Origin of the sequence: Chromohalobacter nigrandesensis, assembly GCF_023061285.1 — a bacterium.
In the GTDB taxonomy this organism is placed as follows: Bacteria; Pseudomonadota; Gammaproteobacteria; order Pseudomonadales; family Halomonadaceae; genus Chromohalobacter; species Chromohalobacter nigrandesensis.
The window spans coordinates 341,312-398,982 of record NZ_JAKGAM010000001.1; the positions used below are offsets into that span (position 1 = coordinate 341,312).

Annotated in this window: 45 protein-coding genes, 6 tRNA genes and 1 riboswitch (1 of these 52 cut by a window edge); of the genes, 30 read left to right on the top strand and 21 right to left on the bottom strand. The window is 62.7% G+C overall.

What is annotated here, in order from left to right; genetic code table 11:
• On the bottom strand, positions 1-647 hold the 5' portion of the coding sequence (gene mpl / locus L1073_RS01625; protein ID WP_246896503.1) for a UDP-N-acetylmuramate:L-alanyl-gamma-D-glutamyl-meso-diaminopimelate ligase. The gene continues 724 nt to the left of window position 1, outside the view; only the first 647 of its 1,371 coding nucleotides appear in the window; it begins with the start codon at positions 645-647; its stop codon lies off the left edge, out of view.
• A gap of 142 nt (positions 648-789) precedes the next feature.
• On the opposite strand from mpl, the gene L1073_RS01630 reads away from it, so the two are divergent.
• Positions 790-2,049: a 6-phosphofructokinase gene (locus L1073_RS01630; RefSeq protein ID WP_246896505.1), complete on the top strand. Its 1,260-nt coding sequence runs from the start codon at positions 790-792 to the stop codon at positions 2,047-2,049.
• Positions 2,050-2,181: 132 nt separating this feature from the next.
• Here L1073_RS01630 and L1073_RS01635 read toward each other — a convergent pair whose 3' ends face one another.
• The 5 genes from L1073_RS01635 to hemA all read right to left on the bottom strand — a co-directional run bounded on the left by L1073_RS01635 (position 2,182) and on the right by hemA (position 6,857).
• Complete coding sequence (locus L1073_RS01635; protein ID WP_246896944.1) at positions 2,182-2,937, bottom strand: HesA/MoeB/ThiF family protein; 756 nt, start codon at positions 2,935-2,937, stop codon at positions 2,182-2,184.
• 57 nt (positions 2,938-2,994) lie between these two features.
• Complete coding sequence (locus tag L1073_RS01640; RefSeq protein WP_040243754.1) at positions 2,995-3,492, bottom strand: Lrp/AsnC ligand binding domain-containing protein; 498 nt, start codon at positions 3,490-3,492, stop codon at positions 2,995-2,997.
• 157 nt (positions 3,493-3,649) lie between these two features.
• The gene (gene prmC / locus L1073_RS01645; protein WP_246896506.1) at positions 3,650-4,501 is read right to left on the bottom strand and encodes a peptide chain release factor N(5)-glutamine methyltransferase; all 852 of its coding nucleotides are present in this window, start codon (positions 4,499-4,501) and stop codon (positions 3,650-3,652) included.
• Positions 4,501-5,586: a peptide chain release factor 1 gene (prfA, locus tag L1073_RS01650; RefSeq protein WP_246896507.1), complete on the bottom strand. Its 1,086-nt coding sequence runs from the start codon at positions 5,584-5,586 to the stop codon at positions 4,501-4,503. Before prfA ends, prmC begins: the two co-directional genes overlap by 1 nt.
• Positions 5,583-6,857: a glutamyl-tRNA reductase gene (hemA, locus tag L1073_RS01655; RefSeq protein WP_246896508.1), complete on the bottom strand. Its 1,275-nt coding sequence runs from the start codon at positions 6,855-6,857 to the stop codon at positions 5,583-5,585. Before hemA ends, prfA begins: the two co-directional genes overlap by 4 nt.
• 256 nt (positions 6,858-7,113) lie before the next feature.
• On the opposite strand from hemA, the gene L1073_RS01660 reads away from it, so the two are divergent.
• From L1073_RS01660 to L1073_RS01700, 9 genes are all read left to right on the top strand, one after another.
• Positions 7,114-8,895, top strand: a complete 1,782-nt coding sequence (locus L1073_RS01660) for a tetratricopeptide repeat protein (protein WP_246896509.1) — start codon at positions 7,114-7,116, stop codon at positions 8,893-8,895.
• Positions 8,892-9,536 (top strand): lipoprotein insertase outer membrane protein LolB, encoded by a 645-nt coding sequence (gene lolB / locus L1073_RS01665; protein WP_246896510.1) that lies wholly within the window; start codon positions 8,892-8,894, stop codon positions 9,534-9,536. Before L1073_RS01660 ends, lolB begins: the two co-directional genes overlap by 4 nt.
• Positions 9,533-10,417, top strand: a complete 885-nt coding sequence (ispE, locus tag L1073_RS01670; RefSeq protein WP_246896511.1) for a 4-(cytidine 5'-diphospho)-2-C-methyl-D-erythritol kinase — start codon at positions 9,533-9,535, stop codon at positions 10,415-10,417. Before lolB ends, ispE begins: the two co-directional genes overlap by 4 nt.
• 75 nt (positions 10,418-10,492) lie before the next feature.
• Positions 10,493-10,567 (top strand) — tRNA-Gln (locus L1073_RS01675).
• Positions 10,568-10,630: 63 nt separating this feature from the next.
• Complete coding sequence (locus tag L1073_RS01680) at positions 10,631-11,572, top strand: ribose-phosphate pyrophosphokinase (protein WP_246896512.1); 942 nt, start codon at positions 10,631-10,633, stop codon at positions 11,570-11,572.
• Between the two features lie 117 nt (positions 11,573-11,689).
• Positions 11,690-12,346: a 50S ribosomal protein L25/general stress protein Ctc gene (locus L1073_RS01685; protein ID WP_246896513.1), complete on the top strand. Its 657-nt coding sequence runs from the start codon at positions 11,690-11,692 to the stop codon at positions 12,344-12,346.
• Positions 12,347-12,366: 20 nt separating this feature from the next.
• On the top strand, positions 12,367-12,951 hold the full coding sequence (gene pth / locus L1073_RS01690; RefSeq protein ID WP_246896514.1) for an aminoacyl-tRNA hydrolase: 585 nt from the start codon (positions 12,367-12,369) through the stop codon (positions 12,949-12,951).
• Positions 12,952-13,103: 152 nt separating this feature from the next.
• Entirely contained in the window at positions 13,104-14,195 is a 1,092-nt protein-coding gene (gene ychF / locus L1073_RS01695) for a redox-regulated ATPase YchF (protein WP_246896515.1), read from the top strand.
• 86 nt (positions 14,196-14,281) lie between these two features.
• Positions 14,282-14,358: transfer RNA gene (locus tag L1073_RS01700), tRNA-Met, on the top strand.
• A gap of 61 nt (positions 14,359-14,419) precedes the next feature.
• Here the strand turns inward: L1073_RS01700 and L1073_RS01705 are convergent.
• Positions 14,420-15,718: a M18 family aminopeptidase gene (locus L1073_RS01705; RefSeq protein ID WP_246896516.1), complete on the bottom strand. Its 1,299-nt coding sequence runs from the start codon at positions 15,716-15,718 to the stop codon at positions 14,420-14,422.
• 131 nt (positions 15,719-15,849) lie between these two features.
• Here L1073_RS01705 and L1073_RS01710 point away from each other — a divergent pair, with 131 nt between their 5' ends.
• Positions 15,850-17,922, top strand: coding sequence for a carboxy terminal-processing peptidase (locus L1073_RS01710; protein WP_246896517.1), 2,073 nt, complete (start codon positions 15,850-15,852; stop codon positions 17,920-17,922).
• 114 nt (positions 17,923-18,036) lie between these two features.
• Entirely contained in the window at positions 18,037-19,842 is a 1,806-nt protein-coding gene (gene ligB / locus L1073_RS01715; RefSeq protein ID WP_246896518.1) for an NAD-dependent DNA ligase LigB, read from the top strand.
• 19 nt (positions 19,843-19,861) lie between these two features.
• Here ligB and L1073_RS01720 read toward each other — a convergent pair.
• The 5 genes from L1073_RS01720 to L1073_RS01740 form a co-directional block, all read right to left on the bottom strand.
• A tRNA-Asn gene (locus L1073_RS01720) sits at positions 19,862-19,937 on the bottom strand.
• Positions 19,938-19,965: 28 nt separating this feature from the next.
• Positions 19,966-20,041: transfer RNA gene (locus L1073_RS01725), tRNA-Asn, on the bottom strand.
• Between the two features lie 21 nt (positions 20,042-20,062).
• Positions 20,063-20,138, bottom strand: a tRNA-Asn gene (locus tag L1073_RS01730).
• Positions 20,139-20,483: 345 nt separating this feature from the next.
• A tRNA-Met gene (locus L1073_RS01735) sits at positions 20,484-20,560 on the bottom strand.
• A 93-nt stretch (positions 20,561-20,653) separates the two neighbouring features.
• Positions 20,654-21,604 carry a choline ABC transporter substrate-binding protein gene (locus L1073_RS01740; protein ID WP_246896519.1) on the bottom strand — a complete coding sequence of 317 codons (951 nt, stop codon included), beginning with the start codon at positions 21,602-21,604 and terminating at the stop codon, positions 20,654-20,656.
• Between the two features lie 244 nt (positions 21,605-21,848).
• Here L1073_RS01740 and betI point away from each other — a divergent pair, with 244 nt between their 5' ends.
• The 7 genes from betI (at position 21,849) to L1073_RS01775 (ending at position 36,139) form a co-directional block, all read left to right on the top strand.
• Positions 21,849-22,460, top strand: a complete 612-nt coding sequence (betI, locus tag L1073_RS01745) for a transcriptional regulator BetI (RefSeq protein WP_246896520.1) — start codon at positions 21,849-21,851, stop codon at positions 22,458-22,460.
• A 54-nt stretch (positions 22,461-22,514) separates the two neighbouring features.
• Complete coding sequence (gene betB, locus L1073_RS01750; RefSeq protein ID WP_246896521.1) at positions 22,515-23,984, top strand: betaine-aldehyde dehydrogenase; 1,470 nt, start codon at positions 22,515-22,517, stop codon at positions 23,982-23,984.
• 175 nt (positions 23,985-24,159) lie between these two features.
• Complete coding sequence (gene betA / locus L1073_RS01755; RefSeq protein WP_246896522.1) at positions 24,160-25,842, top strand: choline dehydrogenase; 1,683 nt, start codon at positions 24,160-24,162, stop codon at positions 25,840-25,842.
• 241 nt (positions 25,843-26,083) lie between these two features.
• Positions 26,084-27,292: an efflux RND transporter periplasmic adaptor subunit gene (locus tag L1073_RS01760; RefSeq protein WP_246896523.1), complete on the top strand. Its 1,209-nt coding sequence runs from the start codon at positions 26,084-26,086 to the stop codon at positions 27,290-27,292.
• Positions 27,289-30,423 carry an efflux RND transporter permease subunit gene (locus L1073_RS01765; protein WP_246896525.1) on the top strand — a complete coding sequence of 1,045 codons (3,135 nt, stop codon included), beginning with the start codon at positions 27,289-27,291 and terminating at the stop codon, positions 30,421-30,423. The genes L1073_RS01760 and L1073_RS01765 overlap by 4 nt, the downstream gene beginning before the upstream one ends.
• Positions 30,420-33,524: an efflux RND transporter permease subunit gene (locus tag L1073_RS01770; protein WP_246896526.1), complete on the top strand. Its 3,105-nt coding sequence runs from the start codon at positions 30,420-30,422 to the stop codon at positions 33,522-33,524. The genes L1073_RS01765 and L1073_RS01770 overlap by 4 nt, the downstream gene beginning before the upstream one ends.
• A gap of 164 nt (positions 33,525-33,688) precedes the next feature.
• Positions 33,689-36,139: an acyl-CoA dehydrogenase gene (locus L1073_RS01775; RefSeq protein WP_246896527.1), complete on the top strand. Its 2,451-nt coding sequence runs from the start codon at positions 33,689-33,691 to the stop codon at positions 36,137-36,139.
• 46 nt (positions 36,140-36,185) lie between these two features.
• Here the strand turns inward: L1073_RS01775 and L1073_RS01780 are convergent, their stop codons facing one another.
• From L1073_RS01780 to L1073_RS01790, 3 genes are all read right to left on the bottom strand, one after another.
• On the bottom strand, positions 36,186-36,578 hold the full coding sequence (locus tag L1073_RS01780) for a septal ring lytic transglycosylase RlpA family protein (RefSeq protein WP_425531560.1): 393 nt from the start codon (positions 36,576-36,578) through the stop codon (positions 36,186-36,188).
• Positions 36,578-37,555: an NADPH:quinone reductase gene (locus L1073_RS01785; RefSeq protein ID WP_246896528.1), complete on the bottom strand. Its 978-nt coding sequence runs from the start codon at positions 37,553-37,555 to the stop codon at positions 36,578-36,580. Before L1073_RS01785 ends, L1073_RS01780 begins: the two co-directional genes overlap by 1 nt.
• A 142-nt stretch (positions 37,556-37,697) precedes the next feature.
• The gene (locus L1073_RS01790) at positions 37,698-38,270 is read right to left on the bottom strand and encodes a hypothetical protein (protein WP_246896529.1); all 573 of its coding nucleotides are present in this window, start codon (positions 38,268-38,270) and stop codon (positions 37,698-37,700) included.
• 315 nt (positions 38,271-38,585) lie between these two features.
• Here L1073_RS01790 and L1073_RS01795 point away from each other — a divergent pair, with 315 nt between their 5' ends.
• The 7 genes from L1073_RS01795 to L1073_RS01825 all read left to right on the top strand — a co-directional run bounded on the left by L1073_RS01795 (position 38,586) and on the right by L1073_RS01825 (position 46,347).
• A complete protein-coding gene (locus L1073_RS01795) occupies positions 38,586-39,338 on the top strand; it encodes a glycerophosphodiester phosphodiesterase family protein (RefSeq protein ID WP_246896947.1) in 753 nt (250 codons plus the stop codon).
• 142 nt (positions 39,339-39,480) lie between these two features.
• Positions 39,481-40,299: a motility protein A gene (locus L1073_RS01800; RefSeq protein WP_246896530.1), complete on the top strand. Its 819-nt coding sequence runs from the start codon at positions 39,481-39,483 to the stop codon at positions 40,297-40,299.
• Positions 40,296-41,138, top strand: coding sequence for an OmpA family protein (locus L1073_RS01805; protein ID WP_246896531.1), 843 nt, complete (start codon positions 40,296-40,298; stop codon positions 41,136-41,138). Before L1073_RS01800 ends, L1073_RS01805 begins: the two co-directional genes overlap by 4 nt.
• Before the next feature lie 175 nt (positions 41,139-41,313).
• On the top strand, positions 41,314-42,558 hold the full coding sequence (locus L1073_RS01810) for a NupC/NupG family nucleoside CNT transporter (RefSeq protein WP_246896532.1): 1,245 nt from the start codon (positions 41,314-41,316) through the stop codon (positions 42,556-42,558).
• 77 nt (positions 42,559-42,635) lie between these two features.
• A riboswitch (cobalamin riboswitch) is annotated at positions 42,636-42,857 on the top strand.
• A gap of 121 nt (positions 42,858-42,978) precedes the next feature.
• On the top strand, positions 42,979-44,808 hold the full coding sequence (locus L1073_RS01815) for a TonB-dependent receptor domain-containing protein (protein WP_246896533.1): 1,830 nt from the start codon (positions 42,979-42,981) through the stop codon (positions 44,806-44,808).
• A gap of 89 nt (positions 44,809-44,897) precedes the next feature.
• Positions 44,898-45,197 carry a winged helix-turn-helix domain-containing protein gene (locus L1073_RS01820; RefSeq protein WP_246896534.1) on the top strand — a complete coding sequence of 100 codons (300 nt, stop codon included), beginning with the start codon at positions 44,898-44,900 and terminating at the stop codon, positions 45,195-45,197.
• 73 nt (positions 45,198-45,270) lie between these two features.
• A complete protein-coding gene (locus L1073_RS01825) occupies positions 45,271-46,347 on the top strand; it encodes a PA0069 family radical SAM protein (protein WP_246896535.1) in 1,077 nt (358 codons plus the stop codon).
• A 24-nt stretch (positions 46,348-46,371) separates the two neighbouring features.
• Here the strand turns inward: L1073_RS01825 and L1073_RS01830 are convergent, their stop codons facing one another.
• The 3 genes from L1073_RS01830 to L1073_RS01840 are packed head-to-tail and all read right to left on the bottom strand — an operon-like array spanning position 46,372 to position 51,413.
• The gene (locus L1073_RS01830) at positions 46,372-47,391 is read right to left on the bottom strand and encodes a sodium:calcium antiporter (RefSeq protein ID WP_246896536.1); all 1,020 of its coding nucleotides are present in this window, start codon (positions 47,389-47,391) and stop codon (positions 46,372-46,374) included.
• Positions 47,392-47,418: 27 nt separating this feature from the next.
• Entirely contained in the window at positions 47,419-49,740 is a 2,322-nt protein-coding gene (locus tag L1073_RS01835) for a helicase C-terminal domain-containing protein (protein WP_246896537.1), read from the bottom strand.
• The gene (locus L1073_RS01840) at positions 49,737-51,413 is read right to left on the bottom strand and encodes a VRR-NUC domain-containing protein (RefSeq protein WP_246896538.1); all 1,677 of its coding nucleotides are present in this window, start codon (positions 51,411-51,413) and stop codon (positions 49,737-49,739) included. Before L1073_RS01840 ends, L1073_RS01835 begins: the two co-directional genes overlap by 4 nt.
• 150 nt (positions 51,414-51,563) lie before the next feature.
• Between L1073_RS01840 and L1073_RS01845 the strand changes: the two genes are divergently transcribed.
• On the top strand, positions 51,564-51,866 hold the full coding sequence (locus tag L1073_RS01845) for a hypothetical protein (RefSeq protein ID WP_246896539.1): 303 nt from the start codon (positions 51,564-51,566) through the stop codon (positions 51,864-51,866).
• On the opposite strand, the gene L1073_RS01850 is transcribed toward L1073_RS01845, so the two are convergent.
• The gene (locus L1073_RS01850; protein WP_246896540.1) at positions 51,820-52,728 is read right to left on the bottom strand and encodes an oxygenase MpaB family protein; all 909 of its coding nucleotides are present in this window, start codon (positions 52,726-52,728) and stop codon (positions 51,820-51,822) included. The two genes, L1073_RS01845 and L1073_RS01850, sit on opposite strands and share 47 nt — an antisense overlap.
• A gap of 194 nt (positions 52,729-52,922) precedes the next feature.
• Between L1073_RS01850 and L1073_RS01855 the strand changes: the two genes are divergently transcribed.
• Together L1073_RS01855 and cobO are read left to right on the top strand one after the other, a co-directional pair.
• On the top strand, positions 52,923-53,654 hold the full coding sequence (locus L1073_RS01855; protein ID WP_246896541.1) for a ParA family protein: 732 nt from the start codon (positions 52,923-52,925) through the stop codon (positions 53,652-53,654).
• A 73-nt stretch (positions 53,655-53,727) separates the two neighbouring features.
• The gene (gene cobO / locus L1073_RS01860) at positions 53,728-54,327 is read left to right on the top strand and encodes a cob(I)yrinic acid a,c-diamide adenosyltransferase (RefSeq protein WP_246896542.1); all 600 of its coding nucleotides are present in this window, start codon (positions 53,728-53,730) and stop codon (positions 54,325-54,327) included.
• A gap of 22 nt (positions 54,328-54,349) precedes the next feature.
• Here the strand turns inward: cobO and L1073_RS01865 are convergent, their stop codons facing one another.
• Positions 54,350-55,213, bottom strand: a complete 864-nt coding sequence (locus L1073_RS01865; RefSeq protein ID WP_246896543.1) for a cobalamin-binding protein — start codon at positions 55,211-55,213, stop codon at positions 54,350-54,352.
• 119 nt (positions 55,214-55,332) lie between these two features.
• Between L1073_RS01865 and L1073_RS01870 the strand changes: the two genes are divergently transcribed.
• Positions 55,333-56,106: an SIMPL domain-containing protein gene (locus L1073_RS01870; RefSeq protein WP_246896544.1), complete on the top strand. Its 774-nt coding sequence runs from the start codon at positions 55,333-55,335 to the stop codon at positions 56,104-56,106.
• An 84-nt stretch (positions 56,107-56,190) separates the two neighbouring features.
• On the opposite strand, the gene L1073_RS01875 is transcribed toward L1073_RS01870, so the two are convergent.
• Positions 56,191-57,651, bottom strand: coding sequence for a sodium-dependent transporter (locus L1073_RS01875; protein ID WP_246896545.1), 1,461 nt, complete (start codon positions 57,649-57,651; stop codon positions 56,191-56,193).
• Positions 57,652-57,671 lie beyond the last annotated feature (20 nt).

Sequence of the window (57,671 nt, forward strand, 5' to 3'; positions counted from 1 at the left end):
CCATTGCCGGGCACAGTACGCACTAGATGGTGGAATTGACGCTCGATCGCCGCTAGGTCGGGGAAGATATCCGCGTGATCGAATTCAAGGTTGCCCAGCACCGCGACATCCGGGCGGTAATGCACGAACTTGGAGCGCTTATCGAAGAACGCTGTATCGTATTCATCCGCCTCGACCACAAAAGGCGCTCCCGCCGCGCCCAACCGCGAAGACACGCCCAGGTTGCGGGGCACGCCGCCGATCAAGAAGCCCGGCGCGTGGCCGGTCGCTTCCATGATCCACGTCAACAGACTGGCGGTCGTGGTCTTGCCATGCGTACCCGCCACCGCCACCACCTGCCGACCGGGCAAGACATGCTCGGCCAACCATTGCGGCCCCGAGACATAAGGCAATTTGGCGTCCAGCACCGCCTCTACCTCGGGGTTGCCGCGCGACAAGGCATTACCGATGATCACCACGTCAGGACGCGGCATCAGGTTGTCGGCGGTATAGCCTTCACAGAGCGCGATCCCGGCTTCCTCGAGTTGTGTGCTCATGGGTGGATACACATTCGCGTCCGAGCCACTGACATGATGACCAAGGGCCTTGGCCAAGCGCGCCAGACTACCCATGAACGTACCGCAAACCCCTAAAATATGGACGTGCATCTAAGCCTCCTGCCATGATGCGGCGAGACTAGCATGGCGCCGCGCAGCCCACCACCCGAACGCCTTGGCATAGCCGTAGCAGGCCGATGTCGGCTATCATTCGTCCATTCATGCGCCCAGACTCAGGAGCACGAGAAGCCCCATGGCCCAGCACAATGCCTTCTACGCCCAATCCGGTGGCGTCACCGCCGTAATCAACGCCAGCGCCTGCGGCGTCATCGAAACCTGCCGCCGCCACTCGGACAAGATCGGCAAGGTCTACGCCGGCCATAACGGCATCATCGGTGCCTTGACCGAAGATCTGATCGACGTCTCCCAGGAAAGCGACGACACCATCGCCGCGCTGCGCCACACGCCTGCGGGAGCGTTCGGTTCCTGCCGTTACAAACTCAAGGACATCGAGACCCACCGCGCCCAGTACGAGCGCCTCATCGAGGTCTTCAAGGCGCACGATATCCGTTATTTCTTCTATAACGGTGGCGGCGACAGCGCCGATACCTGCCTCAAGGTGTCTCAGCTCTCCGAGAAGATGGGCTATCCGCTGACCGCGATTCACGTACCCAAGACCGTCGACAACGACTTGCCGATCACCGACAACTCTCCCGGTTTCGGTAGCGTGGCCAAGTACATCGCTACCTCGACCCAGGAGGCGGCGCTGGATGTCGCCTCCATGTGCGCGACGTCCACCCAGGTCTTCGTGCTCGAGGTCATGGGTCGCCATGCCGGCTGGATCGCCGCCGCCGGCGCACTGGCAGGCAATGGTGAAGGCGAACCGCCGCATCTGGTCATCTTCCCCGAGCTGCCCTTCCAGCGCGCGCAAGTCATGCAACGCGTCGACGAATCCGTCAAGAAGTACGGCTACTGTGTCATCGTCGTCTCCGAGGGCGCCCACTACGAAGATGGCACCTTCCTCGCCGACGCCGGCAATACCGACGCCTTCGGCCATCGTCAGTTAGGTGGCGTAGCTCCCACGCTTGCAGGGATGATCAAACAAGATCTGGGCTACAAGTATCATTGGGCGGTCGCCGACTATCTGCAACGCGCGGCACGCCACCTGGCCTCCAAGACCGATGTCGAACAAGCTTATGCCGTCGGTCAAAAGGCCGTCGAGCTGGCCCTGGACGGCAAGAACGCCATGATGCCGACCATCAAACGTGTCAGCGACACACCTTACGAATGGCGTATCGAGGCGGCGCCGCTGGCGGAAGTGGCCAACAAGGAAAAGTTCATGCCCCGCGAGTACATTCGCGAGGACGGCTTCGGCATCACCGAAGCGGGACGGCGTTATCTCTCGCCGCTGATCCAGGGCGAGGACTTTCCGCCGTTCGAAGACGGCCTGCCCAAGGTGGCCAAGCTCGACAAGGTCAAGGTCGCGCGCAAGCTACCCACCTTCGAACTCTAACGGCTTCGCCCCCCTATACTAAACGCCCCGGCTCAATTGAGCCGGGGCGTTTAGTATGTACTAGGTCATTCACACTCGTGCGCGACGAGACCTGTTCGGCACACTCATGCAGCGGCGCGGCCCACTCGAGCCTCAGGCGGGATTCGACACGCTGCAGACGGGACATCCGGGGTCGCGCCCCACCTTGAATCGACGCCATTCGCCGCTCAGCGCATCGAAGGTGGCCAGTCCGCGATGAGGGTGCCCGACACCGGCGAGCAACTTGAGCGCCTCGAGTGCCTGAAACGTGCCGATGACCCCCACCAGTGGCGCGACCACGCCGTTTTCGGCGCAGCGCAGCGCATCGTCATCGCCGTCCTCGCCATACACGCAGGCGTAACAGGGCGAGTTGGCATCACGGGTGTCGAAGACCGCCAACTGCCCCGAGAAGCGAATTGCCGCCCCCGAGACCAGCGGTGTCTGCGCCGCCACGCAAGCACGATTGATGGCATGGCGACTGGAGAAGCGATCCGTGCAGTCGAGCACGACATCCGCCGCCGCGACCGCACGCTCGAGCGCTTCTCCCTCGAGGCGCGAAGTAATGATCTCTATCTCGCAGCCGGTATTGAGGCGCCGCGCCGCGGCCGCCGCCGATTCCGCCTTGGCATGCCCCAGATCGCTCTCGCCATGTGCGATCTGGCGCTGCAGATTGGAAAGCTCGACAACATCGTCATCGGCGATCGACAACCGTCCCACTCCAGCAGCGGCCAGGTACAGCGCCGCCGGCGAGCCCAGCCCACCGGCACCGACGATCAGTGCATGGCCGTCCAGCAGGCGTTGCTGGCCATCCACATCGAGCTGCTCGAGCATGATCTGGCGGCTATAGCGCAGTAGCGCAGTATCGTCCATTTCCTTCATTTGCGTCCATCGCCTCCCGAGTGGAGAGTGCCTTGAGGCCTGCGTCCGTCAGGTATCGAGCTGCTCGGTGTCGGGTACGTGCAACGAGACATCCTCCTTGACCTCTTCCATGACAACGTAACTCTTGGATTCCTTGACCCCGGGCAACGTCAACACGACATCGCCGAGCAACTGACGATAGGCCGACATCTCCGGAATCCGGCACTTGAGGATGTAATCGAACTGCCCCGAGACCAGATGACATTCCTGAATCTGAGGCAGTTTGGCCACGGCCCGGCGAAATTCGTCGAACACCGCCGGCGACTGCGTCTCCAGGCTGATCTCGACGAATACCAGCAGGTTGGCCTTGAGCGCCTTGGGGTCGAGCAAGGCCTTGTAACCGCGGATGATGCCGGCCTTCTCCAGGCGCTTGACGCGCTCCAGACACGGTGTGGTCGACAATCCCACCTGGGATGCCAGGTCGACATAGGAAATGCGCGCGTTGTCCTGCAGGCAACGCAGGATATTGAGATCGATACGATCCAACGAACGGGTCTTGGCTTTCATTATATTGTTGTTCCGAGACAATGAATGACAGGAGACACCACGATCGAGCCCTATGACAGGTGATATTCATCCAGAAGCTGGGGCATCGATGCGAGACGTATTACTACCATAACCACTGCCCGCGTCTCCAGGCGGCCAGCGGTGTTGTTTACCGCAGTCAATGTTTATCAGGCGTCGGCGCACGGCCCAGCGTAAGACGTTCACGCGCGCCTAGATCGGTCTCGCTGACGACGTCCTCATATCCGGCCCGCACGAGCGCCTCACGTACCCGCGACGCCTGCTCCCAACCATGCTCTAGCGCCAGCCAGCCACCCACCGCGAGATGCGCGCGCGCAGCCACCGCCAGATGACGCAAGTCGGCCAGCCCGGCATCGTTCGCCACCAGCGCCGTACGCGGCTCAAAGCGCACATCACCCTGCGCGAGATGCGGATCGTCCTCGGCGATATAAGGCGGATTCGCGGCAATCACGTCGAAGACCGCTCCCTCCAGCGTGGCAAACCAGTCGCTGACGAGGAAAGTGGTGTTGGCGATTTCCAGGCGCCGGGCATTATCTTGGGCCACGGCCACAGCGGCTTCTTCCCGGTCGACGCCGGTAACATGCCATGCCGGCCGCTCGGCGGCGAGTGCCAGGGCAATGGCGCCCGTTCCCGTGCCCAGATCGAGCGCTCTCCCGGGTCCATGCGGCATTTTCGCCAACAGTGTCTCGACCAGGCACTCGGTATCGGGCCGCGGGATCAGGGTCGCCTCATCGACACGTAGACGCAGCCCCCAGAACTCGCGTTCGCCGATGAGATACGCCACGGGATGGCCCAGCGCCCGCGCCGCCACCAGCGCCTCGAAACGTGCTCGGGGCACACCGGCGAGTTTGCGATCGCCCCAGGTATATAGCCAGGTGCGCGTCACCGAGGCCGCGTGCATCATCAGCACCTCGGCATCCAGGCGCGGCGAGGCACTGCCCGCCGCCTGCAACCGCCGTGCGGCGCGCGCCAGCAAGGTATCGTAGGTCATCAGGCCGTCTGCAACGCCGAGAGCTGCTCGGCCTGGTACTCATGAATCAAGGGATCGATCACTTCATCGAGCTGTCCCGTCATCACGTCACCCAGCTTGTAAAGGGTCAAATTGATGCGATGATCGGTGATACGCCCCTGGGGAAAATTATAGGTGCGGATACGCTCGCTGCGATCGCCCGAACCGACCAGCGAGCGGCGCGTGTCGGCCTGTTCCTGACGCTGCGCGTCCACCGCGGACTGCTTGAGGCGCGCCGCCAGAAACGCCATCGCCTTGGCGCGGTTCTTGTGCTGACTACGTTCTTCCTGACACTCCACCACCACGCCGGTCGGCAGGTGCGTGATGCGAATCGCCGAGTCCGTGGTATTGACGTGCTGTCCGCCGGCACCGCTGGAACGGAACGTATCCACACGCAACTCGTTGCTGTTGATCTCCACGTCGCCAACGTCGGACGCTTCGGGCATGACCGCCACGGTACACGCCGAGGTATGGATGCGGCCCTGGGATTCGGTGGCCGGCACGCGCTGCACGCGATGCGCACCGGATTCGAACTTGAGCCGCGCATAGACGTTATCGCCACGTATCCGGGCGATCATTTCCTTGTAGCCACCTTGCTCGCCGTGACTGACGTTGATCACCTCGATTCGCCAGCCGTAATGTTCGGCGTAACGCGAATACATGCGAAACAAGTCACCGGCGAATAGCGCCGCTTCATCGCCCCCGGTACCGGCACGGATCTCGAGAAAGACGTTGCTGCCATCGTCAGGGTCCTTGGGCACCAGGAGCTGCTTGACGTCGGCATCCAGTTCCTCGAGTCGCGCCTGTGCCAGGCGCGACTCTTCCTCCGCCAGTTCACGCATTTCCGGGTCGCTATCCTCACGCATCTGCTCGGCCGCCTCGATATCGTCTTCGATACGCCGATAGGCCCGCCAGGTCTCGATCAGAGGCTCGAGCTCGGCATATTCGCGTGAGTAATCGCGAAAGCGTGCCTGATCGGCGATCACGTCGGGCTCGGCCAACAAGGCGGCGAGTTCTTCGAAGCGTTCCTGAAAGGCGTCGAGACGTGTGCGCAGAGTCGCTTTCATGCAGGGTCCTGTGTCGATGCGGCCGGGTCGATCAGCAAGGTGTCGGCCGCCTGGAGGATATCGTGCTGCTCTTCGCCCGACGCTTCGCGTATGCGTAGCGTCGGGCCATGCAGCAATTTATTGGTCAGTTGACGCGACAGCCGTTGCAGGACTTTCTGGGGATCTTCGCCACGGTCGAGTTGCGCCAGCGCTTGACGCTCGGCTTCTTCACGCAGCGCCTCGCCCTGCTCACGGTAGCGGCGAATCAAATCGCCGGCGCCACGCACGCGGCGCTCACGCTGCCAATGCTGGATCCCTTGCTCGATCAAGGACTCGGCTTGAGCAGCGGCAACGGCACGCTGCTTGCGGTTTTCCTCGATCACTTCCTGCAGGTCATCGACGCTGTACAAGAAGACATCGTCCAGCTCGCCGACCTGGGACTCGATATCGCGAGGCACGGCGATATCGACCATGAACATGGGGCGATGGCGGCGCTTTTTCAGGGCGCTCTCGACCATTCCCTTGCCGAGAATAGGCAGCGGGCTTGCCGTGGAGGAGATAACGATATCGGCCTGCGCCAGCACCTGGGGGATGTCCCCCAGTGAAATCGCCTCGGCATCGAAGGCATTGGCCAAGGTCTCGGCGCGCTCGCGAGTACGGTTGGCGACGGTCAGCCCGCGAATGCCCGCTTCACGCAGGTGGCGCGCAACCAGTTCGACGGTTTCGCCCGCGCCGATCAACAGTGCGCGAGCGCGTCCGAAATCGTCGAAGATATGACTCGCCAGACTGACGGCAGCATAAGCTACCGACACCGGGTTCTCGCCGATGCCGGTTTCGCTGCGCACCTGCTTGGTCACGGAAAAGGTATGCTGGAAAAGCCGTTCCAGCTCGCCCCCCAAGCCAGCGTTGTCCCGCGCGAGCTGATAGGCCTCCTTGAGCTGGCCGAGGATTTGCGGCTCGCCCAGTACCATGGAGTCGAGCCCTGCCGCCACGCGCATCAAATGGCGAGCGGCCTCACCATCGAGATAATGGTAAGCGCTTTGCATCAGGGTCTCGGACGGCAACCCGTGGAAGCGTCCCAACCAGTCGAGCACCGAACGCTCGCCCTGAGCGTCGGTCACACAATAGAGCTCGGTACGATTACAGGTCGACAGCACCGCCGCTTCGTTGACGCCGGGCAGCACTTTGAGTTCGGCCAACGCACCCGCCAGCTCGGCCGGCGTAAAGGCGACCTGCTCGCGAACCTCGATGGTCGCTGTCTTGTGGTTGATCCCCAGGGCGAGAAGTGTCATGAAATCACGGTCATCACATCGGTCTATCGGCAGCGTCCGGCCTTTGCATTCGGTCGCGGCGCACAATGTGGGGGTGACGAAGCCGGAATACCAGCCCCGCCAATGCGCTGCAGGATCGATATCCTAGCACAGGACTGAGACATTTGGGCATGGGGCGGCAAGTTGCCGCGCAGCGCGAGGTTTCCCACGCCTGACGCTTTGCCCGACCTGATCGAGCCGGTATGCTGATGCTTTCAAACGCACATTCGAGGATGGCATGCGCACACGCTTGACCCTGGCTTCCGTCCTGACGTTGCTGCTGACAGGCTGCCAAAATGCTCCGACATCGCCCGACGCCATCCCGCTCGATGACCCTATGGAGAGCGCGCCACCGGTGACCAGCGGCTTCGACGCCGATGGCCTTTCATCGTTGCTGCTTGCCGAATTCGCGGGGCAACGCGGCGATTACCGACGTGCTGCCGAGGGCTATCTCGAAGTCAACGAGCGCTACGCATCACCCGCCCTGGCAGAGCGCGCCACCCTCGCGGCGCGCTACGCCGACGACGACGCCCTGCTCGAACGCACCGCACTGCGCTGGCAACAACTCGATGGCGATGCCACTACGCCGCGCCACGTCCTCTCCAGTCTGGCGATACAACGTGGCGATTGGGAAACCGCCCTGGCCCAACGTTTACGTATAGCCAACCAGGAGCCCGAGGCGGATCTTGCTGCGCTTGCCGAGCTCGCCATCGAGAACGATGCCGATGTCACCCCGCTACTGCCACCTTTGCATGCTTTCGTCGAGCGCCACCCCGATCATCTCGATGCCCAGCTAGCCACCGCCCAGCTCGAGGCGGCGAACGGCGACACCGCAGCCGCCGACTCGCGCCTCGCGCGCCTGACCGACAGCGCAGAGGCGCCCGCCGAAGTATGGCTGACGCGCAGCATGATCGCTCTGCACAATGGCGCTCTGGACGATGCCCGACGCTATGCCCGGCAAGGACTCGAACGCTTTCCCGACGACAGCCGCCTACGCCTGACCCAAGCGCAGGCGCGCCTCGCGGATGGCGATATCGACGCCGCCGACGAGGATGTCGAGCGCTTGCTTGCTCGCCATGATGATACGGCGTCGCTACGCTTGGCGCTCGCCCAGTTGTATCTCGATGCCGCGCATCCCGATGGCGCCAGGCGTATTCTTCTTCCTCTGCTCGACCGGGAAGACACCCCTACGGCTGCCTATCTGATGCTGGGCAACATTGCCGAGCAAGCCGGCGAAATCGACAACGCCCTGCTTTATTATCGCCAAGTACCCAGCGGCGACGGTTTCATCGAGGCGCGCGCACAGGCCGCCAAGATGCTGGTCGGCGCGGACCGGGCACAGGACGCCAGCGCGTTTTTACGCATCGAACGATTGCGTCATCCCGAGCAACGTGTCGCTCTGCTGCGCCTTGAGCTCGACGTCCTCGACGCTCAGGACCAAAGCGCCCGCGCCGACGAACTGCTCGACGACGCCATCGCCAAGACGCCCGACGTCACCGAGCTACACTTCCAGCACGCCATGCGCGCCTATCACCGGGGCGACCTCGACACCATGGAAGCCGATCTGCGCACGATCATCGAACGCGAGCCCGATAACGCCGAAGCACTCAATGCCCTCGGCTATACGCTGAGCAACGACATGGACCGCCATCAGGAGGCCTTGCCGCTGATCGAAAAGGCCCACCGCCTCGAGCCCGATAGCCCCGCCATCCTCGACAGTCTCGGCTGGGTCTACTTTCATCTCGAGCGTGCGCAAGAAGCCCTGCCCTATTTGCGCGAAGCCTATCGCGGTCAGCCCGACCAGGAAGTGGCCGCCCACCTCGCCGAGGTGCTCGCCGCCACCGGACGCGAAGACCAGGCACGTGCACTGGTAGAGGACGCGCTACAGCGCTTTTCACCGCACCCGCTCATCGATGACTTACTGCGTCGATACCCCGAACTCGTCCCGGCCGACGATGGCGATGCAACGGATAGCCACGTCGATCCAGACTCGACCCGCGATACGGAAGCCAACTCATGATCCACCCTTTCTCATTGCGCCTTCGCCCAGCCTGTGCCGCGCCTCGTACCTGGCTCGGTCTACTGCTCATCGTCATGCTGGCGGGCTGCGCCAGCCAGGCCCCCGGTCCCGACCAGGCCCGTGAACGTGGCGACTGGAGCGCTCAAGCCGAGCGTCTGCAGGCACTGGAGTCATGGAGTCTCGCCGGCAAGGTCGGACTGCGTACCAATGAAGGTTCCGAAAGCGCCAATATCGACTGGCAGCAGCGCCCCGACACCTACCGCATCCTGATAAGCGGTCCCTTCGGCGCCGGCCGCACCCTGTTGAAAGGGGCACCCGGGAAAGTGACATTGACCAACGGCGAGGGCAGCTTCGAGGCCGAGACACCGGAAGCCCTGATGGAACAACAGCTAGGCTGGTCACTGCCCATTTCCGCGCTCGATTACTGGGTGCGCGGCCTGCCTACTCCCGATGCCAGCGAACGCCTCGAACACGACGACCTGGACTTCCCCCAGCGCCTGCAGCAACTTGGCTGGACGATCGAGTATCGTGACTGGATGCGTGCCGACGACTTGTGGCTACCGCGCCGCCTGGTCATGACCTATGGCGATCTACGCGCCACGCTCGTCGTCAATCAATGGAATACCGTGGCCGATTCATGAACGCACGACTCAGCCTGCCCGCACCCGCCAAGCTCAACCGCATGCTGCACATCGTCGGTCGCCGGGCAGACGGTTATCACGAGCTGCAGACGCTGTTCCAGTTCCTTGAGTACGGCGACACGCTACATTTCACATTGCGCGATGACGGGGTCATCCACCTTAATCCCGCAATGGCGGGTGTCGATCACGAGGCCAACCTCATCGTGCGCGCTGCACGCTTGCTGCAGCATGCAAGCGGCACGTCGCTAGGCGCGGACATTCACCTGGAAAAACACCTCCCCTTGGGCGGCGGTTTGGGCGGCGGCAGCTCGGATGCGGCCACCACCCTGCTCGCGCTCGACCGACTCTGGTCACTCGCGCTGGGACTCCCCCGTCTGGCCGAGCTGGGCCTGTCGCTGGGTGCCGATGTGCCGGTCTTCGTATACGGCCGTAGCGCCTGGGCAGAAGGTATTGGCGAACGTCTGACACCCGCGACGCTCGAAACGCCGTGGTTCGTGGTTCTTCACCCCGGGGTGGAAATTTCAACGCCTGACATATTCGGCCACCCTGAATTGACACGCAACACCCCGCCGATTAGTATGGCGCGCGCACTGCGAGGGGAAGCTGAACAGGGGCGCGTCTGGCGCAATGACTGCGAAGCTGCGGTAAAACGTCTGTCGCCAAAGATCGCGCAAGCGCTCGACTGGTTATCGGCTTTCGGCCCAGCCATGCTGACGGGGACAGGCAGCTGTATATTCTGTCCCTTGACGAGTGAGCAACAAGCCGATAGGATTCTGCATCGTGTTGATAGCCATTGGCATGCATTCAAGGCACGCGGCTGCAACACATCCCCCCTCCATGTCGCTCTCGACATTCACGATGAAATGTCGCTCATGAGCTAATACGGGGACGCCTGATATCGGCATCGTGTTCTATGTGGGCAATACGACACACAAAACGACGAGTCGATGAGTTGCTGGGGTATAGCCAAGTGGTAAGGCACCGGTTTCTGGTACCGACATTCCCAGGTTCGAATCCTGGTACCCCAGCCAATTTCTCAGAGCGCCCGACGAATCCCACTCCGAGATCCCTCAAGACTCCAAAGGTGGCTGCGCGTGTCTAAATTGATGGTGTTCGCGGGAAATGCCAATCCCGAACTCGCCCGCAAGGTGGCCGAAAGCCTCGACAACCGGCTGGGCCATGCAACCGTCGGTCAATTCAGCGATGGTGAAATCGCGGTCGAGATCAATGAAAACGTTCGCGGCAAGGACGTCTTCGTATTGCAGTCCACCTGCGCACCGACCAACGACAATCTGATGGAGTTGATTCTCATGGTGGATGCACTGCGTCGTGCCTCCGCTACACGAATCACTGCCGTCGTACCGTATTTCGGGTATGCCCGCCAGGACCGCCGTGTGCGTTCTGCGCGTGTGCCGATTTCGGCCAAGCTGGTTGCCGACATGATGGTCAAGGCCGGCGTCGACCGCGTCATGACCATGGATCTGCATGCCGACCAGATCCAGGGCTTTTTCGACGTCCCCGTCGACAACGTCTATGGATCGCCGATCCTGCTCGATGACATCGAACGCCAGAACTACGACGATCTCGTCGTGGTCTCCCCCGATGTCGGCGGCGTGGTCCGCGCACGCGCCATCGCCAAGCAACTCAACGCCGATCTGGCGATCATCGACAAGCGGCGTCCTCAGGCCAACCAGGCCCAGGTCATGCATATCATCGGCGAGATTCAGGATCGAACCTGCGTAGTGGTCGATGACATGGTCGATACCGCCGGCACCCTGTGCAAGGCGGCGGAAGCACTCAAGGACCATGGCGCGCGTCGCGTGGTTGCCTACGCCACGCATCCCATACTGTCAGGGCCGGCCGTCGACAATATCGTCGGGTCGACACTTGACGAACTCGTCGTGGCCGATACCATTCCGCTCTCCGAGTCGGCTTCCCGTAGTGGCAGGATCCGCCAACTCTCGGTCGCCGGTCTGATCGCGGAAGCCATTCGCCGCGTCAGTAACGAAGAATCCGTCAGTGCCATGTTCCACTGAGGCAACAAGCCGCAGAGAATGGGCACGGATACGCGGGCCGCAAGGCCCTCACGGAATCGGCATCGTCTGGTCGCGGACGATGCCGCTTTCCTTACATAACCTATGAGGTGACAATCAATGTCCCAATTCACTCTATCCGCCGAGGTTCGTCACGACCTGGGGAAAGGTGCGAGCCGCCGCCTGCGTCGTGAGAACCAGAAAGTCGCCGCGATCATCTACGGCGGCGACAAGACGCCGCAGCCGATCACTCTCGAGAAGCCCGCCTTTTACAAGGCCATCGAGGATGAAGCCTTCTTCTCGTCCGTGATCAATATCGATCTCGAAGGCAAGTCGGAGCAGGTCATCATCCGCGATATCCAGCGCCACCCGTACAAGGCGCTGGTCACGCATGCCGACTTCATGCGCGTCGATGCCAAGCATACCATGACTATCCACGTGCCGCTGCACGTGCTCGGTGAAGAAAACTGCAAAGGCATCAAGGAACAGGACGGCGTCCTGCACGTCATGACAACCGACGTGTTGGTCGACTGCCTACCCAAGGATTTGCCGGAATATCTGGAAGTCGATGTCAGCGCCTTGGAACTTGGCGATACCTTGCATCTATCGGACCTGACGTTGCCGGAAGGCGTTTCCCTGGTCGACCTGGCTCATGGGGAAGAGCATGACTTCGGCGTCGTCAGCATCACGCGCCCAACGCGTGGCACCGTAGAGCAAGACGAAGATGAGGAAGGCGGCGACGACACTGCCGCTGAAAACGGCGAAAAGACCGAGTAATCGGTTTTCCAGGGGCCCGCATGAGTCACGTCAAAGCGATTATCGGCCTGGGCAACCCAGGCTCCGAATATGATGCCACGCGACACAATGCGGGCGCCTGGGTCGTTGAAGCCCTAGCGCGCGACAGCCTGACTCCGCTACGCAACGAGCGTAAGTTCCTTGGCCAATACGCCAAAGTTCATTACGCCGGTCATGAGCTTCATTTACTGGTGCCCAGCACCTACATGAACCTCAGCGGCAAGGCTGTCGCCGCGCTTTGCCAGTTCTTCAAGCTCTCCCCCGACGAACTTCTCGTCGCCCACGACGAACTGGATCTCGAACCGGGCGCGGCACGCTACAAGCACGGCGGTGGCCATGGCGGCCATAACGGTTTGCGCGACATCGCCAGCGCTCTGGGCAACGACAAATCCTTTCATCGCTTGCGTGTTGGTATCGGCCATCCAGGCTCGGCCAAGCAAGTGACCCACTATGTCCTCGGACGTCCTGGCAAGGTGGAACGCACCGCCATCGATGCCGTCATCGATGAATGCCTGCGCACTCTCCCCGACGCTGCCGACGGCGACTGGGCAAGCGCCATGAATCGCCTGCATAGCTTCAAGCAGTAAGAAGCAAGAGGAAAGATGGGTGCCTCGACATGGGAGAACGCCTCTTCCAGGCACGTAGCGCCGTTCTTTCCTCTTCCTTCTATTGCAGCATCTCTTAGAATGGCGAACATATCTGTTCTCGTCTTCTTGCACACCAATTTCAGGTACATCTTATGGGTTTCAATTGCGGTATCGTCGGCCTCCCCAATGTCGGCAAATCCACGCTGTTCAATGCCTTGACCAAGTCGGGAATCGACGCCGAAAACTTTCCTTTCTGCACCATCGAACCCAACGTCGGCATCGTCCCCATGCCGGACCCACGCCTGGATAAACTCGCGGCCATCGTCAAGCCGCAAAAAGTCATTCCGACGACCATGGAGTTCGTCGACATCGCCGGGCTCGTCGCGGGCGCCTCGAAAGGCGAAGGGCTGGGCAACCAGTTTCTGGCCAACATCCGCGAGACCCAGGCCATCGCCCACGTGGTGCGTTGCTTCGATAATGACAACGTCATTCACGTCGCCAACCAGGTCGATCCCAAGACCGACATCGAGACCATCAATCTCGAACTCGCGCTTGCCGATCTGGATACCGTAGAGCGCGCCATCCAACGCCTCGCGCGCGTCGTCAAGGGCGGTGACAAAGAAGCCATCGCCACCAAGGCCATCCTCGACCGCATTCTGCCGCATCTGGCCGAGGGCCAGCCGCTACGCAGTTTCGGCCTCGATGACGACGAACAACGCCAGCTCAAGAGCTTCGGCTTCTTGACTCTGAAACCCACCATGTACATCGCCAACGTCAACGAGGACGGCTTCGAGAACAACCCCTATCTCGACACCGTTCACGAAATCGCCGCCGAGGAAGGCGCCGTCGTGGTACCGGTATGCAACCAGATCGAAGCCGAGATCGCCGAACTCGATGAAGAGGAACGCAGCATCTTCCTCGATGAGATGGGCATGGAAGAACCTGGCCTCGACCGAGTCATCCGCGCCGGTTATGCCCTGCTCGGCCTGCAGACGTATTTCACCGCGGGGGTCAAGGAGGTCCGCGCCTGGACCACGCCTATTGGGGCCACCGCCCCGGAAGCCGCCGGCGCGATTCATACTGACTTCCAGAAGGGTTTCATTCGCGCCGAAGTGGTCGGCTATGACGACTTCGTGACACTCGGCGGTGAGCAAGGCGCCAAGGATGCGGGGAAATGGCGTCTGGAAGGCAAGGATTACATCGTCGTCGACGGCGATGTCGTGCATTTCCGCTTCAATGTCTAGTCGCACCCCTAAGTCATCGAGCGGCCTGATGGCGACGAAAAGTTGACACATCAGGGAGTTATACGTAGTATTCGCTCGCACTGAACGGCTACGTAGCTCAGTTGGTTAGAGCACATCACTCATAATGATGGGGTCCCCTGTTCGAGTCAGGGCGTAGCCACCAAGATATAAAAAAGCCCATCGACATCCGTGTCGGCGGGCTTTTTCGTATCCGGGCGCCGAGGTCAGGTCAACTCCTCGCGATTGACGTACGCAGTCAACGCACGAATCAGATAGTCGGCGTCACGGCTGCCGGCGGTTTCGCGAATCGAGTGCATGCCCCACTGCGGCACACCGACATCCAGCGTCGGCACTCCGAGCTCGGTGGCCGTAATCGGCCCGATGGTGCTGCCGCATCCCATGTCGGCGCGTGTGACGAATGTCTGGACCGGCGCTCCCGCCGCGCGACAGATATCCCGAAACATCGCCGCTGTGGCGCTATTGGTGGCGTAGCGCTGATTGGCGTTGACCTTGATCACCGGACCACCGTTGATCGTCGGGCCATGGTGGGCATCGTGTTTCTCGGGGAAGTTGGGGTGCAGCGCGTGGGCATTGTCGCAAGAGATCATTCGCGAACCCTGGATCAATCGCACCCAGCCGCCTTCACCGCCTTCACCCAACTGGGCATGCACGCGGCGCAGCACGTCCCCCAGAAACGGGCCCTGGGCGCCGCTAGCACTGGCGCTGCCCACTTCTTCGTGGTCGTTGGCGACGAATAGCGCGCCTTGCCGACCATCACTGGCCAACAGCGCTTCGATACCGATGAAGCACGACAGCAGGTTATCGAGGCGTGCACTGGCAATCAGCTCGCCTTCGATCCCAACACGTGACGGCCGCTGCATGTCATAGAGAGCGAGCTCATGCTCCATCAACTGGATGTTTTCCAGGCCATGCTGCTCATACAACCAGCGCTTGAGCCACTTCTCCAGATCGGGCTCGCTACCGCCTTGCAGCATGACCGGCAGCATCTGCGTCTGGGCATTCAGCGCACGTCCGTTATTGGCCTCCCGGTCGAGATGAATCGCCAGGCTGGGGATGATCGCGACGGGGCGATCAACGTGCAATAATACGCCCTGCAATCGCCCATCCTCGCGCCGTACATGAACACGCCCGGCCAGCCCCAAATCTCGGTCGAACCAGGGCGCCAATAACGCGCCGCCGTAGACCTCGACGCTCAACTGAAGCCAGTCGCTGCCGGTGACTTCCGGTTGGGGCTTGAGACGCAATCCCGGGCTATCGGTATGCGCGCCGATCATGCGCAATCCGCCCAGGGCCTCTTCCGGCACCTGCATGGCGATCAACGACGAATCATTGCGGGTGACGTAAAAGCGATCGCCAGGCGCCAACTGCCACGCCTGGGTTTCCTCGAGGCGCCGGTATCCCGCTTGCTCGAGCCGACTGGCCATGTTGTCGACGGCATGCCAGGGCGTGGGGGAACGTTCGAGAAAATGTAACAAGCGATCAAGAGTGGGGGCGTGAGCCATGGCGTCCTCGGAGAAGTGTCTGTGACGGATGATACAGACTGCTACAATGCCAGTCCGGTCTGAGAAAACTCAACTCAAGGGACCGGCAATCTGGGAACGAGAGTGTACATGAAACCGGGAGTGCTTGATTAATGAGCCTGTTTGCAGCCGCTCGGCGCGCGGCGATCTTGTCACTGTGGCTGGTGGTTTGTGCCCCGGCATTGGCCGATGCCCCGACCACCACCGACCAACAGCGCCAAGCAGCGGCAGAAGTCGCTGAATCGCTGCGATATGGATATTACGCCGATATCAACCTGGACGATGAGTGGTCTTCGAGGGCGTTTCAGCGCTACCTCGATGTACTCGACCCCCAACGCGCCTACCTACTATCACGGGACGTGAAAGACTTTCAGGATCTCGATTCTTCGTTCGACGAGGCGCTCGACGAAGGGAAACTGGAACGCGTCTATGAACTCTACGCTCGCTACCAGGAGCGTCTGGAAACACGCCTGCAATGGTTGATCGACCGTCTCGACGACGGCCTCGCTTTCGACTATCAGGGCAACGAGCGCCTGACGCTGGATCGTGAAGACGAAGCCTGGGCGAAGAACCAGGAAGCCCTCGATCAGCTCTGGGAGAAGCGTCTCAAGAATGCCGCGTTGACCCAATCCCTCAGCGCTCCGGAGGAAGATGACGCCGAGGACATCGCCGAGACCCTGCGAGACCGTTACGAAAACCAGCTCTCGCGCGTCGAACAGACCAATGCCGAAGACGTCCTGGTGCTATTCCTCAGCGCTGTCGCCGGCACCATCGACCCGCACACCGAATACCTTTCGCCCAGCCAGAGCGAATCCTTCGATATCCAGATGAAGCTCTCGCTGGAAGGTATCGGTGCGCTGCTGCAAAGCGAGGGTGAATACGTCAAGGTGTCGAGCCTGGTGCCCGGCGGTCCCGCCGACAAGGGCGACGCCCTGGAACCCGCCGATCGTATCGTCGCAGTGGGACAAGGCGAGGATGGCGAGATGGTCAATGTCGTCGGCATGCGCCTCGACGAGGTCGTCGACCTGATCCGTGGCCCCAAGGGCTCGACCGTGCGCCTCGACGTCATTCCCGCCAAGGCGGTCGACGTGACGCGCACGCACACGGTTCGCATTACCCGCGACACCGTCAAGCTCGAGGACCAGGCCGCCAAGAGCGAGGTCGTGACCGTGACCCGCGATGGCGAAGATCACAAGGTCGGCGTGATCGACGTGCCCACCTTCTATGTCGATTTCGATGCCTGGCAGGCCGGTGACAGCAACTATCGCAGCAGCACGCGGGACGTCGCCAAGGAAATCGACAAGCTCAAGCAGGAGAATGTCGAGGGTATCGTCCTGGATCTGCGCAATAACGGCGGTGGCGCCCTGCAGGAAGCCAATTCGTTGATCGGGCTCTTCATCGACCGCGGCCCCACCGTGCAGGTGCGCGACGCCCGCGGTCGCATCAACCTCTACGGCGACTCCGACCGAGGCTCTCACTACGACGGCCCGCTGACCGTGCTGGTCAACCGTCTTTCGGCGTCCGCCTCGGAAATCTTCGCTGGCGCGATTCAGGATTACGGCCGCGGCCTGGTGGTCGGCAACCAGACCTTCGGCAAGGGGACCGTGCAGACGCTCGATGAGCTCAGTCATGGCCAGATCAAGCTGACCCGCGCCAAGTTCTACCGCATCACGGGCGAGAGCACCCAATTGCGGGGTGTCGAACCGGACATCACCTTCCCCAGTCTCATCGACAATGACGACATCGGGGAAAGCGCACTCGACAACGCTCTGCCCTGGGATAAAGTACGTTCCGTCCAGTACCGTCGATACGGCGAGCCGCAACGCTATCTCGACACACTGCAGAAAGAGCATGAAGAACGCGCCAAGCAGGATCCCAACTTCGTCTATCTCGAGCGCGAGGCCGCATTGGTCGAGAAGCTCAAGGAGCAGCGGACCAGCATCAGCTTGAATCGCGAGCAGCGCCAGCGGGAGATGGATGCTCAAGAAGCCGAGCAACTCTCGCTGGAGAATCAGCGCCGCAAGGCGCTGGGGCTCGATCAGCTCGAGGAATGGACCGATGCCCGCGAGAGCGAGAGTGACGGCCCAGAAGACGAGGAGGAAGACGACAAGCCGGTCGATCGCGCGCAAGTCGTCGAAGCGGCAGAAATCCTGCTCGACTATGCCCACCTGAAAGAGACACAGTAAACGTCACGCCGCCGGCCTACGCCGGCGGCAACTCTTGACGCCAGCGGCGTTGGCCTTTTTCTTCGTCCCTATATTATATTAGATTAACTTAATACATGGGACATTGAATCCTTTATGCCAGCCCTCTGTCGTTTTTTCCGCATCACCTCATTCCTGCCACTCTGCAAGTCCTTCCTCTCGGGACGCCGTCTCCGGTGGGGCCTGATTGCCTATACACTCGCCATGGGCACTCCGGTATCGGCCTCGACGTGCCCGCAACAGTCACCTCAGACACTGCAGGAAGATTACCGGGCATTGAATGCCCAACTCGTGCGCTGGGACCAGGCCTACTATCATCAGGGACGACGCCTGGTCGACGACGGCACCTACGACTCCGCCAAGCGCCAACTCGCCCGCTGGACTCGCTGCTTTCCTTCCTTGGCTGCCTCACGCGTCGTCCTGCATGAACCCGACGGCTCACAACGCCATCCGATCCCGCAGACAGGCGTCAACAAGCTGCCCGACCGCAACGCAGTGGCACGCTGGATCACCCAGCAGGCAAGCCATCCGCTGTGGATACAGCCAAAGGTCGACGGTGTCGCCGTGACCCTGGTGTATCGGCAATCGCGGCTAGTCGCGGCGATCAGTCGAGGGGACGGCGTCAGCGGGCAAGACTGGCTTGCCAAGGCATCGCATATCCCGGCGATCCCTTTGAAGCTTCCCGACACGGCGCCCTCAAGCGTCATTTTGCAAGGAGAGCTCTACGCGCGGCTCGAAGATCACCAGCAGTCGCAAGACGGCACCGATGGCGCACGCGCCCGGGTCGCCGGACTGATGGCTCGCAATTCACTGACGGATCGCCAGGGCGAGGCGATAGGCCTGTTCGTCTGGGGCTGGCCTGACGGGCCCGCCACCATGCCCGCGCGACTTGCCACGCTTGCCGACTGGGGATTCGACAATGTCGCCGATACCACGCATGCCGTCACCACGCCGAAAGATGTTACCCATTGGCGCGAATACTGGTATCGCCACGCCCTGCCCTTCGCCACCGACGGCATCGTCGTCAAGCGTGGCGACCGTCCCGACGGACACGAGTGGGAGGCCGCGCCTCCCGACTGGGCCATGGCCTGGAAGTATCCCGCCCAGCAGGCAATCGCACACGTCGATGCCCTCGACTTCACGGTGGGCCGCACCGGGCGCATCACCGTCGTTGCCACTTTGACGCCCGTCATGCTTGGCGACAAGCGCATCAGCCACGTAAGCCTGGGTTCGCTGGCACATTGGCACAAGACGGACGTGCGCCCCGGCGATCAAGTCAGGCTGCGCCTTGCCGGTCTGACCATTCCGCAACTCAAGGACGTAATCATACGCACGCGACCACGTCCACCGGTCGCGGCCCCCGACGCCGACCGCTACGATCGCCTGTCATGTCTACGCCTGACGCCGGGATGTCGCGAACAATTCCTTGCTCGGCTCGAATGGCTGGGAGGTGACAACGGCCTGGACTTTGAAGGCATCGGCCCGGCCACATGGGGGCAACTCGTCGATGCCGGGCTCATAGAGGGGCTTCTCGACTGGCGCACGCTAGATTCCCGAACCCTCGAGGCGCTACCCGGCGTCGGCATCAAGACCGCTAGTGACTGGCAAGCACGCTTCGCAGCGGCCGATAAACGCTCTCCGCGCCGCTGGCTACGCGCGCTAGGACTCCCCGCCATCCCGCAAGACGCCCTTGAGACCATACTGGCGCGACACGACATGCATGAACTCACACGATGGGCACCATCCGCTTGGCAAGGTTATTCGGGTATTGGGGAAACGCGCGCGAAACAGCTGGAGGATTTTTTCCACCATCCGGAAACACGACGCTTATTGAAATCACTACAGGAAGAAATGATACCGCGCGAGGAAGGGGCGACCGAGACGGTCAATAATGCGCGTTAATGAGATATGCAACGTCGCCTGGCTCCCCGAACAGGACTCGAACCTGTGACCCAATGATTAACAGTCATTTGCTCTACCAACTGAGCTATCGGGGAATATCAGCGATGTGACTCGGCGGGAAATTGGCTCCCCGAGCAGGACTCGAACCTGCGACCCAATGATTAACAGTCATTTGCTCTACCAACTGAGCTATCGGGGATCGCCGAGTGCGATCCGGTGTTGGCTCCCCGAGCAGGACTCGAACCTGCGACCCAATGATTAACAGTCATTTGCTCTACCAACTGAGCTATCGGGGAACTATGCCGGAGCACGCGGCGTAGTATACGGATTCGATCGAAGGCGTCAAGGCTGGAAATGAATTCGTTGCCCAGAGCGGCGCTTCAGCCCACGCTCATTCCCCTCTTGAAACAGCGACCTGGCGTCCCGGACAAAGATTGCAGTGATTCGCAAAGTGGCCGCTCCCAGCAAACTCACGGTGGCGATGAGCTCCGCCGACAAGGACACGGCATGCCACACGGACATGGCAGCGCATCACGTTCTGCGGCATGCAAAACACAGCAGGAAGTCGCCAACGATACGCATCAGGCAAAAAGGTTCTGCTAAACAAACAGGCAATCTAGCGGGACTTGCGGGAAGAGAGGTGGTGGCTACGCCCTGACTCGAACAGGGGACCCCATCATTATGAGTGATGTGCTCTAACCAACTGAGCTACGTAGCCACATATCGCATAGCAGGAACGCTTAGCGACGGAGGCGAATTATGCACATGGGCCTGCCGCTTGGCAAGCCCATGACGGACGCGAAACGTGCGTTTAGCTATTGATGCCCAACTCTTTCTTCACGGCTTCCAAACCAGGCTTGCCGTCAGCGGTCGACACGCCCTTGAGCCACTCGTCAAGCACGGACGGATTGTTCTGCAGCCAAGTACGCGCCGCATCGCGCGGATCTTCGCCATCATCCATGATCGCGCCCATGATCTTGTTTTCCATGGGCAGGGTAAAGCTCAAGTTATTGAGCAACTCGCCCACGTTACCGCATGTCTCAGCGTAATCGGCGCGGGTGTTGGTATACACGGTGGCACCGCCCAAGTTGGGACCGAAGTAGTCATCGGCGCCTTTCAAATAGGCGATGTCGTAGTTGGTGTTCATGGGATGCGGCTCCCAGCCGAGGAACACCATCCATTCTTCGTCCTGAGTCCTCGCATTGAGTTCGGCGAGCATGCCCGACTCGGAAGAATCCACCAGGCTCCAATCGCCAAGACCGAAAGCATCATCGTCGATCATCTGCTGTATGATCAGATTGCCATCGTTGCCGGCCTCGATGCCGTACAGGTTGCTGCCGAACTTGTCGGCGTGCTCGTCCAGGTCTTCCACCGAGGTGACACCGGCGTCATAGACGTACTGCGGTACCGCCAGGGTGTACTTTGCCCCCTCGAGGTTCGCGCCCAGCCGATCAACCTGGCCCTTGTCGATGTACTCGTCGCTGATCGACGCCATCGACGGCATCCAGTTGCCCAGGAATACATCGAAGTCGCCATTCTTCATACCCGCGTAGGCCACAGGCACGGAAACGGTATCGGAGGTGGTTTCATACCCCAGCCCTTCGAGCACCTCACGCGTCAATGCGGTGGTGGCGGTGATATCCGTCCAGCCGACTTCGGCGAAGCGCACGGGCTGGCACTCCTCTGGCGTATCGGCCATGGCCAGCGGCGAAAGCAACGTGGCACTGCCCAGCAGCGCGATCAGTGGGGTCTTGTTGGACATGGGATTCTCCCTTGCGTTGATGTTGGAATTGAATGACGATTCAATAACGTTTTTTTATGCTAAATGAATTCGGTGATTCTTTTCCACTATGGATTTCATTTATCATAAGAAAAGATAGCAGGTTTTTTATTGATTGAACGTTCAATAAAAACATTCCATAATGGCTCGACATCGGGTAGCACATCGAGTGACACATGAGGTGCGCACGCAAGCTACCCTGATCTTCGGCAGAGGAGAACGCCCGGTGCCCAAACTCGGTATGCAGCCCATTCGCCGCCGCCAGTTGATTCAAGCGACGCTGGAAGCCATCGACGACGTCGGTCTCGCGGACGCTACCATCGCGCGGATCGCCAATCGCGCCGGGGTCTCGGCGGGCATCATCAGTCACTATTTCGGCGGCAAGGACGGGTTGCTCGAATCGACCATGCGTCAGATTCTCTGGGACCTCGGCAACGCCGTCGCGCTACGCCGTGCCCGGGACGATGTCGAGTCACCACGCGAGCACCTGCATGCCATCATCGACGGCAACTTCGACCGCAGTCAGGTCAACAAGACCGTCATGAAGACCTGGCTGGCCTTCTGGTCGGTCAGCATGCACCGCTCCGACCTCCAGCGCTTGCAACGCGTCAATGACCGGCGGCTGTATTCGAATATCTGTCACCACTTTCGACGCTGCCTGCCCCGATCCGACGCACAGCAGGCAGCACGCGGCCTGGCCGCGATGATCGACGGACTCTGGCTGCGCGGCGCGCTGGCACCACAAGGCATTGATGTCGACCGAGCGCGACAACTGGCTTATGACTATGTGGAAGAGCAACTCGCATACGCCAAGTCTCACGCGCCGATAAACGCCTGACGCCAGATCTCGACAACTTTCATTCACGACACATTCACGACGCGGGAGGACCTCATGGCCACTTTCGAGACTCAAAAGCTCTACATCGGCGGTCGCTTCGTCGACGCCACATCCGGCGAGACGTTCGACACGATCAATCCAGTCGATGGCAGTGTGCTCGCCAGCATTCAGCAAGCGTCACAGGACGATGTCGACCGTGCCGTCGCCTCGGCCCGTGAAGGACAGCGCGTGTGGGCGGCGATGAACGGCATGGAACGCAGCCGCATCCTGCATCGCGCCGTCGCGCTGCTGCGCGAACGCAACGACGAACTGGCCCACCTGGAAACCCTGGATACCGGCAAGCCGATCAGCGAAACGCAGGCCGTGGATATCGTCACCGGCACCGACTCGCTGGAGTACTACGCCAACCTGGCACCCTCCATCGAAGGCACCCAGGTACCGCTGCGCGAAGACTCGTTCTTCTACACGCGCCGCGAACCGCTGGGCGTCATCGGTGCCATCGGCGCCTGGAACTACCCCATCCAGATCGCCTGCTGGAAGTCCGCCCCGGCGCTGGCGGCAGGCAACGCCGTGGTCTTCAAGCCCAGCGAGGTCACCCCGCTGACCACCCTGAAACTGGCGGAAATCTTGACCGAGGCCGGCCTCCCGGATGGCGTATTCAATGTCGTCCAGGGCGATGGGCGCGTCGGGCAGATGCTCACCAACCACGCCGACATCGACAAGATCACCTTCACCGGCGAGGCCGGCACCGGCAAGAAGGTCATGTCCGCCGCGGCGGGCTCGACGCTCAAGGAAGTCACCATGGAACTGGGTGGCAAGTCGCCATTGATCGTCTTCGAGGACGCTGATCTCGAGCGTGCCGCCGACGCCGCGATGATGGCCAACTTCTATTCCAGCGGTCAGGTCTGCACCAACGGCACGCGCGTCTTCATCCACCGCTCGGTGCAGCAGGACTTCGAAGCCAAGATCAAGGAGCGTGTGGAGCGCATCAAGGCCGGCGACCCGCTCGACCCGGCGGTCAACTTCGGCCCGCTGGTCAGCTTCGAACACCAGGAAAAGGTGCAGAGCTATATCGATCTTGGCGCCCAGGAAGGCGCGCGGCTGCTGGTCGGCGGCGGGCGCTGGAACCAGGGCGAATGGGCACAGGGCGCCTGGGCTGCGCCGACGGTGTTCACCGACTGTGGTGACGACATGCGCATCGTACGCGAGGAAATCTTCGGCCCGGTGATGGCGATCCTGGTCTTCGACGACGAGGAAGACGTCATTCGCCGCGCCAACGACACCGGCTACGGCCTCGCTGCCGGGCTGTTCAGCGAAAGCCTGAACCGCGCGCATCGCGTCATCCATCGTCTGCAGGCCGGCATCTGCTGGATCAACACCTGGGGTGATTCCCCAGCGGAAATGCCGGTGGGCGGTTACAAGGAATCGGGTATCGGCCGCGAAAACGGACTCTCATCGCTCGATCAGTACACGCAGATCAAGTCAGTGCAGATCGAAATGGGGCCCTTCGAGTCGGCGTTCTGATCGCTACTTGGCGCTATTCGCGAGATGAGCGCCGGGGATAAGGCGAAGCGAGGTCATCCGCCATGGATGGCGGATGTAGCGCCCATGGAAGGGTTTACAGCGCCCTCGCGCAGACTTGTCGTCGGAAAGGCTCATCTTCCACCGTGCTCTTTTTGTCATTGCCCAGGGAGGTCCCATGCCTCAGACCCGTGAATTCGATTACGTCATCATCGGCGCCGGCTCTGCCGGCAACGTCCTCGCCACGCGACTCACCGAAGACCCCGACGTACAGGTGCTGCTGCTCGAAGCCGGCGGTCCCGACTATCGCTTCGACTTCCGCACGCAGATGCCCGCAGCGCTGGCCTTTCCGCTGCAAGGCAAGCGCTACAACTGGGCGTTCGAGACCGACCCCGAACCCCATATGAACAATCGCCGCATGGAGTGCGGTCGCGGCAAAGGGCTCGGTGGCTCCTCGCTGATCAACGGCATGTGCTATCTACGCGGCAACGCCCTGGATTACGACAACTGGGCCAAGACTCCCGGCCTGGAAGATTGGAACTACCTGCAATGCCTGCCCTACTTCAAGCGTGCCGAGACGCGCGACATCGGGCCCAACGATTATCATGGCGGCGATGGCCCGGTCTCGGTAGCCACCCCCAAGCAAGACAACAACGAACTCTACGGTGCCTTCATCCGCGCGGGCATCGAGGCCGGGTATCCGGCCACCGAGGACGTCAACGGCTATCAGCAGGAAGGCTTCGGCCCCATGGACCGCACCACCACGCCCAACGGGCGGCGGGCGTCCACGGCGCGCGGCTACCTGGATATCGCCAAGCAGCGTTCCAACCTGACCATCGAAACGCATGCCACCACCGACGTCATCGAGTTCGAGGGCAAACGTGCCGTCGGCGTGCGCTACGCACGCAAGGGTCAGACGCAGCAGGTCCATGCACGCCGCGAAGTCCTATTGTGCGCCGGCGCCATCGCCTCGCCGCAGCTCCTGCTGCGCTCCGGCGTGGGTAATCCCGAGCACCTCAAGGAATTCGACGTTCCCGTGGTACACGAACTACCCGGCGTCGGCGAGAACCTCCAGGATCACCTGGAGATGTACATCCAATACGAGTGCAAGAAGCCCATTTCGCTGTATCCGGCGCTCAAGTGGTACAACCAGCCCAAGATCGGTGCCGAATGGCTGTTCTTCGGCAAGGGTGTCGGCGCCAGCAACCAGTTCGAGGCGGCCGGCTTCATTCGCACCAACGACCAGGAAGAATGGCCCAACCTGCAGTACCACTTCTTGCCGATCGCCATCAGCTACAACGGCAAGAGCGCGGTGCAGGCCCATGGCTTTCAGGCCCACGTCGGTTCGATGCGCTCCATGAGCCGTGGCCGTATTCGTCTGACCTCGCGCGACCCCAAGGCTGCGCCCAGCATCCTGTTCAACTACATGGCCCACGACAAGGATTGGCAGGAGTTTCGCGACGCCATTCGCCTCACCCGCGAAATCATCGAGCAACCGACGATGGACGAATATCGTGGGCGCGAAATCTCGCCGGGGCCGGAGGTCCAGAGTGACGACGAACTCGACGAGTTCGTGCGCCAGCATGCCGAGACGGCCTACCATCCCGCCGGCACCTGCAAGATGGGCAGTGCCGATGATGAGATGGCCGTCGTCGACGGCGCGGGACGCGTGCACGGCCTCGAAGGACTGCGTGTCATCGATGCCTCGATCATGCCCGTGATCGCCACCGGCAACCTCAACGCGCCGACGATCATGATCGCCGAGAAGATGGCCGACAAGGTGCGCGGACGCGATCCGCTACCACCTGCCGAGGTCGATTACTACGTTGCCAATGACGCACCGGCACGTCACAAGGCATGACGACGCCTGCGTCGACATGACCTCTGCCTCGAACACCCGGTGCACTCGCATCGGGTGTTTTTGCATGATCCTTCCTTAATTCTTGCCCACCGCACCCGTAGACTGTACACGATCGCCTAATCGATTCGTCGCTAACAGGAACCTTTCGTTACAATGCACCTCATAATCCGGTACTCGTGCCCGCTCACGGAGCGACGCGACCCTGCACCGGAATGTCTCTGACAAGGATCGATGACCCGTCATGCCCCACTCTCGCCGTCTCTGGATCGCACTACTCATCGTCGTCTTGATCGCCCTCGCCGTGTGGTGGATCCCCAACTGGCAAAGCGACGACCAGCCAAGCGATGCGCCGGCCAATGCCAGTGGCGACAGGAGCACAGCCGTGGCCGCCGTAGAGGCCCAGCGTGGCGATCTCGAGATCACCGTCGGGGCGCTGGGCACTGTGCGCTCGCTATCGAGCATTGACGTCTATCCGCGTGTCGAGGGCGAACTGCTCACGGTGGATTTCGAGGAAGGCGAGCATGTCGAGAAAGGACAGCACCTGGCCACCATCGACCCGCGTGACTATCAAGCCCAGCTCGCCGCCGCCCAGGGCCAGCTCGTCCAGGATCAGGCTCAACTGGAATCGGCCCGCGAGGATCTCGAACGCTACGAGACCTTGTCGCAGAGCCAATCGATCTCCCGTCAGGAACTCGAACAGCAGCGCCAGCTAGTCCGCCAATACGAAGGCGCGGTGTCCAGCGATCGAGCCGATATCGAGAGCGCCCAGGTGCAACTCGACTATACCGACATCACCGCGCCCCACGCCGGCATCATCGGCATCCGCAACGTCGATCCCGGCAACCTGGTCAGCAGTGGCGACGACGCCCCCATCGCCACGCTTACCCAGCTCGACCCGATCTCGGTGGTCTTCTCATTGCCCAGCCAATACGTGCCGGCGCTGCGCGAGCAACTCGCGGCAGGAGACTCGCCCAGCGTTTCGGCAACCACGGTGGGCGACGAACGCCTCGAAGGCCAACTCACCAGTATCGACAGCCAGATCGACACCGCCACCGGCACCGTGCGACTCCGCGCGCGCTTCGACAATGCCGCGGACCGCCTCTACCCTCGCGCCTTCGTCGACGTGCGCCTGACGGTCGACACGCTGCATGACCGCGTCATCGTCCCCGCGCCTGCGGTTCAGACCGGTCAGGACGGCCTGTTCGTGTATGTCGTCGGCGACGACGACACGGTGACCCGCCACGCTGTCGACGTCAGCGCCAGCGAAGATCATCGCAGCGCCCTGGCCAGCGGCGTCTCGGCAGGCGAGCGCGTGGTCGTGGACGGTGTCGATAGCCTGCGCGACGGTGCCGAGGTACGCGTCGTCAGCGATGCCCTGCCGGGAGACGCCAGCGCCTCTGCGACGGCTGACGAGGATGCCGACACACAGACGCCGCGAGACGCTTCATGAATCCATCGCGGCTATTCATTCTGCGGCCGGTCGCCACCTCCTTAGTGATGCTGGCCATCCTGATCGCGGGCGCGCTCACCTATCGGCTACTCAGCATTTCGTCCCTGCCCGAGGTCGACTTTCCCACCATTCAGGTCACCACGCTGTATCCCGGCGCGGGGCCGGATGTCATGCTGTCCCACGTCACCGCCCCGCTGGAAGACGAACTGGGGGAAATCGCCGGCCTCGAGGACATGAGTTCGACCAGTACCGGGGGCGCATCGCTGATCACGTTGCGCTTCGGTCTCGATGGCGACCTGGGCGTCGCCGAGCAGGAGGTGCAGGCCGCTCTCAACCAGGCGGAAACCCTGCTGCCCGACGACCTGCCGCGCCCGCCGAGCTACAGCAAGGTCAATCCCGCCGATACGCCGGTACTGACGCTGGCCGTGACCTCCGATAATCTGCCGTTGACCGAGATCCACGACCTGGTCGATACCCGCCTGGCGCAGAAGCTCGCCCAGATCAGCGGCGTCGGCGAGGTGCGGCTTTCCGGCGGCAATCGCCCCGCGGTGCGTATCGATGTCGATTCGCGCCAGCTCGCCGCGCATGGGCTCGACCTTTCCAGCGTGCGCAGCGCCGTGGAAAGTGCCAACGTCAATCAGGCCAAGGGCACCATTTATGGGCCCTACCGCGCCTATAGCATCGACGCCAACGACCAGTTGACCTCTGCGGCAGGGTATCGTGACCTCATCCTCAAGTACGAGAACGACGCACCGCTGCGCTTGAGCGATGTGGCGAGCATCGACGACGGCGCGGAAAACGCGCAACTCGGCGCCTGGGCCAATGGCGAGGGAACGATTCTGGTCGACGTGCTGCGCCAGCCCGGCGCCAATGTGGTCGGCGTGGTCGACGACATCGAACGGCGCTTGCCGGCGTTGTCGGAGAGTCTGCCGGGCAGCGTCGACGTGGACATCTTGAGCGATCGCACCACCACGATCCGTGCCGCCGTCGAGGATGTGCAATTCGAACTGGTCCTCGCCATCGCGCTGGTGATCATGGTCACCTTTCTGTTTCTGCGTAACCTGCCGGCGACGTTGATCCCCAGTCTGGCCGTGCCGTTGTCGCTGGTCGGCACCTTCGGTGCCATGTACCTGGCCGGCTTCAGCCTCAACAACCTCACCTTGATGGCACTGACCATCGCCACCGGCTTCGTCATCGACGACGCCATCGTGGTGCTGGAGAACATTACGCGCTATCTGGAACGCGGCGAGACGCCCTTGCAAGCAGCGCTCAAGGGCTCGCGCCAGATCGCCTTCACCATCCTCTCGCTGACGGTCTCACTGCTGGCGGTGCTGATCCCGTTGCTGTTCATGGGCGGGGTGGTCGGCGTGCTGTTCCGTGAATTCGCCATGACGCTGGCAATTTCCATCGTCATCTCGGCGTTCGTCTCCCTGACGCTGACGCCGATGCTCTGCGCGCGCTGGCTGCGACGCCGTACCGATGAGGCCGAGAGCGACGCTCAGGCCCTCGACGACGAAGCCATGGTACGCAGCCGCCAAGGCCTCTTCGGGCGCCTCACGCGCGGCTACGAACGCGCCCTGGACACGGTCCTCAGGCACCAGACGGCAATACTATGGGTGGCACTGGGCACCTTTGTGCTGACCGCCGTGCTGTTCTGGATGACGCCCAAGCAGTTGTTCCCAGTTCAGGACACCGGCACCTTGCGCGGCATCACCACGGCCACACAGACAACGTCCTACCGCGCCATGTCGGCGCGTCAGCAGGCGCTTGCCGAGCGCTTGATGGACGACCCCGCCGTGGCCAACATCGCCTCGAGCATCGGTATCGACGGCACCAACACCACGCTCAATAGCGGCCGGCTACAGATCGACCTGGCCGATCTGGACGCGCGCGACGCCGACCTGGATACCATCGTCTCACGGCTGCTCGATGCCGCCGCCGATGTGCCCGGCATCGACCTGGCCCTGACGCCGGTGCAGGACCTGACGCTGGAAGACACCGTCAGCCGCTATCCGTACCAGTTCGCCCTGACCCAAGGCGATCGCGATCAATTAGCGCACGACGTCGCGTCGATAACCGAACGTCTCGAAGATGAGCCGGCCATCGCCCATGTCGCCACCGATCTCCAGAATGCAGGACGCAAGCTCGCGGTCAGCATCGATCGCGACCGCGCCAGCCGACTCGGCGTCTCGGTCGCCGACATCGACGACGCCCTCTACGATGCCTTCGGCCAGCGCCTGATTTCGACGATTTTCACTCAGTCCAATCAGTATCGCGTGGTGCTGAGTGCGACGCATGGCGACGATGCCGGCCCCGAGGCCCTCTCCCGACTGTATGTCAGCGGCAGCGACGACGCCATGGTGCCACTGTCGAGCCTGGTGAGCATGGAAGAAGCGCCTACCGCGTTGTCGCGTCAACGCCTCAACCAGTTCCCTTCGGCGCTGATGTCGTTCGATGCTGCATCCGGCTATTCGCTGTCGGACGCCTTCAATGCCGTGGAGGCGGCCCGCGATGACGTGCTCAGCGCCGACACGCAGCTCGATTTCCGTGGCACCGCCCTGGCGTTCACCACCTCGACGCGCGACACGCTGTGGCTGATCGCCGCCGCCATCGTCACCATGTACATCGTGCTGGGCGTGCTCTACGAGAGCTACATCCATCCGTTGACCATTCTCTCGACCCTGCCATCGGCGGCCATCGGCGCCTTGCTGGCCCTCATGCTCAGCAACAACGCCCTGGGCATGGTGGCCATCATCAGCATCATCCTGCTGATCGGCATCGTCAAGAAGAACGCCATCATGATGATCGACTTCGCCCTCGAGGCGCAGCGCGAACAAGGCATGTCGGCGTATCGCGCAATCCACAGTGCCGCGCTGCTGCGCTTTCGGCCAATCATGATGACCACCTGCGCCGCCCTGCTCGGGGCGCTGCCGCTGATGCTCGCCAGCGGATACGGGGCCGAGTTGCGACGCCCGCTGGGCATGACCATGGTCGGTGGCCTGTTGCTGAGCCAATTGCTGACGCTATTCACCACGCCGGTGATCTATCTGTTCTTCGACCGGCTGGCCGAACGCTGGCGCCGGCGTGGCAATGCGCATGACACCGCAATGGATACCGAGGTCGACAGGTGAGCGTTTCGAGTCCCTTCGTGCGTCGCCCGGTGGCCACCGCGCTGCTGGCACTGGGGATCGTGCTGCTCGGAGTACTGGCCTACCAGCGCCTGCCCGTGGCACCGCTACCCAACGTGTCGTTTCCCACTATCGTGGTCAACGCCAACCTCTCCGGCGCCAACCCGGAGACCATGGCCTCCACCGTGGCCACGCCGTTGGAGCGCTCATTGGGTGGCATATCGGGCATCTCGCAGATGACCTCGAGCAGCTCGGACGGTTCGACACGCATCACCGTCCAGTTCGCTCTCGACAAGGACATCGATGTCGCCGCACGTGAAGTGCAGGCGGCGATCAACGATGCCCAGCCACTACTGCCCAGCGCCATGACCAGCCGCCCCAGCTATCGCAAGATGAATCCAGCGGCGGCGCCGATCATGATTCTCTCGGTGACCTCCGACACGCTACCCAACAGCGAGCTTTACCAACTCGCCGACGAACGCATCGCGCCCCCCGTCCTGCAGGTCCCAGGGGTCGGCGACGTCAATGTCGGCGGTAGTTCCTCCCCGGCGGTGCGCGTGTCACTCGATCCGAGTCGACTCGAGCATGCGGGCGTATCGCTGACGGCCGTGGCCAGTGCGATACGCAGTGCCACCACCAGCACGCCCACCGGCTTCGTGGCGTCCCCCGCCACACGCTGGGAAGTCGACACCGACTCGCAACTGATGCAGGCCGAGGCGTTCGAGGACCTCATCGTGGCACGCGGCGAGGACGGCGCAGTAATGCGCTTGAGCGATGTCGCCGATGTCAAGGACGGCGTGGAAGATCGCTACAACGTGGGCTTTCAGAACCAGCAACCCGCTGTCTTGCTGATCATCAGCGCCAGCAGCGGCGCCAATGTCATCGACACCATCGCCGGCATCCGTGAGCGCATGGCGTCCATCGAAAGCCAGCTACCCGAAAGTGCCTCGCTCAGCGTGCAGCTCGACCGAGCCCCCGGCATACAGGCCTCCTTGCATGAGACACAGCTCACCCTGGTGCTGGCCATCGCACTGGTGGTGCTGGTGGTGTTCCTGTTCCTGCGTAACGCCCGTGCCACGCTGATTCCCAGCCTGGCGATTCCTGTATCGCTGATCGGCACCTTCGCGATGATGCATGTCATGGGCTTCTCGCTCGACACGCTGTCGCTGATGGCGCTGATCGTGTCGATCGGCTTTCTTGTCGACGATGCCATCGTGGTGGTCGAGAACATCGCCCGGCATATCGAGCAGGGCATGCCACCCCGGCAAGCCGCCCTGCAAGGCGCGCGCGAAGTGGGCTTCACGGTGACCTCGATGAGTGTGTCGCTGGTCGCCGTCTTCCTGCCATTATTGTTCATGGGCGGCTTCATCGGGCGCATGTTCTTCGAATTCGCGATGACCCTGTCGCTGGCGGTGCTGGTCTCGCTGGTGGTGTCGTTGACCCTGACGCCCATGCTCTGCGCACGCTGGTTACGTCCGGGACACGAGCGACGGCCCTCGCGCGGGGAGTCGGCCTTGCTCGCCTTCGGCCAGGGCTGTCAGCGTCTATATACGCGCAGCCTGGATGTCGCCCTGCGCCATCGGCGGCTAACGCTACTCTCGTTGGTCGGCGTGATCGTGCTCAACGGTTATCTTTACGTCGCCGTCGACAAGGGCTTCATTCCCGAGCAGGACACCGGACGCTTGATCGGTTTCGTGCGCGGCGACCAGAGCCTGTCGTTCGATGCCATGTCGGCCAAGTTGCGCACCATTCGCGAGCGTCTGTCCGACGCACCCGAAGTACATAGCGTGCTGGGCTTCATGGGCGGCCGTGGCGGAGGCGCTTCAGCGACCTTGTTCGTCACCCTGGAGGACGGCGAGTATTCACAGGGCACGCAAGCCACCGGCAACCGCCTGGGGGCTTCGATGGGTGATATTCCCGGCGTCAATACTTCGATGATGGCGTTGCAGGACATCCGCATCGGCGGCCGACAGAATACCGGCACGCAATACGAGATCACCCTCAAGAGCGACGACCTCGCGCTGCTCGATACCTGGTCGCAGCGCGTCAGTGACGCCATGCAGGACGTCGACGGACTGACCGGCGTCGACAGCGACAGCCGAAGCGAGGGCCAGGCCGTAGAGCTGAAGGTCGATCGCGATACCGCCAAACGCCTCGGCGTCGACATGCAGGACGTGGACACGCTGCTCGGTAACGCCTTCGCGCAACGCAGCATCACCAGTCTGTTTGACGCCGACAACCAGCGCTACGTGATCCTCGAGGTAGACGACGAACACCGCAGCGAACCGGAGGCGATTTCACGACTCCACGTCATCAACGACGAAGGCGATGCGATTCCCGTCTCGGCGTTCAGTCATCTTGAAGAAAGCACCACCCCGGTGAGCGTCAACCACCAGGGTCAGTTCGCCTCCGCCACGGTATCGTTCAATCTTGAAGACGGCGTCACACTGGGCGATGCCACCCAGCGCATCCGCCAGACGGTGGACGACCTGCGCCTGCCCACCGCCGTACAGGTGGATTTCGAAGGCAGCGCGGGGGCCTTCCAGAGCGGCATGCAAGCCATGCCATGGCTGATCCTGGCCGCGCTGGTGACGGTCTATCTGGTACTCGGGATTCTCTACGAGAGCTACATTCATCCGCTGACGATTCTTTCCACCCTGCCCTCGGCGGGGGTCGGCGCGCTGCTCGCCTTGATGCTGCTCGACACACCGTTCACGCTCATCGCCCTGATCGGCATCATTCTGCTGATCGGCGTGGTCAAGAAGAATGCCATCATGCTGGTCGACTTCGCCGTCAGTGCCGAGCGCGAACGCGGCTTGAGCGCGCTCGAGGCCATACGCGAAGCGGCCGTGGTACGCTTTCGTCCCATCATGATGACCACGCTCGCCGCCATTCTCGGCGCGGTTCCATTGCTGCTGGGTACCGATGAAAACGCCGCATTGCGCGCACCGCTGGGCATCACCATCATCGGCGGACTGATCCTGAGCCAGGTCTTGACGCTCTACACTACACCAGTGGTCTATCTCTACCTCGACCGACTGCATCGCCGACTGCGTCCAGGCCGACTCGACAACGCGCCACAGCGCTCGACGCCGACGACCTGAGCGCACTGCCCCGTGTTCCCCTTGTGGCACGGGGCCTCCCGTCAATCTCGAATGACGACTTCTCGCCTGAATGACGGCTTCCACCATGGATGACTGGTCGTCACGACACGAGTACGCTAGGCTAAATTCAAACAAGCGTTAGAAATTAGCCAGGGAGAGTCCGCATGTTGGAACTGTTGCTCATCGTCGTGGCGCTGGCAGGCCTGGTCTGGGTCATGCGTCGGGAGGCAGGCGCCTTGCCGGCGCTGGGGCTGTTGTTGGTTCTCGGTGCCATCGGCATCGTCTTCGGCGCGCTGGTAATAGGCGTGCTGCTGTGGCTCGGTGCCCTGGCCGTGGCAGCCTGCGGACTCCCCACGTTGCGGCGTCGCTGGCTGACTCCACGCCTGTTCGCGGCCTTCAAGAAGTCGGCGCCCAAGGTCTCCGAGACCGAGCGTATCGCCCTCGAAGCGGGTAGCGTAGCGTGGGACGGCGAGCTCTTCTCCGGCCGCCCCCAATGGCAACGGCTGCTGGATTTCGGCACCACGCAGCTGAGCGAGGAAGAGCAGGCTTTCGTCGACCACCAATGCGCCGTGGCCGCCGGCATGTGCAATGCCTGGGAGATCGCCCGCACGCGCGCCGACCTGCCGCCCGAGCTATGGGACTACCTCAAGCGCGAAGGCTTCTTCGGGATGATCATCCCCAAACGCTATGGCGGGCTGGAGTTCTCCGCCAAGGCGCAATCGGCGGTGCTGCAGAAGTTGGCGGTCAACGAGACGCTGATGGTCACGGTGGGCGTACCCAACTCCCTGGGCCCCGGCGAGCTGTTGCTCAAATACGGCACCGAAGAACAGAAGGACCATTACCTGCCGCGCTTGGCGGATGGCCGCGAGATCCCCTGCTTCGGATTGACCGGCCCGCGCGCCGGCAGCGATGCCACCTCGCTGCCCGATGTCGGCGTCGTCTGCCGAGGCAAGCACAACGGCGAGGACGTCCTCGGGCTCAAGCTCACCTTCGAGAAACGCTGGATCACCCTGGCGCCCATCGCCACCGTGGTCGGCCTGGCATTTCGCATGTTCGATCCCGACGGCCTGCTCGGCGACACCGAAGATATTGGCATCACCTGTGCGTTGATCCCGCGCAATACGCAGGGCATGGAGATCGGGCGTCGCCATCACCCTATCGGCAGCCCCTTCCTGAACGGCCCGATTCGCGGTCAGGATGTCTTCATCCCCCTCGACTGGATCATCGGCGGCACCGAGATGGCCGGACAAGGGTGGCGTATGCTGGTCGAATGCCTGTCCGTGGGGCGCTGTATTACCCTGCCCTCCGGTGCCTCGGGCATCGGCCGCTACGCGCTGGGCTGGGCCGGCGGCTATACCCGTATCCGGCGGCAGTTCAACCTGCCCGTCGCCGAGATGGAAGGCGTCCAGGAACCGCTCGCGCGCATCGCCGCGCATGCCTATATCGCCCAGGCAGCGGTCATGCAGACCGCCAACACCATCGACCACGGCGTCAAGCCGGCGGTGCCCTCGGCCATTCTCAAGAGCCAGTTGACCGAATTCCAACGCAATATGCTCGCCGATGCCATGGATGTGCACGGCGGACGCACGGTCACGCTGGGGCCGCGCAACTACCTGGGCATCGCCTATGCCGCCAACCCGGTGTCGATCACCGTGGAAGGCGCCAATATCATGACGCGCAACCTGATGATCTTCGGCCAGGGCGCGATTCGCTGCCATCCCCATGTGCTCGACGAACTGGCCGCCAAGGACAACGACGATCTCCCGGCCTTCGACAAGGCGATTTTCCGTCACGCCGGCATGGTCTTCGGCAATGCCGCGCGTGCCTTTACCCTGGGCCTGGGTATCGGCAAGCCGAACGTTCCCTTCGACGAAATCGCCGCGCCTTACGCGCAGGAAGTCGCGCGCCTGTCCGCGGCCTTCGGCTTGTGCGCCGATGCCGCCATGGCCAGTCTCGGCTCAGGCCTCAAGAAACGCGAGATGCTCTCGGCGCGCCTCGGCGACGTGCTCTCCAATCTCTATCTGGCCTCGATGCTACTCAAGCAGTGGCACGAGTCGGACAACGTCGAACACGAGGCGACGCTGCTGCATTACAGCTGCCGCACGCTGCTCCACCGCGCCGAGCAGGCGTTCATCGAATTGTTCGACAACCTGCCCAACCGGGCCTTGGCGACGACCCTATCGGCCATCGCGATGCCACTCGGGCGGCGCTGGCACAAGCCCCACGACCGCTTCACCCGCGATATCGCCCACGCCGTCTCTACCGATAGCGCCTTGCGTCGCAAGCTGATTGAAAACACTTGGGATACACAGGATGCCGGGCAACAGGACAACCCGCTGGCCCGCTACAATGCCCTGCTCGCCGACAGTGAGCGTGCCGAGCCGCTCTATCGGCGTATTGCCAAAGCCTATGGCAAGGGTGAATTGCCCGCCGAGGCACTGCATCCCGAGCAGCGCGTGGAAGCCGCTTGGGAATCCGGTTTGATCGACGACGCGGAAGCCGACTTCATGCGGCGTTTCGAGGGTGAGGTACTGGAGATGCTCAGCGTCGACGACTTCGCCTTCGATGCCTTCGCTCTCGACAAGGAAAGTGTGGTCTGGCACGACACGGCATGAAAAAAGCGCGGCCGCGCCTCGGTGAGACACGGCCGCGTGGGATGGCTTACGGCAACGGCGTCACGCGTACCGGCGCCGTACCGTCGTCCAGCATGTCCAAGCGCTCGGCGGCACGGCGTGAAAGATCGATGACGCGCCCCTCGGTAAAGGGGCCACGGTCGTTGATGCGCACCGTCACGTGACGATCGTTATCCAGGTTGGTAACGCGCACGCGGGTATCGAACGGTAGATTGCGATGCGCGGCGGTCAATGCCTGGGCATCGTAAGGCTCACCGCTAGCCGTCTGCTGTCCTTGATAGCGATCATGATAGTAGCTGGCCTGGCCACGCTCTGCGGTCGCGCCGGACGTTTCGCCACCGTCGGTGGCACATCCCGCCAACGCCACCATGGCCACCGCCCAGCCCGTGACCACCGTCAGACGGGAGACACGGCCCCACATCAAGGCAGCAGCACCGTCGAACCCGTGGTCTTGCGCGCCGCCAGGGCTTCTTGTGCCTGGGCAGCCTCGCTCAGCGGGTAGCGATTGGCGACATCGATGGCGACCTTGCCACTGGCGATCACTTCGAACAGTTCTGCGGCCATGGCCTCAAAGCGCTCACGCGTGTCGGCATACCCGTTGAGGCTGGGTCGCGTCACGAACAAGGCACCCTTCTGATTGAGGATGCCGATGTTGACGCCTTCGACCGGACCCGAGGCATTGCCGAAGCTGACCATCAGGCCGCGTTTTTGCAAGCAATCAAGCGAGGTTTCCCAGGTATCCTTGCCTACCGAGTCGTACACCACCGGCACCATCTCGCCACCGGTCAGCTCGCGCACGCGTTCGACGACGTTTTCCCGCGTGTAGTCGATGGTCGCCCAGGCGCCGTTGCGCTTGGCCAGTTCGGCTTTCTCGGGCGAACCGACAGTGCCGATCAACTTCACACCCAGCGCCTTCGCCCATTGGCAGGCGATGGAGCCGACGCCGCCTGCGGCGGCATGGAAGAGGATCGTCTCGCCTTCTTTCACCCGATACGTCTGACGCAGGAGATATTGCACCGTCAGGCCCTTGAGCATGGCGGCGGCGGCCGTCTCGTAATCGATGGCCTCGGGCAACGCCACGGCCTTCTCCGCCGGTAACACGTGCTGCTCGGCGTAGGCGCCCAACGCCCCTTGGGCATAGGCGACACGATCGCCCGGCGAGAAGCCTTTCACACCCTCGCCGACCGCGTCGATCTCGCCGGCCCCTTCGGTACCCAGGCCGGACGGCAGGCTCGGCGCGGGATAAAGCCCGGTACGGAAGTAGATATCGATGAAGTTCAATCCCACCGCGCGATTGCGAACGCGGACCTCGCCCGGGCCGGGCTCAACGGGGGTAACGTCGACATATTCCAGGACCTCGGGTCCACCGGTACGCGCGAACTGAATACGTTTGGCCATGTATTCTTCCTTATAAAGCTAACGAATCTGGGCTTTCATCCAAGCGCTGAACGCGCCCCGGGTCAAGCCGTCCCGCCCCGAGAATCCGCCCGGAGTGGCGCATCGCCACTAAAGTCGCATGGCATCGCTCTAGTGAGCGTCGTCACACGCGGCCGTCGAAACGCTCCAGGCCGGCGATGAAACGCGCCTTGTACGACTCGAAGGTCTCGGGCTCACGCTTGAAGGTCTGCACGATGCCCTCGGCATTGAAGCGCAAGGGTTTCGTCAAGGTATCCGGCGTTACTGTTTCATGCTGCGCGGCCAGGCCCAGACGCATGCCATCCGGCATGTCCAGCCATCGGGTGATGCCACAATCGCGAAAGAAGGCTTCGCTGGCCTCGTCGGGAGCATGCACTCGCAGGGGCGCACGCGTGGCCATTTCTCTGACCAGGCGTTTGACATGCTCTTCGTCGCCCCCGGTTTCCGGTGTCGAGAGTAATGTCACTTCCATGCCTTGGCCTTCGATGTCCGAGACCAGCAGCAGCATGGCGAGAATCGTCTGCTGCTCGTCGACCAGGACGAAAATGCGCGCCGCATCCTGCTCGAACAACACCCCCAATGTGCCCGTGAAGGTCACCAGGGGATCGAGCCCGGCTTTTTGGCCATACACATTGGCGCATAGCTGTGCGAGGCACGCCTCGCGGCTTTCCGGGTTCTTAACATGAATGATTTTCATCGGTCTCTCTGCGGTCGGGCGCCGTCTGTCGGCCAAAGCGCCAGACGGCTGATCTCGAAACAAGGCGCGCAGATTAGCATATCCCCGAACGCCGCCCCATGGCGATACGGTCATGATGCTGTCAAAAAGATGTCTCAATCTAGCGGGGCGATCATGCCAACGTGAACGGCACGTTCCAACCACTGAACCAATGCCGACACGACATGCCATAATGCCTATCGGCCATTCGCGAGGTTCGTTGACATGCCACTTTCTTCAAACGGTACCCCCTTGCCGCCGACATCCACCACCCAGCGCGACGCACAAGCCTCGCCGATCAGCGAGACGCGTCTGACGCTACCCCGCACCATCGCGCATCGAGGGCTGTCCGCGCATGCTCCCGAGAACACCCTGGCGGCGGTACGCGCCGCCCATGCGGCCGGATGCCGTTGGGTAGAGCTCGATGTGCAGCAGCTCGGTGATGGCACCCCGGTGATCTGGCACGACGCCGGCGTACGACGCTGCTCCAACGGACGCGGCAAGTTACGCCATCTCGACCTTGCCCAGGCACACCAACTGGATGTGGGCAGCTGGTTCAGCCCGGTGTTTCGCCACGAGCGCATGGCGACGCTCGACGCGATGCTGGCGCTGCTCGTCGAATGTGACATGGGGCTCAACCTCGAACTCAAGATCAGCTACCGGCATGACCCCGCTGCCCTGGCCAAGGCCGTTATTCCGCGCCTGCTGGCAACGCTTCCCCCCTCACGACTGCTGGTGTCCTCATTCGACCGTGACGCCCTGCGCGCGGCCCGCGAGATCGAGACCGACCCACACCGCCTACGCCTGGGGCTGCTCTACGACAAGCTTCCCAAGGGCTGGCGCGCGGATGCCGAAACCCTGCTGGCGTACAGCGTCCACCTCGACTGGCGCAAGCTGAAACCCGCCGCCGCCAGCACCGTACGCGACGCCGGCCTGCGGCTGCTGTGCTATACCGCCAACGACCCGGCGGTTTTTCTACCGCGTTGGGCATGGGGCGTCGACGCCGTGATCAGCGACGACCCGCCTTGTTTCACGGACGCCCTATCCTAGCCATCCTCTAGTCGTTGAAAAGCGCACAAAGCACACGGCAAATACACGCTTTGCACATTCGGGCGGCGCGTATCATGCGTCATGGTGGCCTTGGCCACATCGCTTTATCGCTTTCATGCTGCTCCTGCACCGGACAACGCCCATGAACCCGTCGACCCTGATCGGCATCGCCGCCAGTGTGCTGCTGCTCACCACCGTCGTGCTCTTCACCGCGCAAACACCCAGCAGTTTCTTCAATTTTCCCGGCCTCGCCATCGTCATCACCGGCACGCTGGCCGCCACCTTCATCAGTTATCCCATGCGCGAGGTGGTGCGCGTCTCGCGTCTGGTAGGGCTCGTCTTCCATCGCGAAAACAGTCGCATCGACGACGATATCCAGACGCTGGTATCCATGGCTCGGCACTGGTTTCGCGGCAACATTCGCGCCATCGAGGACGAACTCGAAGATACCCGCAATCCCTTTCTGCGTACCGGGGTATCGCTGGTCATCGCCAATACCCAGGACGACGAGATTCACGACGTCCTGCGTTGGCGCATCGCACGCATGCGCGCACGTGAATACGCCGAGTCTCAGATCTTCCGCACCATGGCCACCTACGCCCCGGCGTTCGGCATGCTGGGCACCCTGATCGGCCTGATCAACATGCTCGAGGTGATCGACGGCGGCGACTTGACGGTGATCGGCCCACGTCTCGCCATCGCCTTGATGTCGACGTTCTACGGCATTCTGCTCGCCAACCTGTTCTTCAAGCCGATTGCGGTGAAACTGGAACGCCGCACCGAGGAGCGTCTGATCGAAATGCACATGGTCATGGAAGGAGTGATGCTGATCGCCAAGCGCCGCCTGCCGTCGTTCGTCGAAGACACGCTGAATTCCTTCATGGCCGAGCATCAAGACGAAATACGCGATGCGTCTCCACGTACGTCCAAGCAGTCACGTGAGGAGGAAACGGTGGCATGAGCCGTGCGACGCATCGCTACGCCATCGACGCCGGCGATACCTTGATCGCCCCCGTGAATCACGCGGGCGATCAAGGCGGCGGCTGGCTGATGAGCTATCTCGACATGCTCACCCTGCTGATCACCTTGTTCGTGCTGCTATTGGCACTCACCGGCAACGACGACAGCAGCGCCAGCGACGAGGCGCTCGCCTTCCCGGCCCTGGGCGTGCCTACGCTGCAGGCGCCCGCCTGGTCGCCAAACTTCTATGTCCCGCCACGCTCGAACAAACGCTACGTTCCACCGCGTGACACCGCTTTCTATACGCCGCCACCAATGCCGCCGCGCCCGCCACGCGTGATCATGGTCAATCCGGCCCCCGCCCAGAACCTGATGGCGAGCGTCGAAGCTTCACGCGATACCCGTCGCGTGCGCCAGTTGACGAGTACGCTCAAGCCCTTGATCGATGGCGTGGTCGTGACACAAAGTGCCCAGACACTGAACTTCCGCATCGAGAATCGCCTGCTCTTTTCCAGCAGCCGCGCCGGCCTCACCGACGCAGGCCGCGAGGTACTGCGTCAGTTGATGGACTCGCTGCAGCAATACGAGGGCGATATCACCATCGAGGGGCATACGGATAGCCGGCCCATCGCCACCGACCGCTTCCCCTCCAACTGGGAGCTCTCGACAGCGCGCGCCACCGCCGTCTTGCGATTCCTGGTCGAGGAAGGACTCGACAGCGACGAGCTACGCGCGGTGGGCTATGCCGACACGCATCCGCTAAAAAGCAATGCCACGCCCGAAGGGCGTGCGGCGAATCGGCGTGTCGAACTGGTCCTGCATGAACCCGAAAGCCAATGACGCCCCCTCACATCGGTCAGCGATCCTGATAAAGTACGCACCCTTCGAGGCGACCCCACGGTCGCCTCACGCGTGCCACCCCACCCAAGCGCCTTCTCGGTCCCGCGTGAAGGTAGCGGTATCGGCATCATGGCCGCACTTCTCGTAACCCAGACCGAGTATTCAGGAGTATTCGATGCAAACCCTCATGGGGCTCGTCGGCGTGGTCGTCGTCCTGCTGATCGCCCTCGCCTTGTCCGAAAACCGTCGAGCCATTCGTCTGCGCACCGTCACCGGGGCGTTTGCCATCCAAGCCGGTCTTGGCCTGTTCGTGCTCGCCATCCCCTTCGGACAAAGCATTCTTCTGGGCCTCACCAATGCCGTGCAGTCGGTCATCGACAGTGCCCAGGCGGGTATGGATTTCGTCTTTGGCGGCCTGGTCAGCGACACCATGTTCGAGGTCTTCGGCGACGGCGGTTTCGTCTTCGCCCTGCGCGTGTTGCCCATCATCGTGTTCTTTTCTTCACTGGTCGCCGTGCTCTATTACCTGGGCATCATGCGCTGGGTGATCAAGCTGATGGGCGGCGCGCTACAGAAGCTGCTGGGCACTTCACGCACGGAATCGCTTTCCGCCGCCGCCAATATTTTCGTCGGGCAAACCGAAGCGCCGATGGCCGTGCGTCCTTACCTCTCGCGCATGACACGCTCCGAGCTTTTTGCGGTGATGGTCGGCGGCCTGGCCTCGGTGGCCGGTAGCGTACTCGGCGGTTATGCGGCGATGGGCATCTCGCTGGAATATCTGCTGGCCGCCTCGTTCATGGCAGCGCCGGGCGGGCTACTGATGGCCAAGCTCATGGTGCCCGAAACCGAACCCCAATCTCAGCAATTGGAAGACGTCATCGACGGTGAGGACGGCGAGGCGCCCGCCAACGTCATCGAAGCGGCGGCCAACGGTGCCGCCTCCGGCGTCCAGTTGGCCCTCAACGTGGGCGGTATGCTATTGGCCTTCATCGCCCTGATCGCACTGGGCAACCAGATCCTGGGCGGTATCGGCGACTGGTTCGGTTATCCGGACCTGACCCTGGAACTGCTGCTTGGTTATCTGTTCGCGCCCTTGGCGTTCTTGATCGGCGTTCCCTGGGAGGAAGCGATCCATGCCGGTAGCTTCCTGGGCCAGAAACTGGTGCTCAACGAATTCGTCGCCTTCGCCAACCTCGCCGCCGACCCGCAAGCCCTGAGCGCGCATGCCCGCGCCATCGTCACTTTCGCGCTCTGTGGTTTCGCCAATCTCGCTTCCATCGCCATCCTGATGGGCGGTCTCGGCATGATGGCGCCCAGTCGCCGCAGCGATATCGCGCGGCTAGGGCTCAAGGCCGTCGCCGCCGGCACGCTTTCCAACCTGATGAGCGCGACACTCGCCGGCGTATTCCTCTCTCTCTGACGGATTGTGCCTCTCCGTATGCCGGTCGCGCCCGCCACGACCGGCATTTGACTTCCCCGGGACCGCCAAGCAGAATCCTCGCCCGTCGAGATTCAGGTGCTCGGGAAGCGGGTGAAAATCCCGCACTGCCCCCGCAACGGTAATCGCGCCCCATCGGAAATCGTCGCTGCAATCACCATCGCGCAGCGACCGCCACTGCTCTTTGATTAGCTCGAGTGGGAAGGCGTTTCCGCCCGGTGTCGGAGCTTCTCCGCCGCCAGCGCGTCAGTCCGGAGACCGGCCTGGTTCTCAGCACTGGCTGATGCGGAGGGCTTCGCCAGTGGCGACCGTTGCATTCACGCCGTCCAGGCGAGGCGATGGCGTCACCTCTTGTCCTCCTCATCGCGTAACTCGTTTCTTACGCTGATGAGGCGTTTTTCTATGTTGCATAAAAAGAATCTGCTGTGGCTGACCCTCGTAGTGGTGGGCAGCGCACAGGCGCAGGGCGATCAACGACTGTCCGACCTTCAGGTCACCGCCAACCGACTCCCCCAATCGCAAAGCGATGTGCTGGCCAGCACCACCGTCATCGACCGCGATGATATCGAACGCAGCCAGGCCGGCTCGATCATCGATCTGCTGCAGGGCCGCGCGGGCATTGAAATAGCCCAGAACGGTTCACCCGGCACGACCTCCAGCCTGTTCATGCGTGGCACTGAATCCGACCACAGCCTGGTGCTGGTCGACGGCGTGCGCGTCAACTCGGCGACCAGTGGCGGTGCCAGCCTGGAAATGCTGCCACTCGAAGCCATCGAGCGTATCGAGATCGTGCGTGGGCCGCGGGCTGCGGCCTATGGGGCCGACGCCATCGGCGGGGTCATCCAGGTCTTCACGCGGCACGGCACGGATACCGGCACCCAGGGCGGGCTCAAGGCCAGCGCGGGCAGCGACAGCACACAACGCCAGAGCGCCTGGGTCGCCACCGGCGATGACGACACCCGCTTGAACGCTTCCCTCTTTCACCGCGATGGCGACGGCTTCAATGCCACCCAGGCTGACGACAGCGGCGAACGTGACGGCTTCGAGCGCGAAGGCGCGCAACTGGGGTTGTCGCATCGCATCAACGATGACGTCGATGTGAGCGTCAATGCGCTGCGCCAGAACTTCGAAGGCGAATACGACAACTGCTCGTTTCCCGCTTCTCAGGACTGTGTCACCAAAGGCTATCTGCAGTCCTTCGGCGCTCAGCTCGATGTCCAGCTCCAGCCGGACTGGCAGATGCAGATCACTGCGGGGCATTTCGACGAGCAGCGTGAAGAGCGCTATGACGGCGAACGCCAGAGCCTGATCGAGAGTCATCGCGATGAGGTCGGGCTTCAGCACCGCTTCACCCGCGCCAACGGCGTGGATGTGCTGGGTGTCGATTATCGTCATGACAGTGTCGACTTCGACTCCGCCAGTCCCTATACCGGCGATTACCTCAGGGACAGCCGCGAAAATATCGGCATCTACGCCATGATGCAGCGCACCTATGGCGCCCACGAGCTTTCCGGCTCCTTGCGCTATGACGATGACTCGCTGTTCGGCGACGAAACCACCGGCAGCCTGGGCTATGCCTATCGCCTCACGCCGTTTCAGCGCCTCGGCGCCAGCTTCTCCACGGCCTACAAGGCGCCCAACCTGATCGACCTTTATGGGCCCTACGGCACCAATCCCGACCTCGATGCGGAAACCGCCAAGAATCTCGAGGCGTTCTGGGCCTTTGAGCGCGACAACTGGCACACGCGCGTGACCGTCTTCGACAACCATATCGATGACTTGATCGGCTACGACCCCAATACGGCCATTCCCTACAACGTCGACGAAGCCCGTATTCGAGGGATCGAACTCAGCGGCGGCTGGCAAACTGGCGGCTTGACCCTCAGCGCCAGCCTCACGCATCAGAATCCAGAGGACCGAGACACTGGCGAGCGTCTGCAGCGTCGTGCCCGGACCTTCGGACGTCTGGATGCCGACTATGCCGTAGCCGACTGGTCATTCGGCACCACCTTGCGCGCGGCGGGCGACCGGCGCGATACCGACTTCGTTACCTATGGCAATACCACGACCGCCGGCTACGGCGTGGTCGACCTGCGGACCAGTTGGCAGGTTACGCCCATGGTCGAGCTCTCGGCCAAGATGGAGAACGCCTTCGACAAGGAGTACCAACTGGTCGATGGCTACAATACCCAGGATCGCTACGTGGAAGGCGGCGTGACACTGCGCTTCTGATTCGCTTCTTGCTACACGAGTAGTGCATGCGCCCTGCCCCTCCATGGGGTAGGGCGTTATGCTGTAGGGCCCTTTACAGGAGAACGCTCATGGCGCTGAGCAAGACCCAAAGCAGCTTTTATCGCCGCTTATATGTCGCGCACTTGATCGCCGACGGCACCGCCAGCATCCCGGCGCTGATCGAGGCCACGGGCATGCCCCGCCGCACCGCTCAGGATACCGTCACCGCGTTGACCGAGTTGGATATTCACTGCGAATTCGAGCAGCAAGCCGGGGCTCGGCATCATATCGGCCGCTATGTCATCCGCGACTGGGGGCCCATCGACCCGACATGGGTCGCCGCGCATGCGGCGCGTTTGCGCGAGGCGCTGGGCTATCCGCCGGTATGACACCACACCGGTCGGGTTGAACACGTCTCCATGATACCTATACTGTCAATATATACAGTCAAGGCATTGCATGATGACGACGCCCAGAGACCGTTCCCAGGCCCGCAAGGGACGCGGCGCGACCTTCGACCCCCATAATCGCTTTGCGCCCACGCTCAGCGAGGCCGTCGACGACGGCTGGTGGCAGGAAGAAGCGCCGGTACGGCTGGCGACTCAGGTGCGCGACGAGCCCGCCAAGAGTGCGCTGTCCTGGAATCATTCGCCGGATCTGTCCTTCGATCGCTCGCTGAATCCCTATCGCGGTTGCGAACACGGCTGCATCTACTGCTACGCACGTCCCAGCCACGCCTATTGGGACATGTCGCCAGGCCTCGACTTCGAAACCAAGTTGATTGCGCGCACCGGCATGGTCGAGCGGCTACGTGACGAACTCGACAAACCCGGCTACGTCTGTCGGCCCATCAATCTATCGGGCAACACCGATTGCTATCAGCCGCTGGAGGCCGAGCGCGGCACCACCCGGGCACTGCTGGAACTGCTGCTGGATACTCGCCACCCCGTCACGCTGGTCACCAAGAGCGCCTTGATCCTGCGCGACAAGGCCCTGCTCGCCGAAATGGCCGAGCACCGCCTGGTACGTGTCTTCGTCAGCCTGACCAGCCTCGACGACGACCTCAAGCGCACGCTGGAACCGCGCACAGCGGCGCCGCGCACGCGCCTCAAGGTCATCCGCGAACTCAGCGAGGCGGGCATTCCCGTGGGTACCTTGATTTCGCCGGTGATTCCGGGACTGACCGATCACGAACTCGAATCCCTGCTGGAAGCCGGACACGACGCCGGTGCGCGCACCGCCGCCTGGATGCTGCTACGCCTGCCGCATGAGGTAGCGCCGCTGTTCGAGACTTGGCTCAACGAGCATTACCCACTGCGTGCCGACAAGGTCATGAGCCTGATCCGCCAGTGCCGTGGCGGCGAGGAGTACGATGCCCGCTTCGGCCATCGCATGCGCGGCGAAGGCGTCTTCGCGGAACTTCTGGCGCAGCGTTTTCGCACCACCTGCCGCCGCCTGGGCATCGGCAACCGTACCGAGATGGGGCTCGATACTAGCGCCTTTCGCGCCCCGCACGCCCAGGGCGAGCTGTTCGACTGAGCGGTCCGCCGCCGTGAATGCGACTCAGGCGGCGTCGTGGAAAACCATCGCCACACCCGCCCCGTACAACAGCACCAGCGCCACGCTCTCGAAGCCGATGCGCGCCGGGCCGTGTTTCTCGCGCCGCACAAGTCCCAGCAGCAACACCGCCGTCATCAACACCGATAGCGCGATCCACAGCAATGTCTGGTCGGAAACGGCGTGATAGATCGAACCGTCGCGGTAAGCGATATCGGAAGCCGCCGCAAACAGCGTATCGAAGGCGTTGCCGCCGATGATCCCGCCCACGGCCAGGGTCAGTGCACCACGACGCACGGCGGCCACGGCAGTCACCAGTTCGGGCAAGGAGGTCGCGACCGAGGTCAGCAGTATGCCCACGGCGGTCTGGCTCATGCCCGTTTCAGCTGCCAGCGTCGTCGCTGCTTTCTCCATCACCCAGCCGGACACGCCCAGCAACAAGGCCAGAACGGCGAATCCGCTCCACAGCCGCGTCAAGGAATAGCGCTGGGCGTCGTCATCCGGTGCATCCTCGCGGGTTTCACGCGTGCGTCGCGGCATCCACATCGGCTGGCTACGCACTTCATCGATGATACGCAACCCATACATATAGCCCAGAAACAGCAGCGGCGTGACCGGGTGAATCCCCCAGAATGTCCACTCCGGCGAATAACGCGCCACCAGCAGCATACCCAGCAGGCACATTAACAATGCGCCCTGTGCCAGATTGCCGATGGAAGCCGCCGCATGCTCGAGGTTGACACGTCGCAGCGCCACATCGGCGACGGTAAGAAACAGTGTCTGTGCCGCGATCCCGCCAACGGCGTTACTCATCGCCAGCTCGGGCTGGCCCTTCCAGGCCGCCGTCACCGACAGCACGATGCCGGATAACGAGGTCGCCATGCCCATCAGCACCGCCCCGGCAATGGCCTCGCCCATGCCGGTACGATCGGCCAGCGTATCCACCACGCCGGTCAGGCGCGTCCCGACCACTCCGATGACCAGCGCACACACGGCGAATAGCGCCACACTCAGCATCAAGCTCATATTACTCGTCCTTGAGACATGTGCGCCCTACCCTAAAGAAGCGCCGCCCGGGTTGCGAGGCGGCGCGTCAACGTCTTGGGTGACGTGCCACCATGACGGCAGTAACGCCTGAATGCGGGGTTCGGCGAAGCGGTCGTCGATCAGGTGAATCGTACCCCGATCCTCGCGGGAGCGAATCACGCGTCCGGCGGCCTGAATCACCTTCTGTACCCCGGGGTAGACGTAGGCATAGTCATAACCGGCGCCGAACATCGCCTGTAGATAGCGTCGACGCTGCTCGTTGACCGCATTGACCTGCGGCAGCCCCAGGGTGGCGATGAAGGCGCCGATCAGTCGCTCGCCCGGCAGATCGATGCCCTCGCCGAAGGCCCCGCCGAGTACCGCAAACCCGACCCCATGCCCGTCCGACGTGAAGCGCGCCAGGAAATTCGTCCGCGCGGTTTCGTCCATGCCCCGCGCCTGTTGCCATTGCGGCACCTCAGGGTGCAACTCGCGCAAACGCGCGGCGACATCCTCCAGATAGGCGAAGCTGCTGAAAAAGGCCAGATAATTGCCTGGCCGACGCGCATAGGTTGCAGCGATCAGGTCGGCGATGGGCGCCAGCGATGCCGAGCGGTCGCGAAAGCGCGTGGAAATGTGCCGGGCGATATGCACGTTGAGTTGTTCCTTGGCGAAGGGCGACGCCACGTCCAGCCATACGCTATCCTCGGGCAGCCCCAGCAGGTCGCGCTGATAACACTCGGGCGTGAGGGTGGCCGAAAACAGCACGTTGGCATGCGCGGCCTTGAAACGCGGGGTCAACAATGGCGCCGGCACGATGTTGCGCAGACTCAGGCGCGCATGGCGCAAGCCACGGTGGCCCGGACGCATGGCGATATCGCAGACGAAGTGGCGGTCGAACAGTTCAGCGATGCGCACCGTCTTCAAGGCATCGAAATAGAAACGCTGCAAGGCCGGTGACAAGGTATATGGCGGTTCGGCCGCCACTTGCCCGATCGTCCCCACCAGGCGCTGCAACGCCGCCAGCCACGCTTCGGGCAAGTGTTCGAGCGCGGTATGTTCGTTGACGCACTCGCGGCCCAGCGCATTCCACTCACGGTTGAGTTGCTTGAGTGCGGCGCTGACACCGGCGGGTTTGTCGCGGATCAGGGCGCGCAGGTCGCCTTGATCGAGGCTGGCGCTGTACATGTCCCGCGCGCGTTCGACCAGATTATGTGCCTCGTCGACCAGCAGGCCCAGACGCCAGTCGTTGGCCTGGGCCAACAGATGCAGCAAGCCGCCGCTGGCGAAGTAATAGTGATAATCGCCGACCGTGACATCGCTCCAGCGCGCCATTTCCTGGCCTAGGTAATACGGGCAGACATCATGCGCCAGGGCGGTATCGCGCAGGCGCGCGCGATCCCAGTCACCACTGGCGATCAATGCGCGGCGTGCATCCGGCAGCTTATCGAAGAAGCCCGCCGCCAATGGGCAGGACTCGCCGTGACAGGCAAGATCGGGATGCTCGCAGGCCTTGTCGCGCGCGGTCAGCTCCAGCACGCGCAGTGGGGACGTTTCCACCACGGGCTTCAGCGCATCCAGCGCCAGCTGGCGTCCGGGGGTCTTGGCGGCGAGATAACACAGGCCATCGAGACGCTGGGTCGGCATCGCCTTGAGCATCGGGAAGAGCGTCCCCAGGGTCTTGCCGGTGCCCGTCGGCGCCTGGGCCAGTAGCGAGCGCCCGGTACTCGCCGCCTTGTAGACATTTTCCGCCAGCGTGCGCTGCTCGCCCTGCCAGCTCGCATGCGGGAAACGCAGCGCCGCAAGCGCCTCGTCACGTGCCAAACGGTGCGCCGTCTCCTGCAGCGCCCAATCGAGAAATGCCGCGCACTGCGCCTCGAAAAAATGACGCAAGGTATCGCGGTCCACCCGCTCGACAAGCGGTGTCTCGACCTGGCGGGCGATATCGAAATACACCAGCGCCAGCTCGAGTTCGTCGAGGCCTCGCGCCTCGCACAGTAGCCAGCCATAAAGGCGCAATTGGGCCCAATGCAGATGGCGATGATGCTCGGGCTGACGCGTCAGGTCGCCGCGATGGGTCTTGATCTCTTCCAGGCGTCCGCGTTGCGGGTCAAAGCCATCGGCGCGCCCACGCACACGCAAGCCGTGCCCGGCAGCGCTCCAATAGACACCGCTCAGGGCAACTTCGCTCTCGTAATGCGATGCGCGACGCGAGGCCACCCGGGCATGCCCTTCGATGCCCTCTTCAGCGCTGGGCGACGGCGTGAACCGCAAGTCGAGATCGCCGCGCTTGGCGGTGAAATCGCACAGGGTGCGCACCGCCACCGTATAATCCACTGCCTCGTTCATGACGCCCACGTCACATGGCAGACATCGAGAGGCATGTCGTGACGAGCGCAGAATGCCAGCCACCGGCGTTGATTGTCCTGCAGGCGATCGCCCGGCCCCTTGACCTCGATCATCCGGTAGCCGCCCTGTTCAGGGCGGAACTGGATCAGATCCGGCATTCCCGCGCGATTGGCACGCACATCGCGCAGCAGACGCTCGAACCACAGCCGCAAATGCGCCGCCGGCAGGCAGGCCAGCGCCATCTCCAGCAACCCTTCATCGAGCGCCTCCCAGTGCACGAAGGCGGATTCGAGCCCGTGCTTGGCATGGTAGGTACGCCGAATCACGGCGCGATAACCCTGTTCGCCCTCGGGCACCTCGAGACGCGCCAGGCAGCGGGCGAAGAGCGTCTCGCGGCGCGACGCGAACTCCGGGCGCAGCAGGTCCGCAGGGGCACGCTGGAAGGGATGAAAGAAGGCCCCGGCAAGCGGAGCGAATATCGCCTCCCAGCACAGCAGACCGAACAGCGCATTGATCAGCGCATTCTCGACGTAGTACACCGGCATCGACGCGCACGACAGATGCTCCGCCACGGCGCGTTCCACCGAGGCCGTGCGCGGCAGCGTCATCTCCAGGCGCGCCGGCGCCGGCTCCTCGGTCACGGATGGCGGCGCGAGGGCGAGGCGGCGATGCAGGCGCGGTAACAGGCGGTCCAACTGCTGACGTTCGCTCTCGCTTTCCGGCGCCGCCGCAGCCTGGTTGGCCAACGCCAGGGCCTCGGCGTGGCAATCCTGGCGTTCCAGCATGCGCAGGCGACGCCCGCGTGCCCCGGGGTGAACACTCTGCGCGTAGAGGCCTTCCGCCGCTGCCAGCTCACCTTCGCGCTCACGCGCCCGGGCCAGCAGGAACAGCAACTTGCCGCGGCGGTTTTCCAGCCATGGATTGGCATTCGCCGGCGGCACGTCGTCGAGTATGGCGGCGATGGGCTCGCCGGCCTCCAGACGCTCGCGGCAGGCGTGTAGATGCGTATAGGTGTGGATGTCTTCGCGCCGCTGAAAGGCCCGCGAGGCCGGGCTCAGCGGCACCCGCTCGAAGCGACGGACGCCGAGATCGGCGAGCACGAACTCGCTCCAGTCCTGATGCAGATTGCCGAAGAACATCAGGCGCAGACGCTCGCACAGTGCCATGCGCGTCATGCGCACTACGTTGAAGTAAATCGCGGGGCACCACACCGTCATCGGGTGCTCGCCAAGGCCGGCCTCGGTGAGCACCTCGAGCATGTCCGCCTTGCGCGCGCCACGCGTGAGGCCGTGATCGCGCAACAGCCCGTGCAGGTAGCGGCCGATCTCGGCCTTGGTCAGCAAGTGCCACAACGCGGACACCGACAAGCGCGGGTCGTCTTCCACCCACCCACGCTCGATCAACGGCGCCAGGGCCGTGGCCGGCGGCCCGATTTCCGCATAGTCGAGTCGGTCGTCACGGAAGGTATCGCCCTTGCGCATGACCATGCGTACCCACAGCGCCTGAGAAGGCTCGGGCAAAGTTTCAAAGTGGGCGAGAAAGTCACGCTCGGCGTCATCGAACAAATCCGCATAGCACGCCTCGATCCAGCGCAAGGCGCTGCGGAAGTTATGCAGATAATAAAGCGGATCGTCGAGGGACGCGGGGCGCGGCGGGAGCGGCGTAGCGTTCATGAACGCATGATAGCAACCGCGTCTTGGCGACCCAAGCAGCGCACGCTCTACCCGGCGATATAGCGGAGCGCGACATTGCGTCGCCCTGCTACCCGGCCCTGCTTTGTTATACTCACGACACGCATTCAATCGACGCAGAAAGAGCCCACCGTGAAAGATACATCCTCTCCTCGCCGCGCCAGTCGTAAAGGCTGCCTGGGCCTGATCGTCGGCGCCATCGCCTTCATCGTCGCGGTCTACGCCGTCATCATCTATTTCATCAGCCAGGGCGCGACCCCGGAAGACGAAGCCGGCGAGGAACGCGGTATCGCGCAGTGCTGGCAATCGATGGCGGAACCGACGATGACCGACCGCGAGCGGCATACCACCGAAGAACGCTGTCAGGAGATGACCGAGCAATTCGAGGTCAAGTACGGCCATCCTCCGTCGGTGACCCAGCCGCCGTCGTCGTAGCGGCGACGCGTCGCCGGGCACGGCTCGAGGCGCCATTGCGCACCGCCCAGCGCATGATCGGTAGCAACCGATTCACGCCCGCCCGCACGCTATGGCGCTGCCAGCGCGGCATGTCGCGGTGGGCCATCTCGGCCGCCCAGAGCGGTAACAAGTCGACACCGGCGCGCATCGTCAGCGCCACCAGCGGCCGCGCCAAGGCGTGCGGGGCCGGCGCTCCGATCAGCAGTCTAAAGACCTCGGCGGTGCGCGCATCGAAGCAAAGCTGAGGACGCATCGCCTCGAGATAGGCATCGGTATCGACTCGCGTGCGCGGCACATCACGCGCACCCAACGCTTCAGCGATATATGAGACTTCGGCGTAGTAACGGTCCTGGTCGGCAACGCTCAGTTCAGGATTGCGATAACGCAGATGCGCGGCGAGAAAGCGACTGACCTCGGCGACATGCACCCAGGTCAGCAAGTCCGGATCGTTGGCGGTATAGGGCCGGCCATCAGGCGCGGTGCCCGCCACCTCGTCGTGGATACGGCGGACCCGGTCGATGAGACGCTCGGCATCCGCCGTGGAGGCGAAGGTGGTCGCGGCAATGAACTGGCTGGTGCGACGCAACCGGCCGAGCATGTCGTCGCGAAAGTTGGAATGATCCCACACCCCGGCCAGCGCCAGCGGATGCAGCATCTGCAACATCAGTGAACTGATGCCGCCGCACAGCATCGAGGTGAAATCGCTATGCACGCGCCAGCACACACTCTGCGACCCGAACAAGCCAGGGTCGCCCGGTGGGTGCTCATAATCGATATCGCCCAGCGCCATGCCGGTCACGCCCATGATCTGGCGCTCGATACGCCGCCTCAGTACTTCCACCGCCGCCTCCCGTGTCTCAGGGTTGCACTCCCCTCGATGCCTGACGATCATCACACAATGAAAGGACACCCATGATAGCGCGTTATGTGCCAACGGATCGCTGGCACAATCGTCGATAAAGCGTTTGACTGACACATGAATGTCACAACTGGCTGTCACCGTGCCCCACGCGCCACTGCCCGGGAGAAATCGTGATGAAAATGCTAGCCATCTACAGTATCAAGGGCGGCGTGGGCAAGACCGCCTCCGCCGTCAATCTGGCCGCGCTGGCAAGCCAGGCCGGGCATCGCGTACTGCTCTGGGATCTCGACCCACAAGCCGCCACCACCTTCTATCTACGCGTCAAGCCCAAGATACGCGGTGGCGTGGACAAGCTCGTCAAGGGCAAGGCCTCATTCGACAAGGTCATTCGTACCAGCGAGATACCCGACCTCGACCTGCTGCCGGCATCGTTCGGCTCGCGAGAGATGGATCACCTGCTCGAGGGCCGCAAGCTCAGCCGGCTACGCAAGATCCTCAAGCCCATTCACGACGATTACGACCTGGTGATACTCGACTGCCCACCGAGCATTTCCACGCTCTCCGAGCATGTTTTCTCGAGCGTCGACGCCCTGCTGGTGCCCACCGTGCCGACGACGCTTTCGCTGCGCACCCTGGAACAACTGCGCGAGCACCTCGACGAGACCGATCATTCTTGTCCGGTCTGGCCCTTTTTCACGCTCGCCGATCGCCGCAAGAAACTCCATCTCGAGGTCATGGCCACGCTGAATCAGGACTGGCCACTCATGCTGACCACGACCATCCCCAATGCCAGTGCCGTCGAGCGCATGGGGCTCGAGCGCGCGCCAATCACGCAGTTCGCACGTTCATCCCCTGCGGCCCGCGCCTATCGTAGCCTGTGGCGAGAACTCGAACAGCGCCTTTAAACCACGTGCGTCTGCAACATTGTGGTGCGGGCCTGAGGCGCGTTACGTTGCCTCTTTTATCCAGGAACATCTCATGACCGACCGCCAGTCCCGCCATCGCAATGCCATGCGCAACCTCAAGTCGCATGTCGACGAGAAAGTCGCCGCCGCCACCAAACAGCGCGGTCTGCTGCTGGTTTTTACCGGCAACGGCAAAGGCAAGACCACCGCCGCCTGGGGAACCGTCACCCGCGCCCTCGGCTACGGCTATCGGACCGGCGTGGTGCAGTTCATCAAAGGCATGTGGGAATGCGGCGAGCGCGAACGCCTCGAGAGCGATCCCAACCTGAGCGTGCATATCATGGCCACCGGCTTCACCTGGGAAACCCAGAACCGTGAGTCGGACACTCAGGCCTGCCAGGCCGTGTGGGTGGACGCCCAACGCCTGCTGAGCGATCCCGAGGTTTATCTCGTGGTGCTCGACGAAATCACCTATATGCTCAAGTTCGGCTATCTCGACATCGCTACGGTTCGCGAGGCGCTGGCCAACCGACCCGCCGAGCAGACGGTGATCGTCACCGGGCGCAATGCCCATCGCGAACTGCTCGACATGGCCGATACCGTCACCGAGATGCAGGAAGTGCGCCACGCCTTCAATGATGGGATCCAGGCACGCCGCGGCATCGATTATTGAATCGCCTCTCTATTGAGCCCCCTCAGGAAGGGCCAGTCGCTCGCTCAAGTGCACGACATACCTGTTCGACGCCTTCGACAAGGCGTGGACCGGGACGGCTGATGAGATCGGGGTCGAGGGTGTAGAGGTGGCTATCGCGCACCGCCGGCAACCAGCCGTGGCCTTGCCAGGTGCGCTGCCAATCATCGCTCCGCGCAGCCGAGAGAATCACCTCGGGCCGCGCCTCGATCAGCGCTTCACGCCCGATCTCGGGCACCAGCACCGGGCGCTCGGCGAACAACGGCTTCCCACCGCAATGGCGGATCGCCTGAGTGATGATATGCCCATCGCCCAGCGTGGTCAGCGGGTTGTGCCCCAATTGATAGAACACGCGCGGCGTTTCCTTGAGCGTTTGCCGCGACGCGGCGAGGCGTGACTCGAATGCCTCGGCCGCACGCTCCGCCGCCTGCGCGTGACCGGTGAGACGGCCCAGATCACGCAGGTCCTCCGCCACGTCGTCGAGCCGGCGTGGCTCGCTTTCGTAGACCGGCACGCCGAGCGCCTCGAGACGCTCTACCACGCTACGCGGCGTGCCGCTGCGCCAGGTCACGACAAGGTCCGGGTCGCGCGACATGATGGCTTCCAGCGGGATGCCTCGATAACTGCCCACGCGGGGTACCTGCTTGGCTGCCTGGGGATAATCGCTGCCCTGCAGCACTCCCACCAGCCGTTCGCCGGCCTCTAGCGCATAGAGCATTTCCACGATATGCGGTGCCAACGCCACGACGCGCTCGGCGGGGGCTTCGAGCGTGACCGTGTTGCCGGCATCGTCGGTCACCTCGAGCGCCGCCAATGCCGTGCTCGGCGATAACAGCGCGGTCATCGTCAGCAGATATGCAAGAAACAAGCAAATACGACGCAACCTCACGACTCCCATAGCCACCCTCGAGCGCGCAGGATAGCATGCTCGCATGAGTCGCTCGCCTTGGCGGCGGCTCAGTTTCTCAATAGCCACAGGAGGTTTGCATGATGCGCAAGGATATTCGTCTTCCCTTTATGGCGACGGCGCTGCTCGGCGCGTTACTGGTCGCCGTACCCCAGGCCCAGGCCAAGCCCGGCCCCGAGACGTCGCATGAGCTTCACGTACAGGCACAGTCGAGTCTCGACGTGGCGCCGGACATGGCACGACTCAACGCTCGCTTGTGGGAGCGCACCCCCGCCGTGGCACGCAGCGAAGACGACGGCGACGACCAGGCCCTTGGCGATGCGCGCGAGCAACTGGAATCACGTACCGGCGATTTGATTCGCGCCCTGGAAGACGCCGGCGTGGAGAGCCGCGACATTCAAGCCGGCTCGCTCAATGTTCGCCCCGAGATCATCTCGCGGTCACAGCAGGACGACGACGCGGAAGATCAAGTCCGCACCCAGGTCGAGCGTCCTGTGAGTGTCACGGTTCGCGATCTCGAGCGCTTGCCGAGCATCCTCGATGCGCTGACCGCCGCCGGCGTGGATGCTCTGGATGGCGTCGAATACGACCTCAAGGACCGCGACGCAGCCACCGACAAGGCGCTGTCGAAGGCCCTAGAGCGCGCCACGCACAAGGCGCAACTGATGGCCGACACCCTCGACATCCAACTCGGCGAAGTCATACGCGTCGAGGAAACGCAGTCTCCCACCTATGCGCCGCGTAGCATGATGATGCGCGCCGAGTCTGCCGACGCCAAGTCAGCGCCGGAATACCGCGCCGGAGAAATCACCATCGATGCTGGGGTCAACGTCACCTGGGAAATCGAGGACTAATTCGACCACGTCGATTCCGACATGCAGAAGCCCGGCCAAGGCCGGGCTTCTGCATGGATGCAAGACGTTCTTGCTGGGCTGCGTTCAGCCAGTGAACTGTCGCTTCACGCGCGGGCTCAGCATTTCACCAAGCACGGAGATCACCACCAGCACCGCGAGGAACCACGGCCACTGGCTGCCGATATCGATGGTCATCACGCCCAGCGCATCGATAAAGATCAGCACGATCCCCAGCGGGCTGACATAGCGCACCATCAACAGCCACAAGGCATGCTGACGCTTGGAAAGGCGCAACTCGTCGCGGAAGATCTCATCGCGGAGCAGGAAGCCGGCCATCAGGCAGAGGCCCAAGCCACCCAGCGGCATCATCCACCGCGAGGTCAGGTAATCGAGCCAATCGAAGAAGTTCTTGCCGGCGAGGGTCCAATCGGCGCCCAGATTGAACGACAGCATGGCCAAGGTGCTCAACAGCCAGAGCACGATGCCACTGCTCCAGGCCGCCGCCTTGCGACTCATGCCCTTGCGCTCGGTCAACCAGGCCACGGTGGCTTCGATCATCGATACCGCCGAGGTCAGCGCCGCCACGCTGAGCATCACGAAGAAGATGACCTGCAATACGCTTCCCATCGGCATCTGCTGGAACGCCAGGGGCAGACTCATGAAGATCAACCCCGGACCGCTGGCCGGGTCCATGCCGTTGGCGAAAATCGCCGGAAAGATCGCCAGCCCCGCCATCAACGCAATCAGCGTGTCGCAGATCGCCACGGTGAAGGTGGTCCGGGCGATGGACTTGTTATCGGGCAGGTACGCGCCGTAGGCCATGATCGCCCCCGCCGACAGTGACAGCGTGAAGAACGCATGCCCCATCGCCGCCAGCAGCCCCGCACTCGACAGCTTGCCGACCTCGAAGGAAAACAGGAACGTCACCGCCTCGCCGAAGCCACCCGAGAACATGGCATAGACGATCATTACCAGCAGCAACAGCACCATGCCCGGCATCATCCAGCGCATGTTGCGTTCGATGCCTTCCTGTACCCCTTTGCCGACGATGCACATAGTCACCACCGTGACCAGGGTGCTCCATGCGCCCAGGCTCAGCGGATTGGCGTTGTTGGCCCCGAAGATGGCCGCCATGTCGTCGACATTACCGCCTTGTAAGCCGCCACTGAGCGCCTTCCACAGATAGGCCAGCGACCAGCCGGCGACGACCACGTAGAACGACAGGATCATGAACCCAGCGAGCATCGACATCCAACCGAAACCGGACCAGATCTTGCCGCGTCCAGATTCCTGCGCCACACGCTTGACCGCGTCGATGGGACTGCCGCGTCCGCGCCGCCCGAAGGCGATCTCGGTCATCATCGCGGGGATACCGATACACAGGATGCAGGCCAAATAGACGAGCACGAAGGCGCCGCCGCCGTACTCCCCGGTCATGTAGGGGAACTTCCAGATATTGCCCAGGCCCACCGCCGAGCCCGTCGCCGCCAGCACGAAGCCCCAGCGGCCGATCCAAAGATTTTTGGGTTGCTGTCTTGCCGTCATGGTTCACCTGAAGGGTTATT

Excerpts from the sequence above, each read along its gene's own strand:
- hemA (WP_246896508.1), bottom strand. The coding sequence starts at position 6,857 with ATGACACTTCTCGCCCTGGGGATCAACCACAAGACAGCGACCATCGAG.
- L1073_RS01805 (WP_246896531.1), top strand. The coding sequence starts at position 40,296 with ATGAGCCGTGCGACGCATCGCTACGCCATCGACGCCGGCGATACCTTG.
- L1073_RS01790 (WP_246896529.1), bottom strand. The coding sequence starts at position 38,270 with ATGAAAATCATTCATGTTAAGAACCCGGAAAGCCGCGAGGCGTGCCTC.
- L1073_RS01800 (WP_246896530.1), top strand. The coding sequence starts at position 39,481 with ATGAACCCGTCGACCCTGATCGGCATCGCCGCCAGTGTGCTGCTGCTC.
- L1073_RS01830 (WP_246896536.1), bottom strand. The coding sequence starts at position 47,391 with ATGAGCTTGATGCTGAGTGTGGCGCTATTCGCCGTGTGTGCGCTGGTC.
- prmC (WP_246896506.1), bottom strand. The coding sequence starts at position 4,501 with ATGACCTACGATACCTTGCTGGCGCGCGCCGCACGGCGGTTGCAGGCG.
- L1073_RS01875 (WP_246896545.1), bottom strand. The coding sequence starts at position 57,651 with ATGACGGCAAGACAGCAACCCAAAAATCTTTGGATCGGCCGCTGGGGC.
- L1073_RS01630 (WP_246896505.1), top strand. The coding sequence starts at position 790 with ATGGCCCAGCACAATGCCTTCTACGCCCAATCCGGTGGCGTCACCGCC.
- ispE (WP_246896511.1), top strand. The coding sequence starts at position 9,533 with ATGAACGCACGACTCAGCCTGCCCGCACCCGCCAAGCTCAACCGCATG.
- cobO (WP_246896542.1), top strand. The coding sequence starts at position 53,728 with ATGACCGACCGCCAGTCCCGCCATCGCAATGCCATGCGCAACCTCAAG.
- L1073_RS01810 (WP_246896532.1), top strand. The coding sequence starts at position 41,314 with ATGCAAACCCTCATGGGGCTCGTCGGCGTGGTCGTCGTCCTGCTGATC.
- L1073_RS01635 (WP_246896944.1), bottom strand. The coding sequence starts at position 2,937 with ATGGACGATACTGCGCTACTGCGCTATAGCCGCCAGATCATGCTCGAG.
- betB (WP_246896521.1), top strand. The coding sequence starts at position 22,515 with ATGGCCACTTTCGAGACTCAAAAGCTCTACATCGGCGGTCGCTTCGTC.
- L1073_RS01820 (WP_246896534.1), top strand. The coding sequence starts at position 44,898 with ATGGCGCTGAGCAAGACCCAAAGCAGCTTTTATCGCCGCTTATATGTC.
- L1073_RS01685 (WP_246896513.1), top strand. The coding sequence starts at position 11,690 with ATGTCCCAATTCACTCTATCCGCCGAGGTTCGTCACGACCTGGGGAAA.
- L1073_RS01760 (WP_246896523.1), top strand. The coding sequence starts at position 26,084 with ATGCCCCACTCTCGCCGTCTCTGGATCGCACTACTCATCGTCGTCTTG.
- L1073_RS01710 (WP_246896517.1), top strand. The coding sequence starts at position 15,850 with ATGAGCCTGTTTGCAGCCGCTCGGCGCGCGGCGATCTTGTCACTGTGG.
- pth (WP_246896514.1), top strand. The coding sequence starts at position 12,367 with ATGAGTCACGTCAAAGCGATTATCGGCCTGGGCAACCCAGGCTCCGAA.
- L1073_RS01835 (WP_246896537.1), bottom strand. The coding sequence starts at position 49,740 with ATGAACGAGGCAGTGGATTATACGGTGGCGGTGCGCACCCTGTGCGAT.
- L1073_RS01780 (WP_425531560.1), bottom strand. The coding sequence starts at position 36,578 with ATGTGGGGCCGTGTCTCCCGTCTGACGGTGGTCACGGGCTGGGCGGTG.
- L1073_RS01640 (WP_040243754.1), bottom strand. The coding sequence starts at position 3,492 with ATGAAAGCCAAGACCCGTTCGTTGGATCGTATCGATCTCAATATCCTG.
- L1073_RS01705 (WP_246896516.1), bottom strand. The coding sequence starts at position 15,718 with ATGGCTCACGCCCCCACTCTTGATCGCTTGTTACATTTTCTCGAACGT.
- L1073_RS01855 (WP_246896541.1), top strand. The coding sequence starts at position 52,923 with ATGAAAATGCTAGCCATCTACAGTATCAAGGGCGGCGTGGGCAAGACC.
- L1073_RS01785 (WP_246896528.1), bottom strand. The coding sequence starts at position 37,555 with ATGGCCAAACGTATTCAGTTCGCGCGTACCGGTGGACCCGAGGTCCTG.
- L1073_RS01660 (WP_246896509.1), top strand. The coding sequence starts at position 7,114 with ATGCGCACACGCTTGACCCTGGCTTCCGTCCTGACGTTGCTGCTGACA.
- ligB (WP_246896518.1), top strand. The coding sequence starts at position 18,037 with ATGCCAGCCCTCTGTCGTTTTTTCCGCATCACCTCATTCCTGCCACTC.
- prfA (WP_246896507.1), bottom strand. The coding sequence starts at position 5,586 with ATGAAAGCGACTCTGCGCACACGTCTCGACGCCTTTCAGGAACGCTTC.
- lolB (WP_246896510.1), top strand. The coding sequence starts at position 8,892 with ATGATCCACCCTTTCTCATTGCGCCTTCGCCCAGCCTGTGCCGCGCCT.
- L1073_RS01815 (WP_246896533.1), top strand. The coding sequence starts at position 42,979 with ATGTTGCATAAAAAGAATCTGCTGTGGCTGACCCTCGTAGTGGTGGGC.
- L1073_RS01870 (WP_246896544.1), top strand. The coding sequence starts at position 55,333 with ATGATGCGCAAGGATATTCGTCTTCCCTTTATGGCGACGGCGCTGCTC.
- L1073_RS01775 (WP_246896527.1), top strand. The coding sequence starts at position 33,689 with ATGTTGGAACTGTTGCTCATCGTCGTGGCGCTGGCAGGCCTGGTCTGG.
- L1073_RS01740 (WP_246896519.1), bottom strand. The coding sequence starts at position 21,604 with ATGTCCAACAAGACCCCACTGATCGCGCTGCTGGGCAGTGCCACGTTG.
- L1073_RS01765 (WP_246896525.1), top strand. The coding sequence starts at position 27,289 with ATGAATCCATCGCGGCTATTCATTCTGCGGCCGGTCGCCACCTCCTTA.
- L1073_RS01840 (WP_246896538.1), bottom strand. The coding sequence starts at position 51,413 with ATGAACGCTACGCCGCTCCCGCCGCGCCCCGCGTCCCTCGACGATCCG.
- ychF (WP_246896515.1), top strand. The coding sequence starts at position 13,104 with ATGGGTTTCAATTGCGGTATCGTCGGCCTCCCCAATGTCGGCAAATCC.
- L1073_RS01825 (WP_246896535.1), top strand. The coding sequence starts at position 45,271 with ATGACGACGCCCAGAGACCGTTCCCAGGCCCGCAAGGGACGCGGCGCG.
- betA (WP_246896522.1), top strand. The coding sequence starts at position 24,160 with ATGCCTCAGACCCGTGAATTCGATTACGTCATCATCGGCGCCGGCTCT.